57 protein-coding genes and 3 pseudogenes (2 of these 60 running past the window's edge) are annotated in these 53759 nt (G+C 71.9%); 33 read left to right on the plus strand and 27 right to left on the minus strand.

What is annotated here, in order from left to right; genetic code table 11:
* The 7 genes from Q8A52_RS13295 to Q8A52_RS13325 form a co-directional block, all read right to left on the minus strand.
* Window positions 1–155, minus strand: the beginning of a protein-coding gene (locus Q8A52_RS13295) for an aminobutyraldehyde dehydrogenase (protein ID WP_316751418.1). The gene continues 1279 nt to the left of window position 1, outside the view; 155 of the gene's 1434 nt are visible here — the first part of the coding sequence; it begins with the start codon at window positions 153–155; its stop codon lies beyond the left edge, outside the window.
* Complete coding sequence (locus tag Q8A52_RS13300) at window positions 148–1467, minus strand: flavin monoamine oxidase family protein (RefSeq protein ID WP_316751420.1); 1320 nt, start codon at window positions 1465–1467, stop codon at window positions 148–150. The genes Q8A52_RS13295 and Q8A52_RS13300 overlap by 8 nt, the downstream gene beginning before the upstream one ends.
* A 22-nt stretch (window positions 1468–1489) precedes the next feature.
* A complete protein-coding gene (locus tag Q8A52_RS13305) occupies window positions 1490–2560 on the minus strand; it encodes an ABC transporter ATP-binding protein (protein ID WP_316751423.1) in 1071 nt (356 codons plus the stop codon).
* Window positions 2561–2563: 3 nt separating this feature from the next.
* Window positions 2564–3445, minus strand: a complete 882-nt coding sequence (locus tag Q8A52_RS13310) for an ABC transporter permease (RefSeq protein ID WP_316751425.1) — start codon at window positions 3443–3445, stop codon at window positions 2564–2566.
* Window positions 3442–4341, minus strand: coding sequence for an ABC transporter permease (locus Q8A52_RS13315; RefSeq protein ID WP_316751427.1), 900 nt, complete (start codon window positions 4339–4341; stop codon window positions 3442–3444). The genes Q8A52_RS13310 and Q8A52_RS13315 overlap by 4 nt, the downstream gene beginning before the upstream one ends.
* A gap of 3 nt (window positions 4342–4344) precedes the next feature.
* Window positions 4345–5469: a polyamine ABC transporter substrate-binding protein gene (locus tag Q8A52_RS13320; RefSeq protein ID WP_316751429.1), complete on the minus strand. Its 1125-nt coding sequence runs from the start codon at window positions 5467–5469 to the stop codon at window positions 4345–4347.
* 186 nt (window positions 5470–5655) lie between these two features.
* Complete coding sequence (locus Q8A52_RS13325) at window positions 5656–6834, minus strand: aromatic ring-hydroxylating oxygenase subunit alpha (RefSeq protein WP_316751431.1); 1179 nt, start codon at window positions 6832–6834, stop codon at window positions 5656–5658.
* A gap of 437 nt (window positions 6835–7271) precedes the next feature.
* On the opposite strand from Q8A52_RS13325, the gene Q8A52_RS13330 reads away from it, so the two are divergent.
* The 8 genes from Q8A52_RS13330 to Q8A52_RS13365 all read left to right on the plus strand — a co-directional run bounded on the left by Q8A52_RS13330 (window position 7272) and on the right by Q8A52_RS13365 (window position 15507).
* Window positions 7272–7817, plus strand: coding sequence for a hypothetical protein (locus Q8A52_RS13330; protein ID WP_316751433.1), 546 nt, complete (start codon window positions 7272–7274; stop codon window positions 7815–7817).
* On the plus strand, window positions 7814–9067 hold the full coding sequence (locus tag Q8A52_RS13335; protein WP_316751435.1) for an NADH-ubiquinone oxidoreductase-F iron-sulfur binding region domain-containing protein: 1254 nt from the start codon (window positions 7814–7816) through the stop codon (window positions 9065–9067). Before Q8A52_RS13330 ends, Q8A52_RS13335 begins: the two co-directional genes overlap by 4 nt.
* 57 nt (window positions 9068–9124) lie before the next feature.
* Window positions 9125–9316 (plus strand): ferredoxin, encoded by a 192-nt coding sequence (locus Q8A52_RS13340; protein ID WP_316751437.1) that lies wholly within the window; start codon window positions 9125–9127, stop codon window positions 9314–9316.
* Between the two features lies 1 nt (window position 9317).
* Complete coding sequence (locus Q8A52_RS13345; protein ID WP_316751439.1) at window positions 9318–11372, plus strand: acetate--CoA ligase family protein; 2055 nt, start codon at window positions 9318–9320, stop codon at window positions 11370–11372.
* A 71-nt stretch (window positions 11373–11443) separates the two neighbouring features.
* Entirely contained in the window at window positions 11444–12616 is a 1173-nt protein-coding gene (locus Q8A52_RS13350) for an acyl-CoA dehydrogenase family protein (protein WP_316751441.1), read from the plus strand.
* A 38-nt stretch (window positions 12617–12654) separates the two neighbouring features.
* A complete protein-coding gene (locus tag Q8A52_RS13355) occupies window positions 12655–13827 on the plus strand; it encodes an acyl-CoA dehydrogenase family protein (RefSeq protein WP_316751443.1) in 1173 nt (390 codons plus the stop codon).
* Between the two features lie 118 nt (window positions 13828–13945).
* Complete coding sequence (locus Q8A52_RS13360) at window positions 13946–14848, plus strand: 3-hydroxybutyryl-CoA dehydrogenase (RefSeq protein ID WP_316751446.1); 903 nt, start codon at window positions 13946–13948, stop codon at window positions 14846–14848.
* 47 nt (window positions 14849–14895) lie between these two features.
* Complete coding sequence (locus Q8A52_RS13365) at window positions 14896–15507, plus strand: TetR/AcrR family transcriptional regulator (protein ID WP_316751447.1); 612 nt, start codon at window positions 14896–14898, stop codon at window positions 15505–15507.
* 61 nt (window positions 15508–15568) lie between these two features.
* Here the strand turns inward: Q8A52_RS13365 and Q8A52_RS13370 are convergent, their stop codons facing one another.
* A complete protein-coding gene (locus Q8A52_RS13370) occupies window positions 15569–16267 on the minus strand; it encodes a helix-turn-helix transcriptional regulator (RefSeq protein WP_316751448.1) in 699 nt (232 codons plus the stop codon).
* Between the two features lie 117 nt (window positions 16268–16384).
* Between Q8A52_RS13370 and Q8A52_RS13375 the strand changes: the two genes are divergently transcribed.
* Window positions 16385–17359: a threo-3-hydroxy-L-aspartate ammonia-lyase gene (locus tag Q8A52_RS13375; protein WP_316751450.1), complete on the plus strand. Its 975-nt coding sequence runs from the start codon at window positions 16385–16387 to the stop codon at window positions 17357–17359.
* A 3-nt stretch (window positions 17360–17362) separates the two neighbouring features.
* Here Q8A52_RS13375 and Q8A52_RS13380 read toward each other — a convergent pair whose 3' ends face one another.
* Entirely contained in the window at window positions 17363–17770 is a 408-nt protein-coding gene (locus Q8A52_RS13380) for a DUF3291 domain-containing protein (protein ID WP_316751452.1), read from the minus strand.
* A gap of 122 nt (window positions 17771–17892) precedes the next feature.
* Between Q8A52_RS13380 and Q8A52_RS13385 the strand changes: the two genes are divergently transcribed.
* Window positions 17893–18528, plus strand: a complete 636-nt coding sequence (locus tag Q8A52_RS13385) for a MerR family transcriptional regulator (RefSeq protein WP_316751454.1) — start codon at window positions 17893–17895, stop codon at window positions 18526–18528.
* A 5-nt stretch (window positions 18529–18533) separates the two neighbouring features.
* On the opposite strand, the pseudogene Q8A52_RS13390 reads toward Q8A52_RS13385, so the two are convergent.
* A pseudogene (locus Q8A52_RS13390) lies at window positions 18534–18927 on the minus strand (SCO5389 family protein).
* Between the two features lie 209 nt (window positions 18928–19136).
* Between Q8A52_RS13390 and Q8A52_RS13395 the strand changes: the two are divergent.
* Complete coding sequence (locus Q8A52_RS13395) at window positions 19137–19328, plus strand: hypothetical protein (RefSeq protein WP_316751456.1); 192 nt, start codon at window positions 19137–19139, stop codon at window positions 19326–19328.
* Between the two features lie 63 nt (window positions 19329–19391).
* Window positions 19392–19811, plus strand: coding sequence for a cysteine hydrolase family protein (locus Q8A52_RS13400; protein ID WP_316751459.1), 420 nt, complete (start codon window positions 19392–19394; stop codon window positions 19809–19811).
* Here Q8A52_RS13400 and Q8A52_RS13405 read toward each other — a convergent pair.
* Window positions 19693–21114, minus strand: coding sequence for a family 2B encapsulin nanocompartment shell protein (locus Q8A52_RS13405; RefSeq protein WP_316751461.1), 1422 nt, complete (start codon window positions 21112–21114; stop codon window positions 19693–19695). The genes Q8A52_RS13400 and Q8A52_RS13405 overlap by 119 nt on opposite strands.
* Window positions 21115–21659: 545 nt before the next feature.
* On the opposite strand from Q8A52_RS13405, the gene Q8A52_RS13410 reads away from it, so the two are divergent.
* Both Q8A52_RS13410 and pqqB read left to right on the plus strand, forming a co-directional pair.
* Window positions 21660–22772, plus strand: a complete 1113-nt coding sequence (locus Q8A52_RS13410) for a hypothetical protein (protein WP_316751464.1) — start codon at window positions 21660–21662, stop codon at window positions 22770–22772.
* 58 nt (window positions 22773–22830) lie between these two features.
* Complete coding sequence (pqqB, locus tag Q8A52_RS13415; protein WP_316751466.1) at window positions 22831–23727, plus strand: pyrroloquinoline quinone biosynthesis protein PqqB; 897 nt, start codon at window positions 22831–22833, stop codon at window positions 23725–23727.
* On the opposite strand, the gene Q8A52_RS13420 is transcribed toward pqqB, so the two are convergent.
* From Q8A52_RS13420 to Q8A52_RS13430, 3 genes are all read right to left on the minus strand, one after another.
* Window positions 23724–24119: a MarR family winged helix-turn-helix transcriptional regulator gene (locus Q8A52_RS13420; RefSeq protein WP_316751468.1), complete on the minus strand. Its 396-nt coding sequence runs from the start codon at window positions 24117–24119 to the stop codon at window positions 23724–23726. The genes pqqB and Q8A52_RS13420 overlap by 4 nt on opposite strands.
* 91 nt (window positions 24120–24210) lie before the next feature.
* The gene (locus tag Q8A52_RS13425) at window positions 24211–24561 is read right to left on the minus strand and encodes a VOC family protein (RefSeq protein WP_316751470.1); all 351 of its coding nucleotides are present in this window, start codon (window positions 24559–24561) and stop codon (window positions 24211–24213) included.
* A gap of 164 nt (window positions 24562–24725) precedes the next feature.
* A complete protein-coding gene (locus Q8A52_RS13430) occupies window positions 24726–25175 on the minus strand; it encodes a P-loop NTPase family protein (RefSeq protein ID WP_316751472.1) in 450 nt (149 codons plus the stop codon).
* A gap of 300 nt (window positions 25176–25475) precedes the next feature.
* Between Q8A52_RS13430 and Q8A52_RS13435 the strand changes: the two genes are divergently transcribed.
* From Q8A52_RS13435 to Q8A52_RS13495, 13 genes are all read left to right on the plus strand, one after another.
* Entirely contained in the window at window positions 25476–25763 is a 288-nt protein-coding gene (locus Q8A52_RS13435; RefSeq protein ID WP_316751474.1) for an ArsR family transcriptional regulator, read from the plus strand.
* Window positions 25764–25890: 127 nt separating this feature from the next.
* Window positions 25891–26859 (plus strand): SMP-30/gluconolactonase/LRE family protein, encoded by a 969-nt coding sequence (locus Q8A52_RS13440; RefSeq protein WP_316751476.1) that lies wholly within the window; start codon window positions 25891–25893, stop codon window positions 26857–26859.
* Window positions 26860–26937: 78 nt separating this feature from the next.
* Window positions 26938–27399: a fluoride efflux transporter CrcB gene (gene crcB / locus Q8A52_RS13445; protein ID WP_316751478.1), complete on the plus strand. Its 462-nt coding sequence runs from the start codon at window positions 26938–26940 to the stop codon at window positions 27397–27399.
* Window positions 27396–27770, plus strand: coding sequence for a DUF190 domain-containing protein (locus Q8A52_RS13450; RefSeq protein ID WP_316751480.1), 375 nt, complete (start codon window positions 27396–27398; stop codon window positions 27768–27770). Before crcB (Q8A52_RS13445) ends, Q8A52_RS13450 begins: the two co-directional genes overlap by 4 nt.
* Window positions 27771–27772: 2 nt before the next feature.
* Entirely contained in the window at window positions 27773–28147 is a 375-nt protein-coding gene (gene crcB, locus Q8A52_RS13455) for a fluoride efflux transporter CrcB (protein ID WP_316751482.1), read from the plus strand.
* A gap of 84 nt (window positions 28148–28231) precedes the next feature.
* Window positions 28232–29068, plus strand: coding sequence for an undecaprenyl-diphosphate phosphatase (locus tag Q8A52_RS13460; RefSeq protein ID WP_316751483.1), 837 nt, complete (start codon window positions 28232–28234; stop codon window positions 29066–29068).
* A 182-nt stretch (window positions 29069–29250) separates the two neighbouring features.
* Complete coding sequence (locus Q8A52_RS13465) at window positions 29251–29928, plus strand: FadR/GntR family transcriptional regulator (protein WP_316751860.1); 678 nt, start codon at window positions 29251–29253, stop codon at window positions 29926–29928.
* Complete coding sequence (locus Q8A52_RS13470; protein ID WP_316751485.1) at window positions 29925–31364, plus strand: amino acid permease; 1440 nt, start codon at window positions 29925–29927, stop codon at window positions 31362–31364. Before Q8A52_RS13465 ends, Q8A52_RS13470 begins: the two co-directional genes overlap by 4 nt.
* A 44-nt stretch (window positions 31365–31408) precedes the next feature.
* Window positions 31409–32425, plus strand: coding sequence for an asparaginase (locus Q8A52_RS13475; protein ID WP_316751487.1), 1017 nt, complete (start codon window positions 31409–31411; stop codon window positions 32423–32425).
* A gap of 115 nt (window positions 32426–32540) precedes the next feature.
* Window positions 32541–33953, plus strand: coding sequence for an aspartate ammonia-lyase (gene aspA, locus Q8A52_RS13480; protein ID WP_316751490.1), 1413 nt, complete (start codon window positions 32541–32543; stop codon window positions 33951–33953).
* Between the two features lie 59 nt (window positions 33954–34012).
* Complete coding sequence (locus Q8A52_RS13485; protein ID WP_316751492.1) at window positions 34013–34942, plus strand: glutaminase; 930 nt, start codon at window positions 34013–34015, stop codon at window positions 34940–34942.
* Window positions 34943–35079: 137 nt separating this feature from the next.
* Complete coding sequence (gene mptB, locus Q8A52_RS13490) at window positions 35080–36474, plus strand: polyprenol phosphomannose-dependent alpha 1,6 mannosyltransferase MptB (RefSeq protein ID WP_316751494.1); 1395 nt, start codon at window positions 35080–35082, stop codon at window positions 36472–36474.
* Entirely contained in the window at window positions 36471–37847 is a 1377-nt protein-coding gene (locus Q8A52_RS13495; protein WP_316751496.1) for a glycosyltransferase 87 family protein, read from the plus strand. The genes mptB and Q8A52_RS13495 overlap by 4 nt, the downstream gene beginning before the upstream one ends.
* Before the next feature lie 59 nt (window positions 37848–37906).
* Here Q8A52_RS13495 and Q8A52_RS13500 read toward each other — a convergent pair.
* Together Q8A52_RS13500 and rho are read right to left on the minus strand one after the other, a co-directional pair.
* Window positions 37907–38710 (minus strand): annotated as a pseudogene (locus tag Q8A52_RS13500) (D-alanyl-D-alanine carboxypeptidase family protein); the annotation flags it as partial.
* Window positions 38711–38812: 102 nt separating this feature from the next.
* On the minus strand, window positions 38813–40066 hold the full coding sequence (rho, locus tag Q8A52_RS13505) for a transcription termination factor Rho (protein ID WP_408649196.1): 1254 nt from the start codon (window positions 40064–40066) through the stop codon (window positions 38813–38815).
* Window positions 40067–40439: 373 nt separating this feature from the next.
* Here rho and Q8A52_RS13510 point away from each other — a divergent pair.
* Window positions 40440–41531, plus strand: a pseudogene (locus tag Q8A52_RS13510) (cytochrome P450).
* 74 nt (window positions 41532–41605) lie between these two features.
* Here the strand turns inward: Q8A52_RS13510 and Q8A52_RS13515 are convergent.
* Complete coding sequence (locus Q8A52_RS13515; RefSeq protein WP_316751501.1) at window positions 41606–42004, minus strand: nuclear transport factor 2 family protein; 399 nt, start codon at window positions 42002–42004, stop codon at window positions 41606–41608.
* Between the two features lie 100 nt (window positions 42005–42104).
* Between Q8A52_RS13515 and Q8A52_RS13520 the strand changes: the two genes are divergently transcribed.
* Window positions 42105–42830 carry a class I SAM-dependent methyltransferase gene (locus tag Q8A52_RS13520; protein WP_316751503.1) on the plus strand — a complete coding sequence of 242 codons (726 nt, stop codon included), beginning with the start codon at window positions 42105–42107 and terminating at the stop codon, window positions 42828–42830.
* A gap of 60 nt (window positions 42831–42890) precedes the next feature.
* Here the strand turns inward: Q8A52_RS13520 and Q8A52_RS13525 are convergent, their stop codons facing one another.
* From Q8A52_RS13525 to Q8A52_RS13555, 7 genes are all read right to left on the minus strand, one after another.
* Window positions 42891–43634 carry a GntR family transcriptional regulator gene (locus Q8A52_RS13525; RefSeq protein ID WP_316751505.1) on the minus strand — a complete coding sequence of 248 codons (744 nt, stop codon included), beginning with the start codon at window positions 43632–43634 and terminating at the stop codon, window positions 42891–42893.
* Between the two features lie 130 nt (window positions 43635–43764).
* Window positions 43765–44931 carry a serine hydrolase domain-containing protein gene (locus tag Q8A52_RS13530; protein ID WP_316751507.1) on the minus strand — a complete coding sequence of 389 codons (1167 nt, stop codon included), beginning with the start codon at window positions 44929–44931 and terminating at the stop codon, window positions 43765–43767.
* Window positions 44932–45147: 216 nt separating this feature from the next.
* Entirely contained in the window at window positions 45148–45552 is a 405-nt protein-coding gene (locus Q8A52_RS13535; RefSeq protein WP_316751509.1) for a nuclear transport factor 2 family protein, read from the minus strand.
* Window positions 45553–45562: 10 nt separating this feature from the next.
* Entirely contained in the window at window positions 45563–46531 is a 969-nt protein-coding gene (locus tag Q8A52_RS13540; RefSeq protein WP_316751511.1) for an acetylxylan esterase, read from the minus strand.
* 130 nt (window positions 46532–46661) lie between these two features.
* Window positions 46662–47249: an Rv1733c family protein gene (locus Q8A52_RS13545; protein WP_316751513.1), complete on the minus strand. Its 588-nt coding sequence runs from the start codon at window positions 47247–47249 to the stop codon at window positions 46662–46664.
* 191 nt (window positions 47250–47440) lie between these two features.
* Window positions 47441–48196: a ferredoxin reductase gene (locus tag Q8A52_RS13550; protein WP_316751516.1), complete on the minus strand. Its 756-nt coding sequence runs from the start codon at window positions 48194–48196 to the stop codon at window positions 47441–47443.
* Window positions 48189–48794: a sulfite oxidase-like oxidoreductase gene (locus tag Q8A52_RS13555; protein WP_316751518.1), complete on the minus strand. Its 606-nt coding sequence runs from the start codon at window positions 48792–48794 to the stop codon at window positions 48189–48191. The genes Q8A52_RS13550 and Q8A52_RS13555 overlap by 8 nt, the downstream gene beginning before the upstream one ends.
* A 169-nt stretch (window positions 48795–48963) precedes the next feature.
* On the opposite strand from Q8A52_RS13555, the gene Q8A52_RS13560 reads away from it, so the two are divergent.
* Together Q8A52_RS13560 and Q8A52_RS13565 are read left to right on the plus strand one after the other, a co-directional pair.
* Window positions 48964–49152 (plus strand): hypothetical protein, encoded by a 189-nt coding sequence (locus tag Q8A52_RS13560; RefSeq protein WP_316751520.1) that lies wholly within the window; start codon window positions 48964–48966, stop codon window positions 49150–49152.
* Window positions 49149–49889 (plus strand): GNAT family N-acetyltransferase, encoded by a 741-nt coding sequence (locus Q8A52_RS13565; RefSeq protein ID WP_316751522.1) that lies wholly within the window; start codon window positions 49149–49151, stop codon window positions 49887–49889. The genes Q8A52_RS13560 and Q8A52_RS13565 overlap by 4 nt, the downstream gene beginning before the upstream one ends.
* A 13-nt stretch (window positions 49890–49902) precedes the next feature.
* On the opposite strand, the gene Q8A52_RS13570 is transcribed toward Q8A52_RS13565, so the two are convergent.
* A complete protein-coding gene (locus Q8A52_RS13570) occupies window positions 49903–50346 on the minus strand; it encodes a MarR family winged helix-turn-helix transcriptional regulator (protein ID WP_408649197.1) in 444 nt (147 codons plus the stop codon).
* An 82-nt stretch (window positions 50347–50428) separates the two neighbouring features.
* Between Q8A52_RS13570 and Q8A52_RS13575 the strand changes: the two genes are divergently transcribed.
* The gene (locus tag Q8A52_RS13575; protein ID WP_316751524.1) at window positions 50429–51484 is read left to right on the plus strand and encodes an ABC-2 transporter permease; all 1056 of its coding nucleotides are present in this window, start codon (window positions 50429–50431) and stop codon (window positions 51482–51484) included.
* 179 nt (window positions 51485–51663) lie between these two features.
* Complete coding sequence (locus Q8A52_RS13580) at window positions 51664–52440, plus strand: putative protein N(5)-glutamine methyltransferase (protein WP_316751525.1); 777 nt, start codon at window positions 51664–51666, stop codon at window positions 52438–52440.
* A gap of 109 nt (window positions 52441–52549) precedes the next feature.
* Here Q8A52_RS13580 and Q8A52_RS13585 read toward each other — a convergent pair whose 3' ends face one another.
* Together Q8A52_RS13585 and Q8A52_RS13590 are read right to left on the minus strand one after the other, a co-directional pair.
* Window positions 52550–53326 (minus strand): hypothetical protein, encoded by a 777-nt coding sequence (locus tag Q8A52_RS13585; RefSeq protein ID WP_316751527.1) that lies wholly within the window; start codon window positions 53324–53326, stop codon window positions 52550–52552.
* A 159-nt stretch (window positions 53327–53485) separates the two neighbouring features.
* A protein-coding gene (locus Q8A52_RS13590; protein ID WP_316751529.1) for a SpoIIE family protein phosphatase crosses the window boundary here: on the minus strand, window positions 53486–53759 show its final stretch. Its footprint extends 1793 nt past the window's final position; 274 of the gene's 2067 nt are visible here — the last part of the coding sequence; the start codon falls outside the window, past its right edge — the gene reads right to left on this strand; the stop codon is at window positions 53486–53488.

Genomic DNA, 53759 nt, shown 5'->3' on the forward strand with positions numbered 1-53759 from the left:
GCCGCATCGACGTCCTTGGGGCCGGAGAGCGGAGCCGTGCCGTGCGGGAGTCCGGTGGCCGGGTCGACCAGTTGCAGTGTGGCACCGGAGGCGGCCGGCAGGTCCTTGCCGCCGATGTGGTTGAGCACGGTCGTCAGGCGGTCGGTGTCAGCCACGGCGCAGCGCCTCCTCGGCGGCGGCGCGGCCGGTGCGGACGGCGCCTTCCATGTATCCGGCGACCCACTGGTCGGAGCCGCAGACGTAGAACGGCGGTTCGTGGGTGCCGTGCAGTGGTCCCACGGCGGTGACCTCGCCCGGTGGCCACTGGGTGACGTAGCCCTGGGTCCACGGGTCGGTGCCCCACAGCCGCAGATGACAGGCGGTCGGCCGGAGCGCCTCGTCGCCGAACATGGCGGCCATCTCGGCGAGCAGTTCGGGGGTGCGCAGCTGGGGCGGGGTGCCGAGCAGGACGCCGTAGCGCTCGGGCGGGATCAGCGCCGACAGGACGCCCTCGTTCTGCGGCCAGGTGCTGCCCAGCACCCCCTCGGTCTCGGACAGCCCGTTCAGACCCTCGGAGCGCCAGAAGGGGCGGTCGTACACGGCGGCGAACTTCGCCGCCGTGGCGTGGCGTTGGCGGTGCAGGGAGGCGAGCCGGGCCTCGCTCACGCCGCTGACGGCGACCGACCTCAGGGGTCCGACCGGCAGGGCGCTCACCATGGCCGTCGCGGTGAGGACTTCACCGGTGACCAGGCGCACCGCACAGCGGCCGGGGCGGATGTCCAGGGCGGCGACGGGGGAGCCGAGCCGGATGCACGGGCCCAGCTCGCGGCCCATGACCTCGGCGAGCGTCGCCGATCCTTCCGCCAGGCGCAGTCCCTCCCAGTCGTCGTAGTCGTAGTCGCCGGTGCCGGAGCCGGGCACCGCCGCGCTCTTGCGCAGCGCGGCCAGCAGCGAGATCCGCTCGTAGGAGCCGCCCGCCAGGGCGAGTTGGCCGATGTCCCACAGGCGTACGACGGCGGGCGTCGCGTGCCGCGAGCGCAACCAGTCGGCGACGGACAGCCGGTCCAGGGCGGTCGCGTCCGGATGCGACCAGGGGTCGTCGGGGTCGACGGTGGCGGCCAGGGCGGTGAACTCCCCGCTCAGGCGCTTGTGCAGGGTCGCGTCCCCGGGGCCGAACCAGTGCGGCGGATCGCCGACGGAGCGGCCCTCGGGTGTGGCGCGGGTGATGCCGCCCGGCTCCTCGACATAGCTGGGGACCAGTTCGAGGCCGAGTTCCTTGGCGAGTCGGAGATAGGCGGTGTGGCCATGGCCGACCACTTCGCCGCCCAGCTGGACGGTACGGCCGTCGGGTGTGCGGGTCTGCTCGACCCGGCCGCCGACGCGGTCCCGGGCCTCCAGGACGAGCACATCGGTGCCGGCGGAGGCCAGGTCCCGGGCGGCGGCGAGCCCGGCCAGACCGGCACCGAGCACGATCACATCGTGATGCATCAGTTTCGCTTTCGTCAGGGGGTCAGGCCAGGACCAGGCAGTGCTCGGGCCGCCAGCCGAACTCCACCGTCTCGCCGCCGCTCCAGCGGTCCTCCATGCGGGCGCGCGCCGTGTTCTGCTCCAGCACCGACAGCGTGACGCCGGGGGCGAGTTCGATCAGGTACGTCGTGGTCGGGCCGCTGTAGACGGTTTCGCGGATCACCCCGCGCAGCATCGACATGCCGGGTTCGAAGTCGGACAGCCAGATCTTCTCCGGGCGCACGGACACGCTCACGGCGGTGCCGTCCGCGATGCCGGTCCGGGCGCCGACCGGCAGGGCGGGCCCCTTCTCCAGGGCGACCTCGCCTCCCCGGTATGTCCCGGTCATCAGGTTGGAGGTGCCCATGAAGGAGGCGACGAAGCGGGTGGCGGGGTGCTCGTAGACGTCCTCGGGGGTGCCGCACTGCTCGATGCGCCCCTCGCTCATGACCGCGATCCGGTCGGACATGGTGAGCGCCTCGTCCTGGTCGTGGGTGACGAAGACGAAGGTGATGCCGACCTCGCGCTGGATCTGCTTCAGCTCCACCTGCATCTGCCGGCGCAGCTTGAGGTCGAGGGCGGCCAGCGGCTCGTCGAGGAGCAGCACGGCCGGGCGGTTGACGAGCGCACGGGCGAGGGCGACGCGCTGGCGCTGGCCGCCGGAGAGGGTACGGGGTTTGCGGTCGGCCAGACCGACGAGCTGGACCAGCTCCAGCATCTCGCCGACGCGCTGCCGGATCTCGGCCTTGGCGACACCCTTGCGCTTGAGGCCGAAGGCGACGTTGTCGGCGACGCTGAGATGGTCGAACAGGGCGTAACTCTGGAAGACCGTGTTGACGTTGCGCTTGTTCGGCGGCAGCGCGGTCACGTCCTCACCGGCGAGCAGCACCGAGCCCTCGGTGGGATCGCTGAACCCGCCGATCATGCGCAGCGTGGTGGTCTTGCCGCAGCCGGAGGGGCCGAGCAGGGAGAAGAAGTGGCCGGCCTCGATGTCGAGGTCGAGACGGTGCACGGCGTAGGAGTCGGCGAACCGCTTGGAGACGCCTTCGAGCCGGACGGCGGGGGTCACGTCCATGAGTCACTCTCCGGAGAGGATGTCGAGGCCGCCACGGCGGCCGAAGAGGCGCGGAATGAACAGGGCCAGGGCGATCAGGGCGATGGATCCCGCGAGCATCAGCGTGCCGACCGCGTTGATGGTCGGCTGCACGCCGAAGCGGATCGCCGAGTAGATCCGCACCGACAGCGGCTGCGGGTCGACGCCGGTGGTGAAGTAGGCGAGGACGAAGTCGTCGAAGACCAGCGCGAAGATCAGTACGGCACTGGCCAGTACGGCGGGGAGCAGGGCCGGCAGGGTCACCAGGCGTACCGCCTGCCAGCGGGTGGCGCCGAGGTCCATCGCGGCCTCCTCCACCTCCGGGTTCAGCGCGGCGACCCGAGACCGGAGGATGACGGTCACATAGGAGATCGAGAAGGTGATCTCGGCGAGCATCACCGTGCCGGTGGACAGGGCCACGCCCAGGCCCTTGAACAGCAGCATCGAGGCGACGCCCGTGACGATCTCCGGCGTGATCAGCGGCACCAGCATGATCAGGCCGGCCAGCGAGCCGAGCCGGGTGCGGCAGCGGACAAGGCCGAGCGCGAGCGCCACCCCGAGCACGACCGAACCGGCCATCGCCACCAGGGAGATCCGCAGGCTGGTGCCAAGGGAGGAGATGAGGACGTCGTCGTGGACGAAGGCCCGGTACCAGCGCAGGCTGAACCCGCCGAAGACGGTCAGGGACTTCTTCGAGTTGAAGGAGAACAGGGCCACGACCGCGATCGGCAGGTAGAGCAGTGCGAAGAAGAGCGCGGTGACGGCGATGAGAATGCGGGGTTTGCGATCGGCGCGGCCCCGCTTGGTACGGGTCCGGCCGCCCGGCCGGGCCGGGGCGGTGACGGAGGGCTGCTTGACCATGGTCATCGTCGGGCCTCCGCCTCGTCCTTGCGGGTGCGCCGCAGGTAGCCGAACATCCCGACCAGCAGGACCAGCATCAGCAGCATGGTGAGCGCGGAGCCCAGCGGCCAGTTCTGGCCCTGGAAGAACTTGTCCTGGATGAGGTTGCCGATCATGATCTGGTCCGGTCCTCCCATGAGCTGTGCGCTGACGAAGTCGCCCATGGCGGGCAGGAAGACCAGGACCAGTCCGGCGGCCGCGCCCTGCCGGGTGGCGGGCAGGGTGACGTGGAAGAAGGTGCGGACCGGGCCGCCGTACAGATCGCGGCCGGCCTCGATGAGGGAGACGTCCAGCCGTTCCAGGGCCGCGTACAGCGGGATGATCATGAAGACGACGAAGCCGTAGACGAGTCCCGCGACCACCCCGACGCCGGTGTTGAGGATCTTCGTGCTCCCGTCGGCCAGGCCCACCGCGCGCAGGGTGCGCAGCACGGGCCCGTCGTCGGAGAGGACGACCGACCAGCCGTACATCCGGACCAGGTAGTTGGCGAAGAACGGCACGACGATCGCGGCGATCAGCGCGTGCTTGTAGCGTCCGCCGTACAGGGCGATGGTGTACGCCACCGGGTAGGCGATCAGCAGGCAGATGGCACAGGTCAGCAGGGCGTAGCCGAGAGAGCGTGCCAGGACCTCGGTGTAGGCGGGGTCGGCGAGGGCGCGGACGCCGGACAGGTCGAAGCCGAAGCGCGGGTTGCCGAGGTCGTCGGTGGTGCCGACCGCGAGGACGGCGACGAGCACCAGCGAGGCGATCAGGAAGCCGGTCATCCACAGGGTGCCGGGCAGCATGAACCAGGTCCACATACGGGTGCCGGTGGCGTCCGGGCCGCGGCGCCGGGCGCGTGAGGAAGGGCGGAGCAGTGCCATGGGTCAGCCCGCCTTCACATGGGTCCAGGCGGTGTCGCGGGCGTCCTCCGCGGCGCGGCTGCCGTTGCGGAAGAACAGGTCCGCCTTCAGGTCGTCCTCGGTGACGAGGCACTCGGGGAATGGTTTGACCAGCTCGGCGTAGGTCTTCTCGGAGCCCGCCACCGGCATCGGGTAGCCGATGTACTCGATGTTCTTCTTCACGTTCTCCGGCCGCAGCATGTAGTCGATGAACAGCATCGCGGTGCCGGGGTGGGGGGCGTTCCAGGGGATGGCGTAGCAGTCCGAGTTGATCGGCGTGCCCTCCTTGGGGGCCTCGAAGCCGAACACGGAGGGGTCCTTGGCCTGGTTGAGCATGGCGGCCATGTCGCCGCTCCAGGCCTGGGTCATCACCGCGTTGCCGTTGAGGAGGTTGTTGTAGCTGTCGCTGGAGAAGCCGCGCAGCCGCGGGCGCAGGGTGCCCAGCAGGGAGGTGATCCGGTCGAGGTCGCCGGTGTCCCCGGTGCTGACGCCCAGGCCGAGCGCGAGGGCGCCCATGCCGAGCACCTCGTCACGGTCGTCCAGCAGGAAGACCTTGCCCCTCGCCTTGTCGCTCCACAGGTCCTTCCAGGAACCGGTCAGTTCGCCGATCCGGTCGCGGCGCCAGCCGATCCCGGTCTTGTACGCGGTGAAGGGCACGGTGTGCGCGGAGCCGGGGTCGTACCAGGGGTCGGCGAAGTAGGCGTACTTGCCGAACACGGCGTGCGAGTGGGTGAGCTGGGAGTGGTCGATACGGCGCAGCCGGCCGCCGCGGACCAGGCGCTGGGCCCATTTGGCCGTGGGGAAGACGATGTCGTAGCGGTTGCCGGCGTTGAGCTTGGCGACCATGCCTTCCATCGAGTCGAAGTTCGACTGGATGACCTTGACGCCGTACTCCTTCTCGAAGCCCTTGAACACGGACGGGTCGACGAAGTCGGCCCAGTTGAAGTAGATGAGATCGCCGTCGACGCGCGCCGGGACCGGGGCGAGCTGCCTGGCGTCGGGCGTTTTGGCGGGCATGAACCCGCAGCCGGCGGCCGCGGCGCCCAGCAGGCCGCCGGCGCCCGCCCGCAGCACGGCGCGTCGGGTCGGTGGTGGTACCTCGGGGGACATGGAACGTCCTCTCCGTCGAGGAACGGCACAGCTCCAGGGCGGGACCGGCTGGTCGGCTCACGGAGGCCCTGACTCCGTAGTGAAGACCGGTCTGGGGAGGGTGCGTGCGTCAGCGGGCGTGGGGTAAGCCCGCCAGGACGCGGACGGCGGTGTGCGGGTGCGGTGCGGCCGCTGTGCCGGAGGGGGTCACCGTGTGTCACCCTCCACGTCGTTCCGGATCCGGCGGGCGAACCAGCCGACGGCCGCCTCGCGCTGTGACAGCGGCCCCGGCTCGAAACCGGGCGTCCGCAGACCGGCCTGCACGCGCTCCACGAGTTCGGCGTCCTCGTCGTTGGTGACCCAGCCGATGTGGATGTTCAGCCGCCGGGCCAGCCGGGTACGGACGCTCTCCCCGTGCCGGGTGTAGAAGCCGCCGGGAATCGCCGCCCGGTCCTGGGCGGTGGGAAGGGCGGTCCACGCGAGCACGTGGTCAGGGTAGAAGTCGATGAGCGTGTTGGGGTAGATCACGGCGTACCGCCACACACGCCGGTCGGCCTCGGTCAGGCCCGGCATCGGGGTCGCGAGCCGCTGGTAGAGCCGCTCGGTCCAGTTCGAGGAGGGCTTGTCGCGCAGCGGGGACTCGAACAGGACGTAGTTCTCCTGCACGTCCACCGTGTACGCCTGGTAGTCGAGCAGTCGCATGAGGGCGGGGTGGGCCACGGGGACGTGGTAACCCTCGAGATAGTTGTCGACGATCACCTTCCAGTTGGCGTTCTGCTCCTCGCCGCCCGTCAGGTCGTGGATGCGGTGCTTGCCGACGGGTACCAGTCCGGGTCCGGCGTAGTGGCCGACGGCCTCGGCGAGTCCGGCGCAGCTCTCGCTGAGCGGGGTCGCCTCGAGGTCGAGGTTGACGAAGACGAACCCGAGGAAGGACTCCACATTGACCGGGTGCAGTCCGAGCCGGGGCTTGTCCAGACAGGGGATCCGGCGCGCCTCCGGGGCGCCGACCAGCCGTCCGTCCAGTTTGTAGGTCCAGCCGTGGTACGGGCAGCGGATCGCCTTGCCGGACGGCTCGGGGGCGGTGACCAGGCGGGTGCCGCGGTGCCGGCAGACGTTGAGGTGTGCGGCGAGGCCGCCGTCCTCCGTGCGGACGACCAGCACCTCCCGGCCGGCGGCGGTGGCGGTCAGCCGCGCGCCGGGGCCGGGCAGGTCGGATTCGTGGCAGACGAGCTGCCAGGACTTGGCGAAGACACGGTCGGTCTCGGCCTCGGCGATGGCCGGATCGGTGTAGTAGCGGGCGGGCAGCGCCTCCCCGGGGTGCTCGGGGGGCGGCTCGGGCGGGGCAGGGGAGACGGTGTCGGCTGCCCGGGTGGTCGAGGGGTGCATCGGGTCCTCCTCGGCGCCGCCGCGGCGGCGATGGGCGGTGCGGCTGTGGCCGGAACGGACGGCAGGCGCGGCGTCGGAAGTGGCTCGCGGACCTGCCGGGATTCGGCTGACTGATTGGTTAGTCAGAGTGGGACCATGGCTGGATCAAGTCAAGACTTGTGGGCTGACTAATTAGTTAGTTAGTGTCGTGACAGGCGGATGGCCAGGGCCCTGAGACGGCCGCCCGGGCGCATTCCGCAAGCCTCTGTGGACCACGGTCCGCGCCGCATCGGGTGTCCGGATCCGGACACCCCGGTCCCCGGGTGATGCACGGCCCCGGCCGGGCACCCCGCCCAGCTCCCGCCCAGTTGCCGCGGCGCCGGAGCATCCCCGTCCACGCCATCGCCGCGCCACCCGTCTCCGGAACACCCGGAAACGGTGCGACCCCGGAGGCACGCATGAGCGCTCGCCGAAGTCTGGTATGGCTCGGCCTCACGCCGGAGCCCGAACAGGAACTGCCCACCGCGGTGGCCGCCCTGCGAGCCCCGGCGGACGACCGTCCGCCGACGGCCCTCGTCGCCGCCGAGCGGTACCGCGTCGAGCGGCTGGTGCTGCGCGGCACCCAGCGCGGCTGGCTGCGCTATCTCGGCGAAGTCACCGATCTGGTCGTCGAGGCCGCGGCGGCATCCGCGCCTGCCGACCCGCGGCCGGCCCTGCTGGCCGGTGAAGTCGTCCTCGACCACCACCGGATGCTGATCGGCCTGCCCGGGGCCGGGTATGCGCGCACTGCCGCGCAACGGCGTGATCTGGAACGGGCGCTGGCACGGCTGAGAGCCCGCAACGGCGCCGATCCCTCCGGCCCCTTTGGCCCCTCCGGCCCTTCTGAACCCTCCAGGTCTTCTGAACTCTCCAGACCCTCTGGATCCTTCAGCCCTTCTGAGCCCTCCGGACCCTCCGGCCTCCCCGACACCTTCGGCCATTCCGAGCCCAGGAGCACCGTATGACCGGCGTCTTCTCCCTCCTCCCCGAAGGTCGGCCCGGCCTCCTCGCCCCGCTGCAATCCGGTGCCCGGCTGTCCGGCGGCAGCGAGGACATCTCCGCCTACCTGGCCGCGGGCGGCTACGCGCCGCTGACCGTGGCCGACCGGTTGCTCGACCGGATCGCCGCCGTGGGGCTGCGCGGCCGCGGCGGGGCCGGATTCCCCGCCGCGGTCAAGCTTCGCGCCGTCCGCGACGCACCCGGCACGCCGGTCGTCGTCGCCAATGGCGAGGAGGGCGAGCCGGGGTCCGTGAAGGACCGCTGGCTGCTGCGGCACCGGCCACACCTGGTCCTGGACGGCATCCGGCTGGCCGCGGCCGTGACCGGCGCCGAGCGCGGCTGTGTGTACCTCTCCGACGCCCTCGCCGAGCGGGCGGTGCGCCGGGCGCTCGCCGAGTGTCCGCCCCGGCTGCGCATCGACGTCGTACGCACGGAGCACACCTACGTCGCGGGGGAGGAGACCGCCGTCGTACGACGCGTGGACGGCGGCCCGGCACTGCCCGCGGCGAAACCCCCGCGGCCGTTCGAGAGCGGTGTCGGCGGCGCCCCCACCCTGGTCGCCAACGTCGAGACGCTGGCCCGTGTCGCGGTGATGTACACCCGTCCCGATGCCGCGGCTGCCGTCGCCGGTACCCATCTGGTGACCCTCTCGGGCGGCGACGGCGCCGCCGCACTGGTCGAGGTGCCCGCCGGTACGCATCTGAAGGTCCTCGCCGACCTGTGCGGGCACGGCAGAGCCGGGGCGGTCCTGCTGGGTGGCCTGTTCGGTGGCCTGTACGGCACGGGCTGGACGGACCTGCCGCTCGACCACGACGGTCTGAACGCGGCCGGCGCGGCCCTCGGCTGCGGAGCGCTGCACTTCCTGCACCCCCAGGACTGCCCGGTCGCCGTGGCCACCGAGGCCACCGCCTACCTCGCGGCACAGAGCGCCCGGCAGTGCGGCGTCTGCGTCTCCGGCACCAAGGCGCTGGCCGGAACTGTCACGGCCGTCGCACGCGGCGAGGCGGGCGACGACACGGACGACAAACTGCACCGCTGGTCCCGGCAACTGCCCGGTCGCGGGGCCTGCGGGCTGCTCGACGCCGCCGCCCGCATCGCCGGCACCCTGCTCGCGCACTTCCCCGACCGCGTCCAAGCCCACCGCGGCTCCGTCTGCGCCGCCTGCGAAGGCGCGACACCCGAGGACGGACGCCGGTTCACGGTGCCGGTGCCCTGACCCGCATCCCGGCCCACGCCCCGCACCCTCACCCCAGCGCACCGAAAGGACCGCACCATGAAACTCCTGCTGGACTCCACCCGCTGCCAGGGCTACGGCCTCTGCCAGGAACCCGCGCCCGAGCAGATCGACCTCGACGAGTGGGGATATGCGCAGGTGCGCGAGAGCGCCGTTGCGCAGGACGGCGAGGAAGCCGCCGCTGCCGCCGTCGCCGCCTGCCCCAACTCGGCCCTGCGGCTGGTGAAGTGAGATGGGACGCGATCTCTCGGCGCTCTTCGACCCCGTCTCCGTCGCCGTCGTCGGAGCCAGCGACGACCCGGCCAAGTACGGCCATGCCATCGCCGCGCAGGCGATCCGTGCCAACGGCCGCCGCCCCGTCCACCTGGTCAACCGCCGCGGCGGCACGGTGCTCGGCCGTACCACCGCTCCGAGCCTGAGCGCGATCGGCGAGCCGGTCGATCTGGCGGTGGTCTCCGTGCCCGCCGCCGGCTTCGAGGACGCCGTCGACGAGGCCCTGCGGTGCGGGGCCCGGGCGATCGTCGCGATCACCGCGGGCTTCGCCGAGACCGGCGACGCGGGGCGGGCACGTCAGCAGGCCGTCGCCGAACGCGTACGCGCCGCGGGCGCGGTCATGGTCGGCCCCAACTGCCTGGGGCTGGCCGACAACACCACCGATCTCTTCCTGGCCTCCGACACCTTCACACCCGGCGGCGTCGCGCTCCTCAGCCAGAGCGGCAACCTCGCCCTCGAGCTCCAGCTCCGCTTCGGCCCGCACGGCCTCGGCTTCTCGCGCTTCGTGTCGCTCGGCAACCAGGCCGATGTCACCCTCGTCGACCTGCTCGCCGACTGCGCCCGGCACGAAGGCACCCGGGCCATCGCGGTCTACGCCGAGGACTTCGCCGACGGACGCGCCTTCGCCGAGGTGGCCGCCGACGCCGGGAAGCCCGTGGTGCTGCTCACCGCCGGACGCGGCGACGCCTCGGCGCGCAGCGCCCAGTCGCACACCGGTGCGCTGACGACCTCGGCCGACGTGGTGACCGCGGCCTGCCGCGACGCCGGTGTGGAGCTGGTCGCCAGCCCCCGCGAACTCACCGTCGTACTGGCCGCGTTGAACGGCAGGCGCCGGGCGGCCGGGCGTCGGGTCGCCGTGCTCACGGACGGCGGCGGTCACGGGGCCGTCGCCGCCGACGCCGTCGAGGCGGCCGGACTGACCGTGCCCGAACTCCGGGAGCCGACACGGCAGCAGCTGCGAGAGGCCCTGTGGGAACAGTCGTCCGTCGCCAACCCGGTGGACCTCGCCGGGATGGGCGAGCAGGACCCCGGCTCGTACGCGCAGACCGTCGGCGCGCTGCTGGCGGCCGAGGAGGCCGACGCCGTCCTGATGACCGGCTACTTCGGCGGCTACGCGGCCGCCGAGGGCGGGCTCGGCGGAGGCGGTACGGTGCTCGCGCACGGGGAACAGGCGGCCGCGCGCCTCATCGCCGACCGCCACCGCGCCACCGCGAAGCCCGTCGTGGTGCAGTCGATGTATCCCGCCTCGCCCAGCTGCCGCACCCTCGCCGCGGCCGGCATCCCCGTTTTCGACGCGACCGAGGACGCCGCACGCGCCCTCGCCGCCACCGCGCCCGGCGCACCGCACACCGGTGTCACCCCCCTGCCCGCGCCCGCGCCACCCCTGCGCGAAACCGGTTATCTGCAGACCCGCAGAGCCCTCGAAGAGGCCGGACTCGCCTTCCCCGCCGCCCGGGAGATCCACAACGAGGCCGAACTGCTCGCCGCCGCCGAGGAGTTCACCGGTCCCTATGTCCTCAAGGCGCTCCATCTGCTGCACAAGTCCGACGCGGGCGGCGTGGCACTGGGCCTGGCCGGACCCGACGAACTGCTCGCCGCCTTCCGGGAGATGCACGCCCGGCTCGGCGCCTCCTCCTACTCCGTGGAGGCCATGGCGGACCTGACGGACGGCATCGAGCTGATCGTCGGCGTCAACCGGGACCCGCGCTTCGGTCCGGTCGCCATGGTGGGCCTCGGCGGAGTGCTGGCCGAGGCACTGCACGACATCGCCTTCACCCTGGCCCCCGTGCCCGCCGGCCGCGCCCTGCGCCTGCTGCGCGGACTGCGCACCGCCGCACTGCTCGACGGCGTCCGCGGCCGCCCGCCGGTCGACGTGGAGGCGGCCGCGGCGGCCGTCGAGACGATCACGGCGTTCGCCGCCGCCCACCCGGAGATCGCCGAGATCGAGGTCAACCCCCTGCTCGTGCGGCCGAGCGGTGTCCTCGCCCTCGACTCCCGAGCCGTACTCGCCTGACCTCTCGCTTCGTATCCCCCGCACCCCGCCCCGCTGCCCCCGTCCGCCGTCCCCCGACCGAAGAGGCCCCCATGGACATGCGCTACACCCCCGAGCAGGCCGACCTCAAGCGCCGCGCCGCCGAGTACTCCCGTCTGCTCATGCGTTACGAGGACCAGTCCGAGCAGGCCGGCGGACCCCTGCCGCAGCAGCTCGTCACCGAACTGACCCGCGCCGCCATGGACGCCGGTGTCTACGCCATCAACATGCCCGCCGAGTGGGGCGGCGCCGGCCTCAGCCTCCTCGACCAGGTCATCGTCGAGGAGGAGTTCGGCAAGGTCACCAACTGCCTGTGGGACATCCCGTGGCGGCCTGCCAACGTCCTCGCCCAGGGCGACGAGCGGCAGCGTGAGAAGTATCTGCTGCCCGTGATCCGCGGGGAGAAGTTCGACGCGTTCGCCGTCACCGAGCCAGGCGCGGGATCCGACCCGTCCTCCGGCACCTCCACGGCCACCCGCACCGACGGCGGCTGGCTGCTCAACGGGGAGAAGTGGTTCGTCACCTGCGGCGACATCGCCGACTTCCTGCTGGTGCAGGCGGATGCCGGCCCCGAGCGGCTGCCCACGCTGTTCTTCGTGGACAAGTCCGCGCCCGGCGTCGAGATGACCCGGGTCCCGCACTTCATGCACTCCGCGGTCAACGGGCACCCCGAGTTCACGTTCACCGACGTCTTCGTGGCCGACGAGGACGTGCTCGGCGGCGTCGGCAACGGCTACGAGCTGACGAAGGAGTGGTTCACCGACGAACGCCTGATGATCGCGGCCCGCACGGTGGGCGCCGCCGAACGGGCACTGGAGCTGGCCCGTGACTGGGCAGTGGAGCGCGAGCAGTTCGGGGCCCCGATCGCCTCGTACCAGCTGATCCAGGGCATGCTCGCCGACTGCGCCGTGGACATCGCCGTCAACCGTGCCTACACCCACCAGGTCGCCTGGGAGGCCGACCAGCCGCACACCGACCGCAAGACGCTGCACGCCAAGGCGTCCACCGCCAAGCTCGCCGCCAGCGAGGCCGCGGGCCGGGTCGCCGACCGCTGTCTGCAGATCTTCGGCGGCCGCGGCTACGACCGCACCTATCCCGTCGAGCGCATGTACCGCGAGCTGCGCGTCGACCGGATCTGGGAGGGCACCTCCGAGATCCAGCGGCTGATCATCGCCAACGAGCTGATCAAACGCGGCACCCGCGCCCTGGCCCTGCCCACGCACTGAACCCGCCCACCCCCGATCACCGCACAGCGAGGACTTCCATGGACTTCCGTCTCACCCCGCGCCAGGCGCAGCTCAAGGCCGACGCGCGCGCCCTCACCGACTTCATCGCCGCCTACGAGACGCAGTGCGAGGAGGAGAACGGCCTGCCCGCGAGCGCCCACGCCAAGATCCGCGACGCGGTGCTGGACGCCGGACTCCAGGCCGTGAACATGCCGGCCGAATGGGGCGGCGCAGGACTCACCATCGCCGAGCAGGTCACCGTGCAGGAGGAACTGGGACGGCTCACCGGCGCCCTGTGGGACATGGTGTGGCGGCCCGCCAACGCCCTCAGGTTCTGCACCCCCGAGCAGCGTGAGCGCTTCCTCGTCCCGGTGATCAAGGGCGAGCGGCGCGACTGCTACGCCGTCACCGAGCCCGGCGCGGGCTCGGACCCGCAGAACCTGGCCACCACGGCGACGAAGAACGACCACGGATGGGTGCTGAACGGCGAGAAGTGGTTCGTCACCGTCGGCGACCACGCCGACTTCATGATCGTGCTCGCCGCGGCGGGCCCGGAGCGCGCACCGACGCTGTTCCTCGTCGACAAGGACACCCCCGGCATCGAGATGACGCGGGTGCCGCGCTTCATGCACACCTTCGTCTACGAGCACCCCGAGTTCACGTTCACCGACGTGCAGGTGGACGAGGACGCCGTGCTCGGCGGCATCGGCGAGGGGTACGACATCACCCGCTCCTGGTTCACCGAGGAGCGGCTGATGATCGCGGCCCGCACGACCGGCGCCGCCGAACGGGCACTGGAGCTGGCCCGTGACTGGGCCGTGGAGCGGGAGCAGTTCGGGGCGCCGATCGCCTCGTACCAGCTGATCCAGGGCATGCTCGCCGACTGCGCCGTGGACATCGCCGTCAACCGTGCCTACACCCACCAGGTCGCCTGGGAGATCGACCGGGCCTCGGCCGAGGACCGCAAGACGCTGCACGCCAAGGCGGCCATCGCCAAGCTCTCCGCGAGCGAGGCCTCGGGCCGGGTGATCGACCGCTGTCTGCAGATCCACGGCGGCCGCGGCTACGACCGCTCGTACGCCGTCGAGCGGCTCTACCGGGAGCTGCGCGTGGACCGGATCTGGGAGGGCACCTCCGAGATCCAGCGGCTGATCATCGCGAACGAGCTGATCAGGCGCGGCACCGGGGTCCTGGACCTGCCCGTCGCCTGACGTCCCGGGGCCGGGGCCACCACGCGCCCCGGCCCCGGGCCGCCATCGGCACCCGTCGCCGCACCGCGGAGAGGAACAATCGCCGCACCGCGGAGAGGAACAGAGGAGAGGAAAAGGGATGAGCGACATCGAGCGTGTGGGGGTCGTCGGCTGCGGCCTGATGGGCGCCGGCATCGCCGAGGTCTGTGCCCGCGCCGACGTGCCGGTCACGGTCGTCGAACGCGACGCGGATGCGGCCCGTGCGGGTCTGCTGCGCATCACCGGCTCGCTCGACCGGGCCGTCGCGCACGGCAGGATCGACGCGGAGCGGCGCGAGTCCGCGCTGGCCCTGATCACCGTGGTCGACCGGATCGAGGCCCTGCGCGACCACGACCTGGTGATCGAAGCCGTCGCCGAGGACGAGAGCCTCAAGATCGACGTCTTCACCCGTCTCGACTCCGTGATCACCGGCGACCGCACCATCCTCGCGACCAACACCTCCTCCATCCCGGTCATCCGGCTCGCCGCCGCGACCGGCTGCCCCGACCGCGTCGTCGGCGTGCACTTCTTCAACCCCGTACCGGTCCTGCGGCTCGTCGAACTCGTACCGTCGCTGCTCACCTCGCCCGTCACGGCGGCACGGGCCGAGGACTTCGTGACCGGAACCCTGGGCAAGGAGGTCGTCCGCACCCGCGACAAGGCCGGGTTCGTCGTCAACGCACTGCTCGTCCCCTACCTGCTGGCCGCCATCCGCATGGTGGAGTCGGGCAGCGCGACCGTCGAGGACGTCGACCGCGGCATGGTCCTCGGCTGCGCGCACCCGCTCGGCCCGCTGGCCCTGACCGACCTGATCGGACTGGACACGACGCGGGCCATCGCCGAGTCGCTGTACGCCGAGTTCCGCGAGCCCCAGTACTCGCCGCCCCCGCTGCTGTCCCGGATGGTGGAGGCCGGTCTGCTGGGACGGAAGTCCGGTCGGGGCTTCCATGTGTACGACGGGCAGCCGCAGCCGGGGGCGGCGACACCGGCAAGGCGGAGTTGAGGGAAAATGGTCATGGCGTACGACCACCGAACGAGGGGAGCCGCAGGGTGTCCACCAAGGTGCGCACGGCGGATACGCGCGAGCGCATCCTGACCGCGGCTTGCGAGGTCATCGCCGACATCGGCTTCGAGAAGATCCGGATGCGCATGGTCGCCGAGCGGGCCGGCGTGTCGACGGCGCTGCTGCACTACCACTTCGACACGCGCGAGAAGCTGTTCACCGAGGCGATGACCCACTCCTTCGCCAACACCGCCGTCGACGTCGAACGCGACGCGGGGACGGCGCCGGCGGCGGTCATCCTGGCCCGCATCGTGCGCAATCTGCTGCCGACCGACCCCCAACTGCACCAGGACTGGCGGCTGTGGCAGGAACTGTGGGTCCGGGCCCTGCGCGACGAGGCCACCCGGGCCTTCGCCGTGGACCTGTACGCACAGCTGCACGCCTGGGTGGCCGGTGCGGTGCGGCGCGGTATCGCCTCCGGCGAGTTCACGCCGACCGACGTGGACGCCCTCAGCACCCTCGTCCTGTCCCTGAGCGACGGCTACGGCATCCGCCTCATGATCCGCGATCCGACGGTCACCCTGGACTCGGCGCTCGCATCCATCTGGCACCACGTGGCCGCGGCGCTCGGCCTGCCGGACACCGTGCCGACTCAGTGAGCGCACTGCCGTCGGCCGGTCGACGGGCGGCGAGCACGACGGTCTCCGACGACGGCGAGGCTCATCCGGGCAGGCCCTGACGCGCGTGATCCTGCCCGAGGGTGGCGGTGCCGTCGTCGGTGTTTCGGGCCGTGGCCAGGTAGGTGTAGGCGGAGGCGCGGGAGATGCCGAGCCGGGTCGCCACCTGTTGGACCGCTCCCCTTACGGCGAACACTCCGCGCCGGTCGAGGTCGCGGAACAGCTCCACGCGTTCCTCACGGCCGAGTTGCGGCCAGGACTTGTTCTGGCGCAGCTGGCGGGCGTCGACGATCGCGTCCAGGACCGTGCCGATGTCGTCGCCGAAGGTCGTGGTGGGGAGCGTGGTGGCGGGCGCGGTGACACCGGCGATCTCGCCGACCAGGGCGTGCACCTGGTTCACGGCGGTCACGTCGAGGTTGATGCACAGCGCGCCGAACACCGCACCGTTCGAATCGCGGAGCACCATGGTGGACGACTTGACCAACTTCCCGTCCTGTGTGCGGGTGATGTAGTTCAGCTCGTCGCGCGCCTCGTCACCGCGGGCCAGGATCTTCATGCCGATCTCGCTCATCGACCCGCCGACACCCCGCCCGGTGACCGACCCCGCGAGGGCGACGACGGAGTGTTCGGGCCTGCGGAAGTCGTGGATCACCACCTCGCAGAAGGATCCGAGGCTCGCGGCGATCCCGTCGATCACCGGAGTGAGCGCGGCGATGATCGCGTCCTGCTCGTCGGCCGGCATGGCATACCCCCAGCGATGCGTCACGCACCCGCCCCAGTGGCGGGTCTGGACATGCAGTATAGGTGTTGGACAATAATTCCAGTGCTGATGTTCCGGACCGTCGAAGGGACCACGACCATGCCCGACGCCCAGCTCGTCACCCTGCAGGACGTCCAGGACGCCGCGGCGCAGATCAAGGGAGTGGCTCACCGCACGCCCGTACTGCGCTCCCGCACACTGGACGCACTGGTCCGAGCCCAGGTCTTCGTCAAGTGCGAGAACTTCCAGCGCGTCGGCGCCTTCAAGTTCCGCGGTGCGTACAACGCCGTGTCCCGGCTGTCCCCGGAGCAGTTGGCCAAGGGTGTCGCCGCCTACTCCTCAGGCAATCACGCGCAGGCCGTCGCCCTGGCGGCCCGGGAGCTCGGCACCGGCGCCGTCATCGTGATGCCCGAGGACACACCCCGCTCGAAGATGGAGGCGACCGCGGGCTACGGGGCGGAGATCGTCACCTACGACCGTTACACCGGCGACCGGGAGGCGATCGGCGAGGCCCTCGCGGCCGAGCGGGGCCTGGCGCTCGTGCCGCCGTACGAGCATCCGCACGTCATCGCAGGGCAGGGCACCGCGGCCCTCGAACTGATCGAGGAAGTGGGGGACTTGGACGCCCTGCTCGTGCCGGTCGGGGGCGGCGGGCTGATCGCCGGCAGCGCCACCGCGGCCAAGGGACTCCTTCCGGGTATCCGCGTCATCGGGGTCGAGCCGGAGGCCGGGGACGACACCAAGCGGTCCCTCGAAGCCGGGCGGCGCGTCTCCATCCCCGTGCCTCGCACCATCGCCGACGGTCAGGCCGCCGACATCCCCGGTGAGCTCACCTTCTCCATCAACCGGCGCCTGCTGGACGGCATCGCCCTGGTCGGCGACGACCGGATCCGTGACGCCATGCGCTTCGCGTTCGAGCGCATGAAGATCGTCCTCGAACCCAGCGGCGCAAGCGCGCTCGCCGCCCTGCTGGCCCACCGCACCGACCTCCACCCCGCTCCCCGCAGGATCGGGGTCATCCTGTCCGGCGGCAACATCGGCGCCCAGCGGTTCGCGGAGCTCCTCGGCGGCTGAGGATCACGAGCCGGCCTGCTGCCGCTCCTGCTCCGCCAGCCGGCGGCGGGCCTCCGTCCAGTCGATGGGCAGATCGGATGCCGGTACCTGCCAGAAGGTGAAGACCGACGCCCTCATCGTGGAGCGCAGACCGGTCATGATCGACCGGTGCGGTTCGGTCCTCGCGTACCGGTACAGCGCGTCCTTGTCCTCCCAGGCCGACAGGGTCCAGAAGGTGCGCTCGAGGGGCTGGGCTATCAGGGAGGCGCCGTACGCACCGGGCGCGCCGCTCACCTGCTTCCATGCGGCGAGCGAGCGCAGGAAGAAGCGCGGCACGTCGGAGAGCCGGCGAACCTCCAGACGGGACGCCATGACGAACGCCTCGGCGTCCGGTGCGGGCTTGTTGACGGTGGTCCAGCGCAGAGTGGGCATGACTGCCGCCTTCTCGGGTTCTGGGGTCGGAGACAGGACTGGGGAGAGGGACCCTATTGGATACCTCTACTATCCAGTTTAGATAGTAGAGGTATCCAGTTTCCAGAGCGGGGCCGATTTCGATGCGCATTGCCGAGCTGAGCCGCCGCGGCGGCGTCTCCGTCGCGACGATCAAGTACTACATCCGCGAGGGCCTGCTCCCGCCCGGCCGGGCGACCGCGGCGACCCAGGCCGAGTACGACGAGCGTCATCTGCGCAGGCTCCGCCTGATCCGCGCGCTGACCGGGGTGCGCGGGCTGTCCGTCGGTACCACCCGGGAGCTGCTGGAGGCCCTGTCCCGGAACGCGGGCGACACCCACCTCACGCTCGGCCTCGCCCTTGGCTCGATCGGGCCGGCCGAGGAACCCGGCGAACAGGCCCCCGAAGCGGCCGAAGTCGAGGCGCTGGTCGCGGAGCTGGGCTGGGACGTGCACCGGTCGGCACCCGCTCGTGCCACCCTCGCCGAGACCCTCACCTCACTGCGCTCGCTCGGAGTCCCGCTGGACTGGCGCACGTTGCTGCCGTACGCGCGCCTGGCGGAGCGGACCGCGGTCCTCGACCTCGATCAACTGGACGGAATCGAGGACCCGTTGGAGGCAGCCGAACGCGCACTGTTGCTGACCGTCCTCTTGGAGCCCGCGCTGATGGCGCTCAGACGCATGGCCCAGGAGAACGAGTCGGCCCACCGCCACGCCGGCCCCGGGCCCTCACCCGTCTAGCCGGCTCAGCCGTCGCGGAACTCCCGTGACCGGTTGAGGATCTGGGCGCGCACGGAGGTGAAGCGGGTGTGCGTCGCGCCGCCGTGGGCCTCGGGGCCGAGGGCCGCGACCCGGTGGCACTTCTGGAAGGCGAGGGCGATGCCGAAGTGGCGCTCGAGGCTGCCCCGGATCGTGTCGCCGGACAGAGCCCGCAGCAGCCGGCCACGCTCCTTCTCCGAGGTGGCGGGGGTCTGGCCGTCGGCGAACTCGGCGCTGCCGTGGTCGGAGTTCCGCGGCCGAGCGGGCGACGAGATCGTAGGCGTACGGCAGGGAGGGACGGACCGTTTCCACGAAGTCCTCCTCCCGTAGCTCGCCGTTCTCGGCCTCGGCGAGCAGTTGCGGGAAGACGTCGAGCGACAGGAAAGGGCGTCCCGTCCGTTGTGCCGGTCTGTTGTGCCGGCCTGGTGTGCTGGTCTGCTGAGCAGGGGGTAGGGGTCTTGCGGGGGAGTTGGTGTCCCCGGTCGGGCCGGGACCGTCGGCGCCACCGGGCCGTGCCGGAAGTCGGGGTAGATCTGGGCGGCGAGATCCCGGCCGGAAGCGGCGTCGGCCCATGCGGTGACGTTGCGCAGGTGGAACTCGACGGCGTGCCGCTGGAAAGCGGCCCAGTCCTTGGAGCGGGCGTCGACCGCCGTGCGCAGCCGGTCCAGGGCGCGGGAGTTGTGCGCCTTTGGCTCCCCGTGGCCGCGGCCCTGTTCCTGGGCGCGGACGAAGGGGCACCCGAGCACCCCACCGGAGCCTGGCGGGCCTCCTACGAGCGATGACCCTTCGCCCACCGGACGCCGAACTGTGGCAGCCGGTACCCGACTTCGCCTCATGCGGAACAGGTGCTGGACGCGACCACCGTCGGCAAGTGGACCCCGGAACTGGCCGACCGGCTCGGCCCGGAAGGCCGCCTGGTCCTGGCCGGTGTCAGCACCGACTGCTGTGTGCTGTCCACCGCCCTGGCCGCCGCAGACACCGGGACCGAGGTACTGGTCGTCGCCGACGCCTGCGCGGGCTCGGACGACTGCTCCCACGCCAAGCCGCTGCAGGTGCTCGACCTGTGCCGGCCGCTCGTCCGCGTCACGACGGTCGACAAGTGCTTGCACGGGCCGGTCGACCCTCGAATTCGGCCGACCGTGGCCCTCAGTCGCCGTCGCGGCGGGAGACCTCCACGTTCTCGAGGATGCCGAGCGCGTCCGGTACGAGCATCGCGGCCGAGTAGTAGGTGCTCACCAGGTAGGAGGTCACCGCCTGCTCGTTGATGCCCATGAAGCGGATGTTCAGGCCGGGTTCGACCTCGTCCGGGAGGCCCGTCCGGTGCAGGCCGATCACGCCCTGGTCGTCCTCGCCGGTGCGCATCGCGATGATCGACGACGTACGGGCCTCGGTGACCGGGATCTTGCCGCACGGCAGCAGGGGAACCCCGCGCCAGGCCGGCAGTCTGTGGCCGTCGACCTCGACGCCGCCGAAGTACAGGCCGCGTTTGCTGCACTCCCGGCCGAACGCGGCGATCGCCCGTGGATGCGCGAACAGGAAATGCGTCTCGCGCCGCATGCTCAGCAACTCGTCCAGATCGTCCGGGGTCGGCGGCCCGGAGCGGGTGGGGATCCGCTGGTCGTAGTCGGCGTTGTGCAGCAGCCCGAAGTCCCGGTTGTTGACCAGTTCGTGCTCCTGCCGCTCCCGCAACGCCTCCACGGTCAGCCGGAGTTGCTGCTGGGTCTGGTGCATCGGCTGGTTGTAGAGATCGGCGACACGGGTGTGCACCCGCAGCACGGTCTGCGCGACACTCAGCCCGTACTCGCGCGGCTCGACCTCGTAGTCCACGAATGTGCCCGGGATGTCGGGCTCGCCCGAATGCCCCGAACTGAGCGCGATCTCGGCCTCCCCGGAGTCGTTCACCGGCCGGTGACCGTCCTGCCGGGCCAGGTCCACGTGCGCCCGCAGGTCGCTGTGTCCGTCCGCGACCTCCTGGTACGCCGTGTGCGGCAGCGCCAGCACGGTGGTGGCGGTCGCCGCGCGGGCGGTGAACTCCCAGGCACCGTCCAGGCCCGCGAGCACATGGCCGCCGAGGGTGTCACCGTCGGCCAGCAGGCCGACCACCGTCTCGTCGCCGTAGGGGCCCGCGCCGATCTTCTCCACCTTGCCGTGCGCGACCAGATAGACATGGTCGGCCGGCCGGCCCGCCGTGGCGATCACCTGGCCGGGCGCGTACTCCCGCTGCTCGAACCGTGCCGCCAGCGCCCGCAGCGCGGCACCGTCCGGGAACCCGCGCAGCAGGGGCAGTTCGCCCAGCTCCGCCGGGACCACCCTGACCCGCGCGCCGGTCTTGACGAACGTCACCCGCCCGTCGCCGAGCACATACGCCAGCCGCCGGTTGACGCGATACGTGCCGCCCGGCACGTTCACCCACGGCAGCATGCGCGTCAGCCACCGTGAGCTGATCCCCTGCATCTGGGGCTCGGACTTGGTCGTCGTCGTGAGATTCCGTGCCGCGGCGGTACCGAGGCTCTGCTGCTCCCGCTCCTCGGCGCCCGCTGCGGGGGCCGTACCGGTCTCGACCGACATGGTTCCTTCTCTCCTGTAGCACCGGTGACGGCTCATGTGCGTACCGTCACCCTCCGTGTCTACAGCTACCCGGAACCGGTCACGACGAGTGATGACCCGGGAGGGCGTGCGAGGCACGGCCCGCCGCGAACTGCCCCCGCACCACCCCCGGTTCCGTCGCGGGCACCCGGTTGGCGGTATCCGCCACGACCGCAGGGCGCGGGCGCGCGCCGGACCGGGAACGGGTCGCGGGGTGGGCCCGGCCGCCGTGTTCACGGGGGAGTGACCCGGGCCCGAGGGTGCGGGCGGCCGTCGCGCACTCCCGCGCCCCCGCTCCACCCGGACGAGGATGAGCGGCGCCGACCCTGCTCATCCCAGCGGCGATCTCCGTTCACCGCGAGCACACCGTAGGCGTCGGGCGCGACCCGCGGCACTCCACAATGCGTGGCCGTTGTCCGCACTCCGTGGCCGCCTCCGGGGAACGCGCGGCCGTGGCCCTACGGCGGACGTGACCCGTCTGCGGTGCTCCCGCCGCCCCGGAGCCGGGCGCGGTTCAGAATGACCGCATGGAATGGATCTCCGGCGCGGCCGGGGCACTGGTGCTCGCACTGGTCCTCAGCAGCATCCTGCGCACCCTGGTGGTGCCCCGCGGGCTGTACTCAGGGCTGGTGTTCCGCCTGTGGTGGGTGCTGCGCAGGCTGCTGCGGCTCACCGGCCGAGGGGGCGGATACGAGGCCATCGACCGCGCGCAGACCTGGCTCGCGCCGCTGATGCTGATCGGGATGCTCACCACCTGGCTCGGCGGCGCCCTGCTCGCGTTCGGGCTCCTGCTGTACGCCCTGTCCCCGCTGTCCTGGGTCTCCGCCTTCCGGGAGGCGGGCAGCAGCCTGTTCACCCTCGGATTCGCCAGCGGCGACCGGCTGAAACTGTCCGTGCTCGACTTCGTCGCCGCGGCCACCGGACCCGTCGTCATCGCCCTGCAGATCGCCTACCTGCCGACGCTCTACAGCGCCTACAACCGGCGCGAACTGGAGGTCACCCTGCTCCAGTCCCGGGCCGGCGAGCCCGCCTGGGGCCCCGAGCTGCTGGCCAGGCAGTGGCTGGTCGACACCGAGGGCGCGCTGCCCGAGCTGTACCGCGCCTGGGAGCGGCTGGCCTCGGACATGGGGGAGAGCCACTCCACGTATCCGATCCTGCTGACCTTCCGCTCCCCGCGGCCGTACCGCAGCGCGCTGGTCGGGCTCGTCGCCGTCATGGACGCGGCGGCCATGCAGCTCTCGCTGGCCCCGCGCGTCGCCCCGCCGGAGGCGCGGCTCGTGCTGCGCGCCGGGTTCACGGCCCTGCGCGACATCGCCCGCGTGCTGCGCATCCCCTTCGACGCCGACCCGGCACCGGACGCCTCGATCCGGCTCACTTTCGGCGAGTTCGAGGAGGCGGTGGCGAGAGTGGAGGAGGCCGGTTTCCTCGCCGAGCGGCTGACCAAGGACGCATGGCCGCACTTCCGCGGCTGGCGCGTCAACTACGAGACGATCGTCTACGAGCTGTGCCGCCGCTGCGACGCGGTCCCGGCCCTGTGGACCGGCCCCCGCGACTTCTCCGCCGGCCCGATCCCGCCCTGGCGTCCGGTGGACCGGCGCCCCGGCCAAGGTCGGCCGGAACTGCCCCCTGCCGAGGGGTAGTCCACCGGCCCGGGGAGGGAAGATCCCAGCGGAGGGACCGGGAGAGCGAGAGGAGCGGATGGTCGTGAGGGTCGTCCTGCTGGGCACGGCCGCGGGCGGTGGCTTCCCGCAATGGAACTGCGCCTGCGCGCTGTGCACGGCCGCCCGGGACGGCAAACTGCCTCCCCGAACCCAGGAATGCCTGGCCCTCACCGGCAACGGGCGCGACTGGTGGCTGCTCAACGCCTCGCCCGACATCGGCACCCAGCTCACCGCCACCCCGGCGCTGTGGCCGGGCCCCGGCCCCCGCGACACCCCGCTGCGGGGCATCCTGCTGACCGACGCCGAGGCCGACCATGTCACCGGTCTGACGGTGCTGCGCGGCGCCGCGGAGCTGAAGGTGTACGCGGCCCCGCCGGTGCGCGCCGTGCTCGCCCCGGCCCGCGCGGCACTGGACCGCTATGCCTCCTGGGAATGGGCCGACAGCCTGGCCGACGGCGGATTCGTGCTGGCCGGCGGGCTGGTCGTCACGGCCCACCCGGTGGGGGACAAGATCCCGAAGTATGTACCGGTCCCCGCGCGGGTGCCGGACGACCGCTGGGTGACGGCGTACCGCGTGGAGGACCTCGCCACCGGGAGAGTCCTGGTCTACGCGCCCTGCGTGGCCGCCTGGTCGCCCGTCCTGGACGAGCTGTGCGCGTCGGCGGACTGTGTGCTGTTCGACGGCACGTTCTTCGCCGCCGACGAGATGGGCACGGCGGTGCGGTCCGGTGCCGGACAGGGGGCCATGGGGCACCTTCCCGTCGCGGGTCCCCACGGCAGCCTCGCCGCCCTGGCCCGCCATCCCCGCCCGCGCCGGATCTACATCCACCTCAACAACACGAACCCGCTGCTCGATCCGGCCTCACAGGCCCGGTCGCGGGTGGCGGAACAGGGTGTCGAAGTGCTGCCGGACGGGGCCGAGTTCGTGGTCTAGCCGGCGCTCTCCAGGGTGCGGGCCAGCGCGGCCCGTTGCAGCGGCAGTACTTCGGCGTGCAGGTCACGGCCCTTGCGGGTGAGCGCGACCCAGACCCCGCGCCGGTCCTCCGCGCAGACGGAGCGCTCCACCAGGCCGTCCTTCTCCAGGCGCCCTATCAGCCGGGACAGCGCGCTCTGGCTGAGATGGACCCGTCCGACGAGGTTCTGCACCCGGCACTGGTCGCCCTCCCGCGGCGCCTCGGAGGCCAGGAGGTCGAGCACCTCGAAGTCGCTCGCGCCCAGGCCGTGCGGGTGCAGGACCCGGTCGATCTCGCACATCGTGCGCGCGTGCGCGGACAGGATGTCCCGCCAGCGCTCTTCGAGCCGGGACTCGGCCGTTGTGACTGCCATACCCGCACGGTAACACCGATTCAGCCAATCGTTGAGTGTGCAACTAGTGCGGGTGCAAGCAGTCGTCCGAGGGCCGGGCGGCCGTCCGGACTCAGGCGGCCGCGTCCTGGAGGAGCCCCACGAGGTTGCCGTCGGCATCCTTCACCGAGGCGATCAGCCGGCCGCCACCGACGTCCTGCACGTCCTGCAGCAGCTCGGCGCCCGCCTCCAGCAGGCTCGCGAGCCGCGCCCGGATGTCGGAGACGTGCCAGTACGGAACGGGCCCGGTCATGCCCTTGGCGTGCCCGTTCGGGTCGAGGCCGACGTCCTGCCCGGCGTCCTTGAAGCCCACGTAGTAGGGCTCGTCCGCATAGGGCTCCACTTCGAGCAGGGCGCTGAACAGGGCCTTGGCCCGGGCGATGTCCTTGACGGGGTAGATGATCGTCTGGAGGCCGGCGGTCATGGTGAACTCACTCCTTCGGGGTGCGGGACCGACGTGATCCGTCGGTGGTTTCACGCTAGAGCCGAAGAGCGCGGGGCCGCTTCTCCGATCCTGACCGGTTGCGGCCCCGGCCCCACTGTTCGCTGCGCAGCGCCTCTGTTCGCTGTGCAGCACCTCGCCGACCGTCAGGCGTGCCGTACGCCGGGCCGGTATGAAGGACTCCAGCAGCGGGATCGCCGGCTCGTGGCCGAGCATGCCCAGGGGGATGCCGAGCGGTCGCGGCGCCGGTCGTGGGTGTTGAGGACCACCGTGTTGAACACCCCGAGCGGGGCGACCACGGCGAGCATCAGGGCGAGGACCGAGGCGGAGCCGATGATGGTCCGGGTCGTGTTGTTCGGACCGTTCGCGTGTTGCCGCTCGCCGCCGCTGAAGACCCGCGGACAGGCGTTGCGGCGGGCCGCGACACCGAATTCCTCGAACAGCTCCAGCGCGCGCCGGCGGCCCTTCGGGCCGGGGGAGCGGTGACCCGTCCGCCCCCGTCCGCCCCACGCCGTCGGGTCGACTCGCGGCCCACCGGCTCCGTCGTCAGGATCACCGTCGCCGGCCGGACCGGGCTGGGACCCGACCGACGCCACCTCCGGCAACGGCTGGGAGAACCAGGGGCTGTTCGGCTACGACGACAAGGCGCTCTCCTCCATGACGTGGTTCGGCCAACGCTGAGCCATCGCCGACGGGACCCGGCCGTAATGGATGGACGGCCGGGCCCCTCGGCGTCCTCCCGCGTACCGGCGCTGACCTGGGCACCAGGAGGGAACAGCTTTTTGTCGTACGGCAGTTCGGTACCGGACAAGGGTTGCGGAGTCCCGGACGCGGCGGACCGTACTGCGGGACAGTGGGAGACGGGCGCACGACGAGGCCCGGACGGAGGCGACGAGATGCTGAGGAATCCCGTCGGCGTAAGACGCCTGGACATCCTTGAGTGGCTGAAGGACCCGGCCGCCCACTTCCCGCCGCAGCGCCACGGCGACCCGGTCGAGGACGGAGTCACCGCACGGGCCGTCGCCGCCAAGCTCGGCGTGCCCCGCCGTGTGGCCGTCGCGCATCTCGGGCTCCTCACCCGCCTGGGCCTCCTGCGCACCAAGAGAGTCCGGTGCCGCACGTACTACCGCCGCGACGACGTCCGCATCGCCGAGGTGGCCCGCATCTTCGAGAAGGGCTGGTAGCCGTCGGCCGCGCGGTCGGCGGGGACCTCGCGGCACTTCGGCGGCCACGGTGACCCGCGCTCGCCCTCCCTCCCCGGCCGCCGGCTGCCAAGATGGGCAGACTTCCTACCGTGAAGGGCAGGCGCACATGGGCCAGGACCGTCCCACCGCACTCGTCCCCCGCCACCATGTCGCGATCGGCGGCCACGGCCCCGAGGACGTGGTGACCGATGCCCGCGGCCGCGTTCTCACCGGTGTCGAGGACGGCCGTATCCTGCGCCTCGACGGACTCACCGACCCGGCCACGGCCCGCGTCGAGGTGCTCGCCGAGACCGGTGGCCGTCCGCTCGGCCTCGAACTCCTCCCGGACGGGGACCTGTTGGTCTGCGACGCGGAACGCGGCCTGCTCCGCGTCGGCCTCGGCGACGGCGTCGTCCGCGTCCTCGCCGACTCGGTCGCGGGAGAGCGGCTGCGGTTCTGCAGCAACGCCGTCGCCCTCTCCGACGGCAGCGTGTACTTCACCGTCTCCAGCCGCCGCTACCCCCTGGAGCACTGGATCGGCGACGTCGTCGAGCACACCGGAACCGGACGACTGCTGCGGCTCCCGCCCGGCGGCGGCACCCCCGAAGTGGTGCTGGAGGGGCTCCAGTTCGCCAACGGCCTCGCGCCCGCCGCCGACGAGTCCTTCCTGGTCGTCGCCGAGACCAGCGCGTGCCGCCTGACCCGCCACTGGCTCACCGGCCCCCTCGCCGGACGCAGCGAGCCCTTCGCCGACGCCCTCCCGGGCATGCCCGACAACCTCTGGCGCGACCGGCGCGACGGCTTGATCTGGGTGGCCCTCGCCGGACCGCGCGTACCCCCGCTGGACCTGCTGCACCGGACCCCGCCCGCCGTGCGCCGCGCCGCGGCCCGGGTCGCCGTACGCGCCCCGTACCGTCCGACGGGCACGATCGGTGTCCTGGCGCTCGACGACGAGGGCCGGGTCGTCCACCACCTCGTCCGCCGCCACTCCGGGTACCGCATGGTCACCAGCGTCTGCGAGACCGATGGACATCTGATCCTGGGGAGCATCTGGGAACCCGGTGTCGCGGTGTGCGAGGCGCCCGACGCGAAGTGACCCGGTGCAGGCCGGGCGGTACCCTGTTCACCCGTCGTGATCACCCGGCAGTGGGGCCGAAACAGGAGACGTACGACCATGACCGCCCCGGAAGCCGAGAGCCTCCGTGTCCAGCCGAGCGCCGCGAGGCGATCGGCCCGGCGCGCCCAGGCCCCCGTCGTCGCGGTGGTCGCGCTCGGCGGCGCGCTCGGCGCGACGGCCCGTTACGCCTTGACCCTGTGGTGGCCCACGCCGTCCGGAGGCTTCCCGTGGGCGACGTTCGTGACCAATGTCGCCGGATGCGCCGTGATAGGTGTGTTCATGGTGATCATCACCGATGTGTGGGCCGCCCATCGGCTGGTGCGGCCCTTCTTCGGCACCGGAGTGCTCGGCGGCTTCACCACCTTCTCGACGTACGCCGTCGACATCCAGAAGCTGACCGACGGCGGCCATCCCGCCAAGGGGCTGGCCTATCTCGCCGCGACCCTGGTCGCGGCCCTCGCGGCGGTGTGGCTCGCGTCCACCGCGGCCCGCCGTGTTCTGACCCGGAGGCAGCGATGACCAGGCTCACGGGCCGCGCCCTGCGCGTGACCGTCTACATCGGCGAGAACGACACCTGGCACCACCGGCCGCTCTACTCCGAGATCGTGCACCGCGCCCGCGCGGCCGGTCTCGCGGGCGCCAGCGTCTTCCACGGCGTCGAGGGCTTCGGCGCCTCGTCCATGATCCACACGTCGCGGCTGCTGTCGCTGAGCGAGGACCTGCCGGTCGCGGTGGTGGTCGTGGACACCGAGGAGCGGGTGCGGGCATTCCTGCCGCAGCTCGACGAACTCGTCACCGAGGGGCTGGTCACCCTCGACGACTGCGAGGTCATCCGGTACGTCGGCCGCGAGGGCGGTCCTGGCAAAACGGACTCGAAGGGTAAGAAGTAGTTGTGAACTGGCTGCTGGTCGTTCTTGGGGCCGTGGTCGGTGCTCCGCTCCGCTATCTCACCGACCGGGCCGTGCAGTCCCGGCACGACTCGGTCTTTCCCTGGGGCACCTTCGTGGTGAATGTCACGGGCTGTCTCGTCCTGGGCCTGCTGACCGGCGCGGTCTCGGCCGGCGCTGCGGGCCCGCACCTGCAGCTTCTGCTGGGTACGGGGCTGTGCGGGGCCCTGACGACCTACTCGACCTTCTCCTACGAGACGCTCAGGCTGACCGAGGCGGGTGCGGGGCTCTACGCTGCCGCCAACGTCGTCGCGAGCGTGGTGGCGGGTCTCGGAGCGGCCTTCGCCGGAGTGTCGATCGCCTCAGTGCTGTGGGCGTAGGCATTTGTCAGACGCCCGGGCATAGTGAGACTGTCTACAGCACTGTCTACAGCACTGTCGACCAACTCCCCAGAACTGGATCCCATGAGCGCCATCTCTGTCGGTCAGGCCGTCATCCTTGGAGTCGTCGAGGGGGTGACCGAATTCCTCCCCGTGTCCTCCACCGGTCATCTCAAGATCACTGAGGGCCTCATGGGGATCCCCGTCGACGACAAGTCCGTCGTCGGTTTCTCGGCGGTCATCCAGGTCGGCGCCATCGCCGCCGTGCTCGTGTACTTCTTCAAGGACATCGTGCGGATCGTCTCCGCCTGGGGCCGCGGTCTGCGCAATCCTGCGGAGCGCTACCACCACGACTACAAGTTCGCCTGGTGGGTGATCTACGCGACGATTCCGATCGTCCTGGTCGGGCTGGCGGCCAAGGACCTCATCGACGGCCCGCTCGCCTCGCTCTGGGTGGTCGCGGGCTCGCTGATCGTCGGCAGTGGTGTGATGTGGGCGGCGGACCAGATGGGCCGCCACAAGCGCGGTGAGGACGACACCTCGTTCAAGGACGCGATGCTGGTCGGCTGCTCGCAGATCCTCGCCCTGCTCTTCCCCGGCTTCTCCCGCTCCGGCGCCACCATGTCCACCGCACTCATCCTCGACCTGGACCGCGTGGCCGCCACCCGCCTGTCCTTCTTCCTCGGCATCCCGGCCCTGACCGGCGCGGGCCTCTACGAACTGAAGGACGCCCTGGGTGCGGGCGTGGGCGCCGCTCCGCTGGTCGTCGGCACGGTCGTCTCCTTCGTCGTCGCCTACGCCTCCATCGCCTGGCTGCTGAAGTTCGTCGCCAAGCACTCCTTCAACGCCTTCGTGCTCTACCGCATCGTCGTCGGCGTGGCGCTGTTCGGCCTGCTCGCGGGCGGTGTCATCGACAGCTGATCGGCAGCCGCCGGATCCGGTCGGCCGGTCACCTCGGGCGTGAAGTCTTCTTTCAGACTTCACGCCCGTTGAATTTTTCCTTTCGGCTCCCTTGACATCGGCCTTCGTGGACCCGGAACATCTCTCCCGTGAACCTGTCAGACAGCCAGACAGGTGGTGTGGGACCGCGGCGCGTCAGTGCCATGGAAGCGGTGCTCGCCCACCTCCGCGGTGCCATCGAGCGCGGCGACTACGCCATCGGCGACAAGCTCCCCTCCGAGGCGGAGCTCTGCCGCACGCTCGAGGTCTCCCGCCCCGTGCTCCGCGAGGCCCTGCGGGCCCTGCAGACGATGGGCCTGACGGTCTCCAGGACCGGCAAGGGCACCTTCGTGGTGGCGAGCTCCGTCGAAGACCCCACCTTCGGCGACTACGCGGCCAGCGACCTGCTGGAGGTGCGCCGCCACATCGAGGTCCCGGTCGCCGGGTACGCGGCCCTGCGCCGCACCCCCGAGAACCTGGACCACCTGGCCCATCTGCTGGACCGCATGGAGCGGGAGACGGACACCACCGCGTGGGTCGCGATGGACACCCTCTTCCACCTCGCCGTGGCCGAGGCCGCCCAGAACCCGGTGTTCCGCCGGGTCATCGAGGAGATCCGGGACGCGCTGGCGCGTCAGTCGGCCTTCCTCAACGAGCTGGGCGGCCGCCGCGAGCAGTCCAACCGGGAGCACCGGGCCATCGTCGAGGCGCTGATCGACGGTTCGGAGCTCGACGCGGTGGAGGCCATGTCCCACCACCTCGACCGCGTCGAGACCACCCTGACCGACATCGTGCGCTCCGGGCGCACGGACACCCCCACGAAAGGCGGAGCCGAGGCGTGAGCGAGCAGCACCTCAAAGACGAGACGCGCCCGTCGTCCGGTCATGTCGACGCCGGAGACACCGGCTACAGCAAGTCCCTGAAGTCCCGGCACGTCAATATGATCGCCATCGGCGGAGCCATCGGCACCGGCCTCTTCCTCGGCGCGGGCGGCCGTCTCGCCGACGCCGGGCCCTCCCTCTTCATCGCGTACGCGATCTGCGGCGTCTTCGCCTTCCTCGTCGTGCGTGCCCTCGGCGAGCTGGTCCTGTACCGGCCGTCCTCCGGCGCCTTCGTGTCGTACGCCCGGGAGTTCCTGGGTGAGAAGGGCGCGTACACGGCGGGCTGGATGTACTTCCTCAACTGGGCGACCACCGGCATCGCCGACATCACCGCGGTGGCCACCTACACCCACTACTGGGGGATGTTCTCCGACATCCCGCAGTGGGTGATCGCGCTGATAGCCCTGGCCGTGGTGCTCACCGTGAATCTGATCTCGGTGAAGATCTTCGGCGAACTGGAGTTCTGGTTCGCCATCGTCAAGGTCGGCGCGCTCGTCGTCTTCATGGCCATCGGCATCTTCCTGCTGGTCACCCGGCACCCCGTCGACGGCGCCACCCCCGGCCCGTCCCTGATCACCGACAACGGCGGCGTCTTCCCGGGCGGCCTGCTGCCCATGCTGCTGATCATCCAGGGCGTCGTCTTCGCCTACGCCTCCGTCGAGCTGGTCGGCGTGGCGGCCGGTGAGACCGAGAACCCCGAGAAGATCATGCCGAAGGCGATCAACTCGATCATGTGGCGGGTCGGCCTCTTCTACGTCGGCTCGGTCGTCCTCCTGTCGATGCTGCTGCCCTGGAACAAGTACACGGTCGGCGAGAGCCCCTTCGTGACGGTCCTCTCCCGCATCGGTGTCCCGGCGGCGGGCGGCGTGATGAACCTGGTCGTCCTGACCGCGGCGATGTCGTCCCTCAACTCCGGCCTCTACTCCACCGGTCGGATCCTGCGGTCGATGGCGGTCAACGGCTCCGCCCCGCGGTTCACGGCGCGGATGAGCCGCAGCCAGGTCCCGTACGGCGGCATCCTGCTCACCAGCGGCATCTGTGTCCTCGGTGTCGGCCTCAACTTCGTGGTCCCCGCCGACGCGTTCGAGATCGTGCTGAACTTCGCGGCGATCGGCATCCTCGCCACCTGGGGCATGATCATGCTCTGCCACCTGCTGTTCTGGCGGAAGACCCAGAACGGCGAGCTGACCCGGCCCGGCTACCGACTGCCGGGTTCCCCCTGGACCGAACTCGTGACGCTGGCCTTCCTGGCCTCCGTCCTGGTCCTCATGTACGCCGACGGCGGCGCCGGACGCACCACCGTGCTGTGCCTGCCGCTGATCGTCGGGGCGCTGGTCGCGGGCTGGTACGCCATCCGCGGCCGTACGGCGCGCAAGTCCGCCGGAACCGACGCGTGAACCTCGCGCCGGTCCACTCCAACCCACCAGTGATCCGGGCAGTCATGTACAGCAGTTCACCCGCGGACGCACCCCTTGTCCGTGAGCCCCTCCACGCTCCCGTCGCCCACCTGATACGCGGCGGGGTCGTGGAGGGCATCCACTACGGTTCCGTCGTCGTCCTCGGCGCCGACGGCGAGGTCCAGTTCCAGCTCGGCGACATCGAGGCCGCCTTCTACCCGCGTTCGGCCCTCAAGCCCGTCCAGGCGGTGGCCATGCTCCGGGCGGGGCTGGCGCTCGACGGCGACCTGCTGTCGCTGGCGGCCGCGAGCCACTCCGGCGAGGAGTACCACCTCGCCGGCACCCGGCGGATCCTCGATCTGGCCGGCCTCGCCGAGGGCGACCTGCGCAACGTGCCCGACATGCCGTACGACCCCGTCGTCCGGGACGCCTGGGTGCGCGAGGGCCGGCTGCCCTCACGGCTCGCCCAGAACTGCTCGGGCAAGCACGCGGCGATGCTCTGGACCGCGAAGCTCAACGGCTGGTCCCTGGACGACTACCTCGACCCGGCCCACCCGCTCCAGCAGGCGATCGCCGAGATCGTCGAGGACCTCACCGGCCAGCGCGTCGCCCGCGTGACGGTCGACGGCTGCGGCGCCCCGCTGTTCTCCGTCTCCCTGCACGGCCTGGCCCGCGCGGTCGCCCGTATCACCACCGCGGCACCCGGCACCCCCGAGGCCCGGGTGGCCGACGCGATGCGCGAGCACGCCGAGATGGCCTCCGGCTCCGGCCGGGACGTGGCCGCGCTGATGCGGGCCGTGCCCGGGCTGCTCGCCAAGGACGGCTTCGAGGGCGTCCAGGTCGCGGCGCTGCCGGACGGCCGGGCCGTCGCCGTCAAGATCGCCGACGGTGCCAACCGTGCCCGCGTCCCCGTCGCCGCGGCGGCCCTCGCCCGCGCCGGGGTCGACCCCGCTCTCCTCACCGAGTTCGCGGGCGAGCCGCTGCTCGGCGGAGGGGAGCCGGTCGGCTGCGTACGACCGGTGCGGGCGCTGGATCCGGTCCAGCTGCCGGCCTGCGCATAGCGCTCCGCCGGACAGACACCTTCTCGATCTGCCGGCCGTCCGTGGGCGGTCGCGCAGTTCCCCGCGCCCCTTGCGGGGCGCTCATCCCCACCCCTCAGAAAGAGGCCGCACCACCATGACGACCGTCGCCACCCGAAGCGAACACGACCTGCTCGGCGACCGTGACGTCCCCGCCGACGCGTACTGGGGCGTCCACACCCTGCGCGCGACCGAGAACTTCCCCATCACCGGCACGCCGATCTCCGCCTACCCGCATCTGATCGACGCCCTGGCCGCGGTCAAGGAGGCCGCCGCCCTGGCCAACGAGGAACTCGGCCTGCTCGAGCCGAAGAAGGCGGCCGCGATCGTCGCCGCCTGCCGCGAGATCCGCAGCGGCAAGCTGCACGACCAGTTCGTGGTGGACGTCATCCAGGGCGGCGCCGGCACCTCGACCAACATGAACGCCAACGAGGTCGTCGCCAACCGGGCGCTGGAACTGCTCGGGCACGAGAAGGGCCAGTACCGGCACCTGCACCCCAACGAGGACGTCAACCTCGGCCAGTCGACGAACGACGTCTATCCGACCGCCGTCAAGATCGCGACCGTCTTCGCCGTCCGCGGACTGCTGGGGGCCATGGCCCTGCTGCAGGACTCCTTCGCCCACAAGGCCGTCGAGTTCCGTGACGTGCTGAAGATGGGGCGCACCCAGCTCCAGGACGCGGTTCCGATGACGCTCGGGCAGGAGTTCTCGGCGTACGCCGTCATGCTCGACGAGGACCGCAGCCGGCTCGCCGAAGCGGTCGAGCTGATCCATGAGATCAACCTGGGCGCCACCGCGATCGGCACCGGGCTCAACGCCCCCGCCGGGTACGCCGAGTCCGCCCGCCGGCACCTCGCCGACATCACCGGGCTGCCCCTGGTGACCGCAGCCAACCTCGTCGAGGCCACCCAGGACTGTGGCGCCTTCGTCCAGATGTCCGGCGTGCTCAAGCGGATCGCCGTCAAGCTCTCCAAGAGCTGCAACGACCTGCGTCTGCTGTCCTCCGGGCCGCGCGCGGGCCTCGGCGAGATCAACCTGCCCCCGGTGCAGGCCGGTTCGAGCATCATGCCCGGCAAGGTCAACCCGGTCATCCCCGAGGTGGTCAACCAGGTCGCCTTCGAGGTGATCGGCAACGACGTCGCCATCACCATGGCCGCCGAGGCCGGCCAGCTCCAGCTGAACGCCTTCGAGCCGATCATCCTGCACTCCCTGTCGGAGAGCATCACCCACCTGCAGAGCGCGTGCGTCACCCTCGCCGAGCGCTGCGTGGACGGGATCACCGCCAACACGGAGGCGCTGCGCGCCAGCGTCGAGAACTCCATCGGCCTGGTCACCGCCCTCAACCCGCACATCGGGTACACGGCGGCCACCGATATCGCCAAGGAGGCCCTCGTCACCGGCCGCGGCGTGGCCGAACTCGTCCTGGAGAAGGGTCTGTTGCCCGCCGAGACGCTGGCGGGCCTGCTGCGCCCCGAGATCCTCGCGGGCAGCGGCGCACCCCCCGCCTGAGCTGCTGATTCGCACCGGCGACTACGCGCCGGGACCGGCACGGAGGCACAATAGTGATCATGACAATGACGTCGTTCCCCACCTTCCTGCCGGTCCTGGAGCGCATCGCCGAGGAGATGGAGCGGACGCCCGGCCGCGGGCGTCCAGCCGACTACATCCCGGCGCTCGCGGCCTGCGACCCACGCCGTTTCGGCATGGCCGTGGCCGAGCTGGACGGCACGGTGTACGGGGTGGGGGACTGGCGGCAGCCGTTCTCGACGCAGTCCATCACCAAGGTCTTCACCCTCGCCCTCGACCTGGCCCGGGAGGGCGACGAACTCTGGGAGCACGTGGGCCGCGAGCCCTCGGGCAACCCGTTCAACTCCCTGGTTCAGCTGGAGTACGAGAACGGCATTCCGCGCAATCCCTTCATCAACGCGGGCGCGCTGGTGGTCACCGACCGCCTGCAGACCCGTACCGGGGACGCGGCCGGTGAGCTCCTGGCCTTCCTGCGCGCGGAGAGCGGCAACCCCGCCCTGGACTTCGACAAGGAGGTCGCCGCCTCCGAGACGGCACACGGCGACCGCAACGCCGCCCTCGCTCACTTCATGGTGTCGTACCGCAACATCGACAACCCGGTGCCGGTCCTCCTCGACCAGTACTTCCGGCAGTGCTCCATCGCCGCTTCCTGCGCCGACCTCGCCCTGGCCACCGGCTTCCTGGCCCGTCACGGCATCCGCGCGGACGGCACCCGGCTGCTCACCCGCAGCCAGGCCAAGCAGGTCAACGCGGTGATGCTCACCTGCGGGACGTACGACGCCGCGGGCGAATTCGCCTATCGGGTCGGTCTGCCCGGCAAGAGCGGTGTGGGCGGCGGAATCATCGCGGTCGTACCGGGCCGGTGCACGCTGTGCGTGTGGAGTCCGGGGCTCGACGAGCGCGGCAACTCGGTCACGGGAGTGGCGGCCCTCGACCGCTTCACGACACTCACCGGACTGTCGGTGTTCTGATCCACGAGCGTTTCCGTTGCGGCGTTCGAGCGGTTGTCCGTCGCCGATTACGCTCCGGTCACGTGCAAGCCGCCCGCCGGAGGGTGGGGCGTCGCCTTCCGGCCATTCGGCGTTGACACGCTTCCCCAGTGTTGGCCATGGCTTTTCCCGTCGATCTCCGCCGCTGCCAGATACTCGGTCTGGCCGGCACCGCCTTCCTCGCGCTGGGGGGTGAGACCGCCGGCGCGCTGCCCGTCCGGGAACTCCTGGCCCCCGCCTCGGTGCAGGCGGCCCTGGGCCTGGTCGGGGTGTACTTCGGCGTCGTCCTGCTGATCGCGGCCTGGGTGCTGCTCGGCCGTCTCGTCCGCGGTGCGGAGCCGCCGACCCCGCGCGCCCTGCTGCTCGTCCTGGCCGTCTGGGCGGCCCCGCTGCTGCTCGCACCGCCGCTGTTCAGCCGGGACGTGTACAGCTATCTGGCGCAGGGTGCCATGGTCGACGCGCACATCGACGTGTATGCGCACGGGCCCGCCCGGCTCGGCGGCCCGCTGGCCGACGAGGTCGCCCCCGTGTGGCGCAACACCGGGGCCCCGTACGGGCCGGCGTTCCTGGCCATGGCCTCGGCCCTGTCCGGACTGACCCGCGGCGAACTCCCCGCCGGCCTCTTCGGGATGAGGCTCGTCGCCCTGCTCGGGGTGGCGCTGATGGCGGCCGCGCTGCCCCGTCTGGCCCGGCACAGCGGTGCCGACCCGGCCGCGGCCCTGTGGCTGGGCGCCCTCAATCCGCTGGTCCTGCTGCACCTGGTCGCGGGCGCCCACAACGACGCCATCATGCTGGGTCTGCTCGGGGTCGGCCTGGTCGCGGCGCTCGGCCGGTGGCCCGTCCTGGGCTCCGTGCTCATCACAATTGCCGCCCTGGTCAAGGCACCCGCCGCGCTCGGCCTGCTCGCGATCGTGGTCGTCCAGATGCGGGCGGGCCGAAGTCCGGGGCGGGCGGTCCTGACCACAACCGCCGCCGCGGGTGCCACGACGGTCGCCGCAACAGCCGTCGCCGGCACGGGCTACGGCTGGATAGGCGCCCTGGACACCCCGGTGTCCGCGCACAACTGGGCGCTCACCAGCCTGCTCGGCCGGGCCACCGGCGCACTCCTCGAACACCTCGGCAGCGATCTGGCGCCACTGGCCGTACCCGTCTGGCACGCGCTCGGCCTCGCGGTCACCGCCGTCGCCGTCCTGTTCATATGGCTGCGGCTGCGCCCGAGGCCGGTGTACGCGCTCGGGCTGAGCCTGCTGGCGGTGGCCGCCTTCGGTCCGGCGATCCGCCCCTGGTACGCCCTGTGGGGCCTGTTCCTGATCGCGGCCGCCGCGCCGAGTACATCGGTACGGCACCGGGTGGCCGCCCTGGCGGGCGTGCTCGCACTCGCCGTCCTGCCCAGCGGCGGCCCCGCGGACATCGGCCAGCTGGTGCTCGCCGTCTCCGGCGGAGCGCTCGCGGTGGTCGTCCTGTGGCAGGCCCACCAGGCGGCGCAGGCCCCGGCGCTGGGACGTACGGCATGAGAGCGCCCCAGACCGAACGTGGCCGACTGGTCCTGATCGTCGTCCTCGCCGCCGTCGTCACCCTCTTCACGGCGACCGTCCCGCTGCTGCGCGACTGGTTCGACCTGCGGGTCTACTACGGAACGGTGAACAGCTGGGTCCACCACGGCGGCCGGATCTACGACTACCTGGTGCCCGGGACGACCTACGGCTTCACCTATCCGCCGTTCGCCGCCCTCGTCATGCTGCCGATGGCCTTCGTGGGCCTGCGGACGGCGATCGTCGGCTCCGTGCTGCTCAACCTGGCCGCCCTGGCCTTCGTGCTGCGCATCCTGGCCGGATCCGAGTGGCGGCGCTACGGCTGGTACGGCTGGGCACTGGCCGCCTGCGGGCTCGCGCTGTACGAGCCGCTGCGCGACACCTTCAGCTTCGGCCAGGTGAACCTCCTGCTGCTGGCCCTCGTGCTGGGCGACGGACTGCTGCTGGCGACCGGGCGCAGCCGCTGGGCGGGTGCCGGGATCGGCCTCGCCGCCGCGATCAAGCTCACGCCCGCCCTCTTCATCGGGCTGCTGCTGCTCGCCCGCCGGTGGCGGGCCGCGGGTCTTGCCACCGGGGTCGCCGTGGCCGCGACCGCGCTCGCGGCCCTGGCCGATCCCGGGGCCTCGCGCTTCTACTGGACCGAGGCGCTGTGGGAAACCGGCCGGGTGGGCCGCCTGGACTATGTGTCCAACCAGTCGCTGCAGGGCGTACTGGCCCGGCTGGGCGTTCCGGACCGGCCGTTCTGGGCGACGGCGGTCCTGCTCGTGCTGTGCGTATGGGCATGGCGGACGCGCCGGGCCGCCGCGGCCGGAGACTGGACGGCCGCCTTCGCCCTCACCGGTCTCGCCGCCTGTCTGGTCAGCCCGATCACCTGGGTGCACCACCTGGTGTGGCTGCTGCCGTCCTTCGCCGTGCTGGTCCGGGCCGGACACCCGCGGGTGGCGGGCGCTCTGTACGCGGTGCTGTGCACCAGTGTGGTGTGGCTGTGGTTCGAGGACGCCTCCGGTATCGACGGATTCCTCGGCAGCAACACCTATACGTGGATCGCGCTGGGCCTGCTCCTCGGGCTGCCGGCCGGTCAGCCGCGCGCGGACCGGCCGCCCTTGAACCGCAGCGCCAGCGCCAAGGCCCCGGCGCCGAGACCGGCGGCGCCGGCGATGACGCCGGTGCCGGGCCAGTCGGAATCGTCGTCGGGAGCCGAGGACGCGGCCGCCGCCACGGTGCCCGTGGCCGACGCGGACTTCGCCCGCAGCCCGTCCAGCGAGCCCACCGGATCGACCTGCCCAGCGGCCGCGAAACCCCAGTCCAGCAGTGCCCGCGCCTCCTCGTACACGGTCAACCCGCCGCCCGCCTGAGGGTTCATCACCGTCACCACGAGCGTGCGGCCGCCCCGGTGGGCGGCGGCGACCAGCGTGTTGCCGGCGTTGCTGGTGTAGCCGTTCTTGATGCCGATCAGACCGGGGTAGCGCGCCACGCCGTCCTCGCCGGTGAGCAGCCGGTTGGTGTTCTCGATGTCGAAGGATCCCGCGCCGTCCGGGAACCTGGCGTCGACGGTGGAGCAGTACCGGGCGAAGTCGGCGTTGTGCAGTCCGGCCCGGCCGAAGACCGCCAGGTCGAAGGCCGAGGACACCTGGCCGGGCGCGTCGTACCCGTCGGGCGAGACGACATGGGTGTCCAGGGCTCCCAGGGCGCGGGCCTTGGCCTGCATTCCGGCGACGGTGCTGCGCACGCCGCCGTTGAGCGAGGCCAGCACGTGCACGGCGTCGTTGCCCGAGCTGAGGAAGACCCCGCGCCACAGGTCGGACACCCGGTACGTCTGCCCTTCCACGACCCCGACCAGGCTGCTGCCCTCGCCGACGTCCGCCAGTTCCTCCTGCCGCACCGTGTGCTGGACGCCGCCGGGCAGGACGGGCAGCACGGTGAGGGCGAACAGCGTCTTCAGGGTGCTGGCGGGCGGCAGCTTGCGGTGCGCGTCGCTCGCGGCCAGCACCTCGCCGGTGCCGGCGTCGGCCACCAGCCACGACAGCGCGGAGACTTCCGGGACCTCGGGTGCCCCGGGGTGTGCTCTGACCTGTGTTCCTGACCGGTAGAGGACCGCCGGCTGCGGTACCGCCGTTCCGGTGCGGGAGGCGGCCGCGGCGGGCGTGAGCGCCAGGATGCCCGCCACACAGAGGGCGCAGGTCGACACAGCCACCCGGGATGAGAATCCGATAGTCATATGGTCAACGTAGAAACGGTGCTGCAGTTCAGCGCGCTGCCAGGGCCGGACGGTGTCAGTGACAACCCGGATGCCACACGGGCCGTACGGCGACCACGCGCGCTAGCCCGCCGGCAGCGTCGGCTGGACTCGGCGCAGGAAGGTCGCGTTGTCCGGGGTCTCGCGCAGCCGCTCCAGGAGGGTCTCCAGGTTCGCCGGACCACCGTCCCGGGACTGCAGGGCCCGGCGCAGACCCCGTACGGCCGTCAACTCGGGCGGGGAGAGCAGGAGTTCCTCGCGGCGGGTGCCGGACGTGCCGAGTTCGACGGCCGGGAACAACCGGCGGGAGGCCAGCTCCCGGTCCAGGCGGAGCTCCATGTTGCCAGTGCTCTTGAGCTCCTCGAAGAAGTAGCCGTCGGCACGCGAGCCGGTGTCCACCAGGGCGGTGGCGAGGATGGTGAGCGAGCCGCCCTCCTCGGCCTGGCGTGCGGCGCCGAAGAACCGCTTGGGGCCGAGCAGCGCCGCCGCGTCGACGCCGCCGCTGAGGGTGCGGCCACCGGAGGCCGCCGCGTTGTTGTGGGCCCGGCACAGCCGGGTGAGGGAGTCGAGGAGGACGACGACGTCCTCGCCGTCCTCGACGAGCCGCTTGGCCCGTTCGATCACGAGTTCCGCGAGCGCGATGTGCTGCTTGGGCGCCCGGTCGAAGGTCGAGGCGTACACCTCGCCGCGCACGGAGCGCCGCATCTCGGTGACCTCCTCGGGGCGCTCGTCGAGCAGCACCACCATCAGGCGGCACTCGGGGTGATTGCCGGCGACGGCGGCCGCGATCTGCTGGAGCAGCACGGTCTTGCCGGTCTTCGGCGGGGCCACGATGAGTCCGCGCTGGCCCTTGCCGACGGGCGCGAACAGGTCGGTGACGCGTCCGGCCAGGCCGGAGGCCGGGTGTTCCAGGCGGATCCGCCGGCTCGGGTGAAGGGGAGTGAGGTCCCGGAAGTGCCGGCGGCCGCGGAGCTCCTCGGGCGTACGGCCGTTCACGCGCCCGACCTCGCCGAGGGACCGCTGCGGTCCGCGGACGCCTTCGACGAGGTCGCCCTTGCGCAGGCCATGGCGGCGGATCTGTGCGGCGCCGACCTGGGGGTCGGAGGGTGAGGACAGGCAGCTCTCGGCGCGCAGGTGCCCCTTTCCGGCGGCGTCGATGTCGAGGACACCGGTGACGGTCCGGGGGGTCGCGGGCTGTTCCTGCACAGGAGGCTGTTCGAGTGTGGTGGTCATCGATGGTCCTTTCACGGACGGAAGACATGAGGAAAGGGGGGAGAGGGCCGCGAGCGGGAGGCGTACGTCCATGCCTCCGGGCGGCGGGAACAGCACCTCGGACACGCCTGGATACGAGGGACGTGAGGTGGTGCCGGGAAACCGATGCGCGCCGACCGGGATCGACAGGCGGATCGGGGCGATGAAGAAAAACTGGCACCGGCGCCCACAAGGGGGCGTACACAAGTGCTGTCCGCAGAGTACCACTCGATGCGGCGGAGCGCCGGTCAATCTCTCAACGTGCTGTCGGCCTGAGCTGTTCCGCCGGCCGGACGAGAGAGGTGGGCAGGTCATGCGTGCGGGTCCGAGGTGCAGTTCGCGGCACCGGGCGAGGTGTACGCCATCGGCGGCCGCGACATCCGCGACCCGGCAACTGAGAGGCGAGGCCGTCCTGCGGGTGAGTTGACGCGAATCCCCGTTCGGAAAACGGGAGGTATCCCTGTCACCGCCGCACCGCACGGACCCCAGCGGCGGTTGCCCCCACGCCGACAACGCACGGTTGCCGGCGCGTGGTGCCGTGGCGCCGGTTGTGCTGCCGGGAGAGGTCGAGGGGATGGTCGTCCTCGGGCACGAGGCTCTCAAGGAGTTCCTTCAGCACCCCGATGTCGCCAAGGACGCACGGCACTTCGCCGCGCTGCGCGAGGGGCGGATCGCCGAGGGATGGCCGCTCGCGACCTTCGCCACCGTGCGGGGCACGACCACCGCCGACGGCGACGACCACCGCGGGCTGCGGTCGCTGGTGAGCCGGGCCTTCACGCCACGCGGGTCGAGGAACTGCGGCCCTGGATCGAGGAGTTGACGGTCTCAGTGCTCGACGACCTTGCCCGGGCCGCGGAGGCGGGTAACGGCGTCGCTGATCCCAGCAGCACTTCGCGCTGCCGCTGCCCATGGGCGTCATCAGCGAACTCCTGGGCGTCGACGCCGAGTTCAAGGACCAGCTGCACCATCTGTGCAGCCAGCTCGTGGCCACCGACACCGGACCCCGTGAGGCCGTCGCCGCCAACCGGGAACTCGTCGGCATCCTGCCCGCCATCGCCGTGGCCAAGGCCGAGCGGCCCGGCGACGACCTCACCAGCACCCTGATCGCGGCACGCGACGAGGACGGCGACCGGCTGGGCCAGGAGGAGCTGATCGGCACCCCGGTGCTGATGATCACCGCCGGGCACGAGGCCACGCTGAACCTGATCACCAACGCCGTGCGGGCGCTGTGCGGCCACCACGATCAGCTCGCGCTCGTCCGGAAGGGGGAGGCGAGCCGGCTCGACGTCGTCGAGGAGACGCTACGCCGGGACGCTCCCGTCAGCTGCTTCCCGTTCCGGTATCCCGTACGGGACCTCACCCCGGACGGCGCCCTCGTCCCCCAGCGCCCACTATTGTCCGGGTGCGCCGCTGGCCCGGCTGGAGGCCACGGTCGCACTGGAGCGGTTGTTCACCCGCTTCCCGTGCCTGGACCTCGCCGTGCCCGAGGGCGAGCTCTCACGCCAGTTTCGTCGGCAACAGTGTGCGGACCCTTCCTCTGCGCCTGCGATGAGGACCCGATGAGCGTCCGGTTCCGCCCCGCGTACCAGCCCTGTGAACCATGACGACGGGACGGGGGCGCGGCGCTCAGACGGACCGCGCCTCAGCCTCCTCGGTGATCCGGTGGAACTGGGCGCCCATGGCCTCCGCCAGTGCCTGGGCGCCCGACAGCGGACGCACCATGACCATGAACTCGTCGATCAGACCGTCCTCGTTCACATGGATGAAGTCGCAGCCGTTGATCTCCCGGTCGCCGACCCGGGTGGTGAACACCAGCGCGTGGTCGCGGCCGTCGGCTCCGGCGAGCTCACGGTCGTACCGGAAGTCCTCGAAGACCCGCAGGACCCCGCGCAGGATCGCCGCCGTGATCGCCTTGCCGGAGTACGGCTTGAACACGACCGGGCTGGTGAAGACGACGTCCTCCGCCAGCAGCGCCTCGACGGCGTCGAGATCGCGGGCCTCGACCGCCTCGCGGAACGCACGCATCGACTCACCCCATAGTCAATTAATTGATTACCTGCCGATGAGAATAGGCGGCTCCCGCTGCCGTGTCCACAGAAACATCGCGTTCCCCTAGGCTTGCCGAATGTTCAGCCCCGAAGGACCCAGCCTCCGCGAGCTCGCCGTCCAGGCGCTGTCGTCCGTGGAGCGGGGATACGACCTGCTGGCGCCGAAGTTCGACCACACCCCGTTCCGTACGCCGGTCTCGGTCCTGGAATCCGCGGCCGAGGTGCTCGCCGGTCTCGGCCCCTTCGAGGACGGGCTCGACCTGTGCTGCGGCACCGGCGCCGGGACGGACGTGCCGGCCCGGGTGTGCCGTCGGAGCGTCACGGGCGTCGACTTCAGTGCGGGCATGCTCGACGTGGCCCGGCACCGGCCCAGGACGGCGCGGCCGCGAGTCGCCTGGGTGCGCGCCGATGCCCGCGCCCTGCCCTTCACCTCCGCCTTCGACCTGGTGGTGAGCTTCGGGGCCTTCGGTCACTTCCTGCCGCGCGAACTGCCGGGGCTGTTCACCGAGGTTCACTCCGTACTGCGGCCGGCCGGACGCTTCGCCTTCCCGGTGCTGGCACCGCCGCGCCCGTCGACCCTCGGGTTCTGGATGCTGTTCGGCTTCGACGCGGTGATGCGGGTGCGCAACGCCGTGTGGCGGCCGCCCTTCGTCATGTACTACCGGGCGTTCCGGCTCGGCCGCGTGCTGCGGGAGCTGGAACGCGCCGGATTCGAGGTGGACCTGTACCCCCTGCCCGAGTTCGGGCGGCGCGAGGACGGCAGCCCCCGTGCGCGGATGGTCGTGGCGCGGCGGCTGCCGTAGTGCATGCCCCGGCTTGCGGTTCCGGCCGCCGATCGGCCCCGGCGGCGGTCGGCGACCCGGTCAGCCGGCCGCCGGCAGGGTGAACTCGTAGACCAGTGCGTCCTGTTGGGCGTCCACCACCAGGTCGGTGATCTCCAGCGGGCGGGCGTACTGGTCGTGCACGCGCCGGGTCACCCGAACCGAGGCGGCATCGGTGGCCTGGGTGATGGAGTCCCGGTGGTGCAGGGCCAGGCCCGCCCTGCGCATCCAGTCGTAGGCCCGGCGCAGCTGTGCGGCGGCCGATCCGTCGGCGCGGTCGCGGTACCGGCCAAGCTCCTCCACCTCGGACAGCGCCACCGCCGAGAAGGACGTCACCGCGGTGCGCAGTGTGCGGCCGTCGGGCGCGGCGGACTCGTAGCGGTGCACCAGGGTCGGCCGGTGCGGGGCGAGCCCCAGGGCCGCGGCGTGCTCCGGCGGCGGTGTCTCCCAGGTCACGGTGGCCCGGTCGACCGCGCACGGGTCCGCGCTCCGGACGCCCACCGGGAAGGCGAGGGACACCGGGTCCTCCACCGGTCGGCCGGGCAGCGTGGCATGGCTGCCCCGTCGGTCGGTGGTGACAAGACCGTCGCGCCGCAGCACTTCCAGCGCCTGCCTGACGGTCTCCCTGCTGACTCCGAAGTGCTCGGCCAACTGCCGCTCGCCCGGCAGCCGTTCACCCGGCGGGACGGTTCCGTCGCGCAGCTCGGCGAGGAGCTTCGTCGCGACCCGCCAGTACAGGGGCTGGTCGTCGGTCTGGGGGTGGTCGTGAGGGGTGGTGCGGGCCATGCCGCGCCTCCTGTTGGTCACAAGACGTAGCCGTGCGGGCTCATTGCGCGACCACATCTAGCATTGGTCTAAACCAACAGGGAAGGGTGGCCCGGTGGTTCGGCCGAAACCGAACCGCGCACCGTCCGTGTCAGAGCGATCGGTACAAGGCGTCGACCAGCGCCATCTTCCGCGGGTCGTCGGCGATATGAGGCCCCATCCGGTTCATCGTATAGCCCAGCGACACCCCGGCGTCAGGGTCGGCAAGCCCGCAGGAGCCGCCGAAGCCGTCATGTCCGAAAGCCCGTGGCTCGGGTCCGTACGAACCGTTCGGTCCGCTGAGCCACAGACCGAGCCCGATCTCCGTCTCGTGCTCGAAGCCGGCCCCGAGTACGAGGTCGCGGCAGCTGCCCTGCCCCTCGCGCACCCGCTCGGCCGCCTCGGTGGAGAGGATGCGCCGGCCGCCGTACGAGCCCTGCCCGGCGAAGACGCCGTACAGCGCTGCCACGGCCCGAGCCGTGCCGTGGCCGTTGGCGGCCGGGATCTCGGCCGCCCGCCACCCGGGCGTGTTGGCCTCGGCGGCGCCGGCGATCGGATTGGTCAGCGCCGCGATCGCGCCGGGCGCCAACCGGCTGAAGGCCGCGGCCTGTTCGCTCGAGTACGCGGCCCGCGGATGCACCAGTTCGGCGGCCCGCCCGGACTCCTTCGGCGGCAGGCCGATCGTGAAGTCGACACCGAGCGGCCCGGTCACCTCCCGCTCCAGGAAGGCACCGGCGCGCAGCCCCGAGACCCGCCGTACGACCTCTCCGACGAGGTGGCCGTAGGTGAGGGCGTGGTACCCGGACCGGGTTCCCGGCTCCCACCAGGGCTCCGTCGCCGCGAGCCGCGCGGTCGTCAGCTCCCAGTCGTAGAGCTGCTCGAGCGAGTGCGGTTCACGCAGGCCGGACAGTCCGGCCCGGTGCGACAGCAGATGCCGTACGAGGACCTTCTCCTTTCCGGCGGCGGCGAACTCGGGCCAGTACGCGGCCACCGGCGCGTCCAGGTCGAGCAGTCCCCGGTCGGCGAGGATGTGCGCGCACAGCGCCGTCGGTCCCTTCGTCGTCGACCAGACGTTGACCACGGTGTCCCGCTCCCACTCGCGCGTGCGCGCCGCGTCCGCCCAGCCGCCCCACAGGTCGACCACCGTCTCACCGTCGACCGTCACCGCCACCGCGGCGCCCAGTTCGCCCCGCTCCCGGAAGTTCTCCTCGAACGCCAGCCGCACCGCGGCGAAACGCGCGTCGCAGTGACCGTGGACGTCTGGCTCGTGCTCGGACATGGGTCCTCCGTCGTCGCAGGGGGAGCAGGGGGAGCAGGGGGAGCAGGGGGAGCAGGGGAAGCAGGGGAAGCAGAGGGAGCAGGGGAAGCAGAGGGAGCAGGGGAAGCAGAGGGAGCAGGGGAAGCAAGGGGGAGCAGGGGAGCCCGGGCCGCGACGGTGCGGCCCGGGCCCCCTGAACGTACCGACTGGTCGGACTGGAGGGAAGGCGTCGGCCGGTCAGAGGAAGAACAGCTTCCCCGACGGTTCGTGGTGGCCCTCGGCCGTGTGCCAGTAGTCGCGGGTCTCGACCGCGCGCCCCTGCGTGTCGAAGCGCACGAAGACGCAGCCCGCGAGCGTGGACGGCGCGCCACCTTCCTCGGAAAGGACCCGGAACTCGGCCACCGCGACCCCGTTCTGCCCGACGACCGGTGGCGAGAACCGGACGTCGGTCACCCGTTCCTCCGTGAACGACCAGCGCAGATACGCGGCCAGCTCGCCGCGCCCGCGGTGCGGTTCCCGAAACGGCATCGAGCGGTGCTCGCAGTCCTCGGCGTACAGCTCCAGCAGCGCGTCCACGTCGTGTGCGGCCCAGGCCCGCTCCCAGACCCGCACGAACCGCTCGGCGGCCTCATGCGTGTCCATCCGGCTCCTTTCAGGCGTACGACCGCAGCCAGCGCATCTGCTCGGCCTCGTGGAAGGGGCCGCCGCCCTCGTGGTCGTTGAAGTCGTACACCTCGATCGCCTTGTCGTCGTGCGCCCAGGCGTTGAAGGCCGCGAAGACCGTCGACGGCGGACACGTCTGGTCCTCCAGCGCCGTCGAGAACAGCGCGGGGGCACGGCCGCGGGACGCGAAGTGCACGCCGTCGAAGTAGGAGAGCGTACGCAGCACGTCGTCCAACCGGCCGCGGTGCGTCTTGAGATAGAGGCCTATCTCCCGGTACGGGTGACGGTCCGTCAGCGTCGTCGCGCGCGGGTAGTCGCACAGGAACGGCACGTCCGGGGCGACCGCCACCAGGTCGGGGACCAGACCACCCACCGCCAGGGTGATCCCGCCACCCTGGCTCGAACCGAGCGCCACCGTGCGTGCCGCGTCCGTCAGCGGGTGCGAACGGGCCGCCTCGATCGCGCGCACCGCGTCCGTGAACACCCGTCGGTAGTAGTAGTTCTCGGGCGCGTCGACGCCCCGCGTCATGAATCCGGGGTACGCCGGAGCGCCGCCCACCGGGTCCGCGGTGCCGCCCCCGCCGCCCCAGGCGCTGCCCTGGCCGCGAGTGTCCATCACGAAGTGCGCCCGGCCCGTCGACGCCCACAGCAGGTGCTCGTGCGGCAGTCCGCGCCCTCCGCCGTAGCCCACGAACTCCACCACCAGGGGCAGCGGCTCCTCGGCCCCGGCGGGCAGGAGCAGCCAGCCCTTGACCGGGTGGCCGCCGAACCCCGCGAACGTCACGTCGTGCACCCGCACCGTGGACAGACCGACGTCGACCGGTTCGAAACGGGCGTCCAGGTCGTGCTCGCGTGCCTCCTGGAGCGTCTTGGACCAGAAGGCGTCGAAGTCCTCGGGCTCCGTGGACTCGCTGCGGTACTCACGAAGCTCGTCGAGAGGAAGGTCGAACAGGGCCATCGGTAACCGCCTTTGAGAGTGATCGTGCGGATGATCACACCGTACGTGGGTGGTCGGAGGAGCCGAAAGGCCCGGGTCACCCGCTTCGGCCGGCACCCCCGCTCCTCCGCCGCCGTTCATACGCCCCGGCTCATGCCGTCCAGCGGGTCCATTCCGGGCCCGTGCGCGCCCACTCCCGTTCCCACTCGGACATACGGTGGCGCAGCGAGACCCGGCGTATGACGCCGTGGCCGACGAGCATGACGGCCGCCGCACCGCCGGCCGCGCACACGCCGACGGAGACGGTGTGCTGCCAGACCGCCACGTCGTTCGGCGGCGGGGCGACACCACGCCCCCGGGAGTCGAACCACACGTCCACCACGTCACCCTGGCGCGCGCCCGCCGGGACCCGCGCCACGGCCGTGCGGGCCGCCGCGCCCGGCTGTTCCGTCCAGCGCACCGTCGCCCGGTAGGGGTGCTCCCGGCCGCCCTGCACCGAGGGGAGCTGGCGGGGCGTGCCGCCGATCACCTCGGCACGGACGCGATGCCGCTCGGCCCGCTGCGCCGCGGCCACCGTCCGGGCCCCGTCATGGGCCCACAGGCCCACCAGCGCACCGGCCAGGGGCGCACCCACCAGCAGCAGCACGGCGACGGTCAGCGCGGTCCACGCCTCCACGACGTCCGACCGGCGCCGCAGCGGGTTGTACCGCCAGCGCCAGCCGCGAACCCGGGTTCGCATGTCGACCTCCTCGCAGTCACCCATGCGAGCGTCCACACCGGTGTGGTACCCCGTACGGCGCAGTCGGCTCACCTCGCCGGAGGGACCGAGCGTGCCAAGGCCGTCCACAGCGACGCTCGACACCCACTGGCGTGCCGGCCTGCGGGTCTGCGGGTCTGCGGGTCTGCGGGTCTGCCGCAGACGGTGCGAGGTCAGCCGAAGCGTTCGATGCGGATACGGTCCACGGGCTGGCCCGCCGCCACGAGCAGCCGTGAGGCATGCTCGGCGAACCCGTTGGAACCGCACACATAGGCTTCCCATCCGCCAGGAGGCTGCTCGGCCAGGAGCGGCGCCACATGTGCGGCGGCCATACGTCCCACCGGCACACCGTCCGGCGCACTGCGGGTGAACACCGGGGTCGTCTCCACGCCGAGCTCGCGCGCGTAGATCAGCTCCTCGGGGCTGCGCGCGGACACCAGCAGCCGCAGCGGCACGGTGAGGCCGCTGCTGCGGTGGTGCCGCACCATCGACATCAGCGGTACGACTCCGGAACCGGCGCCGATCAGCAGCGCGGGCCGGTCGCCGGGCCAGGCGAAGAAACCGCTCAGCGGGCCGCGCACCTCCACGGTGTCGCCCGGCCTGGCCACCGTGTGGAACCAGCCGGAGACCTCGCCGCCCTCGACATGATCCAGGGTCAGCTCGATGTGCCCGGATTCGTCGGGCGCGGACGCGATCGAATAGTGGCGCTGCGCCACATAGCCGTCCTCGGCGGTGAGCCGCAGCATCAGATGCTGCCCGGGCAGATGCCCCGCCCAGTGCGGCACCGCGAACCGGAAGGTGGCGGCGTGCGGGGTCTCGCGCCGGATCTCCGTGAGGGTGGCCGGCTGCCACACCGTCGCGGCCTGGCCGCTGACCGCGATGCGTCCGGGCACCGCGAAACGAGTGGGGGGAGTGAAGGTCTCAGTCACCGGAGTACCGCTGTTCCTCCCAGGGGTTGCCGCGCGCGTGGTAGCCGTTCTGCTCCCAGAAGCCCGGTACGTCGTGGTCGAGCAGAGTCAGGCCGGCGATCCATTTGGCGCTCTTCCAGAAGTACAGGTGCGGCACCAGCAGCCGCGCCGGCCCGCCGTGCTCGGCCGCGAGCGGCCTGCCGTCGTACTCCCAGGCGATCCAGGCGCGTGAGCCGGTGAGGTCCGCGAGCGGGAGGCTGCTGGTGTAGCCGGTGTGCGAATAGGCCACGGCATGTGTGGCGGACACATGGGGCCGCACCACACTGAGGAATGCGTCCAACGAGACACCTCCGAACCGCACCCCGAACTTCGACCAGCTCGTCACGCAGTGGATGTCGCCCTCGTACACCGACCCGGGCAGCGCGTGCGCCTCGTCCCAGTTCCAGGTCCGCGGCTCGGCGACCAGTCCGTCCACGCGGAAGGTCCAGTCGGCGGGCGCGAGGTCGGGGGTGACCTCGGCGGACAGGACGGGCCAGTCGTCGCCCGCGTCGTACTGGCCGGGTGGCAGCCCGGCGTCGGCGGCCCGGGGGCGCCCGGTGAAGCCTCGGGTGATGTTCATGCTTCAACCGTACGCTGTCGTCGTCGGTGTTCCGCCCCTGGTCAGCGGCCCGTTCCTTGCGGCTGTACGAACTCTGCAGGGCTCCGGGAATAGCGCTCGCGCGCTCCTCCTTGGCGCTGAGTGCCGGGATCGACCGCCCGGCGGCAGCGTAGGGAGAGCGAGGAAGCAGATGCCCAAGGCGTACGTGTTCACGCGGTACGGCGGACCGGAGTCCAGATGGCTCGGCGGACCGGTGACCGAGCCGGTCGGCCGGAATCGGCGCACGGGAGCCCGCCGCCCCGGCGAGACCGGTGAGCGCGTCCGCCCCGCCGTCCTGGGCAACAGGGCCTCCGGTGCGGCCGGGGAGGCCGCCGTATGAGCGACGTCGGCCTCGTCGGCGGTGCCCCGCACGTCCTCGACAACCCCGCCCTCGCCTCCCTGACCGGTCCGCACGCGCACTTCGCCGAGCGGCGCGGGCGCGTGCTGCGCTACCCGGTCGACGTGTCGCCGTGGCTGGCGCTGCCCGCTGAGCCCGACGCGGGCGACTGGGCCGACCTCGCCGCGCTGGCCGGGCCGGGCGCCGAGGTGCCGCTGCCGGGCTTCCGGGGGCGGGTCCCCGACGACTGGGAGATCACCTTCCAGGTGGAGGGCGTACAGCTCGTGGGAGAGGGTCTGGCCAGCGCGCCGGACGCGGAGGCGGTCCGTCTCGGCCCCGCCGACGTCCCCGAGATGCTCGATCTGGTCGAGCGCACCCGGCCCGGACCGTTCCTGCCCCGCACCATCGAACTCGGTACGTACCTGGGCATACGCCGAAGCGGCGCGCTGATCGCCATGGCGGGGGAGCGGCTCCACCCGCCCGGCTGGACCGAGATCAGCGCGGTCTGCACCGACCCCGCCGTCCGCGGCGAGGGCCTGGCGACCCGGCTGATCCTCGCCGTCGCACACGGCATCCGGGAACGTGGCGAGTCCCCGTTCCTGCACACCGGCGCGCGCAACACCAACGCCATCCGGCTCTACGAGTCCCTCGGCTTCCGGCTGCGCCGCCGCACGGCGTTCCTCGCGGCGCGGGCGCCGGAGCGGCTGTCCGACGGACGGGAAGCCGTACCGGTGTCGTAGGGCGGACGCCCGGTCAGTCGGGGTCGGCGGCCGGCGCGGGCCCCGCGTTGTACCGCTCCAGATACCCGGCGAACCGGATCAGGTCCTCCTCGGGCCAGTGCGCGAGCCGCTCCCGGAAGGCGGCCCGGCGGCTCTCCGTGACCTGGGCGAGGATCTCCTGGCCTGCCTCCGTCAGATGCAGCACCTGGACCCGGTGGTCCTCCGGGTCCGTACGGCGCTCGATGAGTCCGGCCCGCTCCAGCGCGGCCACCTGGCGGCTGACCGTGGACTTGTCCAAGGCATAGTGCGCGGCCAGGTCGGTGGCCCGGCAGCCGCCGCTCTCCTCCAGGTGTCCGAGCAAGGTGTACGACACCAGCGACAGCTCCGGGTGCATGCGTCCCGCCGAGGCGCGGGCCCGGCGGGCGAAGATCGTCATCTCGCGCTGGATGGTCTCGACGGCCGTCTCCGCTGCTGTCACGCGAATACCTCCTCCGACGTTCTAGTTGTATAGTACAACCTGAAAGAAAGTTGTATAAGCCAACCGTTGGAGGTCGCCCCCGATGAGGTCGCCAGCGCTCCGCCATGTGCTCACTCACCTGGTCACCCCCCTGCTGATGTGCCTGGGCATGGGGCTGGCGTACATGGGGGCCTTCGTGACCCCGGAGCCCCACCATCTGCCCGTCGCCGTGGTCGGCTCCGGCCCCGAGGCGAAGGTGTTCGCGCAGACGGTCAAGGACACCGCGGGGGACAAGCTCGACGTCCGCACCGTCGCCACCCGGACCAGGGCGGTCGACCTGCTCAAGTCCCGTGACATCACGGGCGCCTATGTACCCAGCGGGAAGGCGCCGCAGCTCCTGGTCGCCAGTGCCGCGTCCGACATGGGCGCCACGGCCGCCGAGAAGGTCTTCACCCCGGTCGCCGCGAAGCAGGGCGCGCCGCTGAAGGTCACCGACGTGGCCGCGCCGGTCGCCGACGACCCCACCGGGCAGGGTCTGTTCTTCCTGCTGATCGCGCTGAGTATCGGCTCGTACGCCTCGGTGGCCGCACTCGGCGCCGCGGGCGCCACGCTGCCCATGCGGGTGCGAGCCCTGCTGGCGCTCGGCGTGTCCGTCGTCGTCGGCGGCATCGGCGCACTGCTCGCCGGACCCGTGTTCCGTCTCGCCCACCATGACCTCGCCGGTGTGTGGGGGGCGGCCTGGCTCTACTCCGCGGGCATCCTCTTCATCGGCGTCGGCCTGCACACCTTCCTGAAGCGGTGGACCACGCTGACGATGATGGTGCTGTTCGTGATGCTCAACTTCACCAGCTCCGGCGGTCTGTTCCGGCCCGAGCTGCAGAACGGCTTCTTCGGCGCCCTGCACGCCTTCTGGAACGGCGCCGGGTTCGTGGAGGGCACCCGCAGCCTGCTGTACTTCGGCGGCGACGGCCTGGGCCGCAACATGGGGACGCTGGCGGCCTGGCTGCTGGCCGGCCTCGCCCTGACCGCGATCGCGGCGGGGTACGAGCGGGCCAGGGCGTCCGCGCCGGCGCTCGCCGTGCCGGAGCCGCAGGTCGCGCAGCGGGCGGTCGTCCCGGCCGAGGCCGAGGAGGAGGTCGAAGAGACCGTCGGCGTCTGACGGTTGGGGTAGGGTTGCGGTCGGCCGCGGACCGCCCCGGCCGTGAACCGCGAGGAGGTGAGACCCATTACCGCTGTGTCAGCTCGGGTGCTCTCTCCTCGAGGCATTGCGGGTCACCGGCAGTAGGTGACCGCGAGAGCATCCTTCGGCCCCAGGTCTCCGAAAGGCTCTCGGCCCTCATGCCCCCGTATTCCCCTGCCACCGTCGTCTCCGCGCTGCGCGCCGCCGGATGCGTCTTCGCCGAGGACGAGGCGGAATTGATCCTCGCCACCGCCCGGACGCCGGACGAGCTCGCCGCGATGGTGGACCGGCGCGTCGCCGGACTGCCACTTGAACACGTCCTTGGCTGGGCCGAGTTCCACGGACTGCGCATCTCGCTGGAACCGGGCGTCTTCGTCCCCCGCCGCCGCACCGAGTTCCTGGTCGGCCAGGCCCTCGCCCAGGCCCCGCACACGTCCGTCGTCGTGGACCTGTGCTGCGGCTCCGGAGCGGTCGGCGCGGCCCTGGCCGCCGCGCTGGGCCGGGTGGAGCTGCACGCCGCGGACGTGGACCCGGCCGCGGTGCGCTGTGCCCGCCGCAACATCGCCGCCTTCGGCGGTCACGCGCATACGGGCGACCTGTTCGACGCGCTGCCCGGCGGCCTGCGCGGCCGGGTCGGCATCCTCGCGGCGAACGTGCCGTACGTCCCCACCGACGAGGTGGACCTCCTGCCGGTGGAGGCCCGCGACCATGAGCCCCTCGTCGCCCTCGACGGCGGCGCCGACGGCCTCGACATCCTGCGCCGGGTCGCCGCCGCGGCACCGCAGTGGCTCGCCCCTGGCGGCTGCGTCCTGGTGGAGACGAGCGAACGCCAGGCTCCGAGCGCGGTCGAGGCGTTCACCCACGCCGGTCTGAGCACGCGTCTGGCGGTGTCCGAGGAGCTGTCTGCCAACGTGGTGATCGGCGTCCGCCCGTAGGCGCTGCCCGGCGCTGCCCGGTAATTCCGGCTCGGTGCGGGGTGGCGCTCGGGTGGTGGTGCGCCGGGACCGGCTGCGGCTGCCGCCGTCCGCCCCGGACGGTCTCATCTCAGGTCGTCGCCCCGCTGCCCGTCGGACTCGGTGACGTAGTGCGGTCGGGGTGGCTCCACCACGGACCGCCGTGACCGGGGAAGCCCCGGCGGCCGTCGTGCCGGCCCTCGCCCGGGCCCTTGTGGTCGAAGGTGCCCGCGACGGCGACCGTGGCGGTCCTCGTGCCGTTGGCGGAGCGCGTGCCGGCGAGGAACGCCTTGTCGCCCTGCTTGAGTGCGTCGGCGCCCTTGCCGGACGAGCCGGCCCGGCCCACCTCGGCGCCCGGGCCCACGGTCCAGGTCCACTGGGCGCCGTCGTCGCTCTTCACGGTGACCTGGTCGCCGTCCGCCTTCTCGACCGTGCCCCGCTGCCAGATCCGTACGACCCACTTCCCGGTGTCCCGGTCCTTGACGGTCGCCTCGCCGTGCACGCCGTTCCCGCCGAGGCCGAACCAGCCGAACCCGGGGCCGTGTCCATGGCCGTCCGGTGACGGTGACCCGGAAGGGGAGCCGGCGGCAGCGGGTACGACGTCGGCGCCCGACCCGCCCGAGGCGGCGGCGTAGGCGACGGTGCCGCCGAGGGCCAGAGCCACGACCGTGGCCGCCACGGTCACCGCCCGGGCCCGGGCCGACCGCCTCCGCCACCGTGCCCGCAGTGCCGGACCCGGCTCACGGTCCTGTCCCGGTCCGGCGATCACTTCCCATTCCCCGGCCGCCCGCGGCGGATGCGGGGGCATCGGCGGAATCGACCCCGCGGGCCCGTCGCCGGAGCCGTGCCCGTGGTCCGGTTCGTGCATCACAGCTCGCTCCCATCGGCCATGACACGCGGCATCCCGTGCGCATGCCTCCCTGTGATTGTCCGATGACGCCGATAAGAACCCGGTAACGAGTTGCTGTGAATCGGGCGGTCGGGCCGGTGCCTGCGCCCGTCGTTCGGGCCGGTTCCCGCGCCGCTCCTAGGGAAGCTCCTGCGCCCGCGCTATCAGGAGCGCCACGTCGTCGTGGTTGTCGGGGTGGTGCAGCGTGCGCAGCAGGAGGTCGCAGGCCTCCTCCAGGGGCCGGGCCGGGTCGTCGAGGAGGGAGAGGAGAAAGCCGAGGCGTTCGTCGAGCGAGTGACTGCGCGTCTCGACCAGCCCGTCCGTGTAGAACACGAGCTCGTCGCCGGGGGCGAAGTCGACCGTGGTGGTGGAGAACGGGACCCCGCCCACCCCGAGCGGCACACCGGTGGGC

The organism is Streptomyces herbicida, from assembly GCF_032656585.1.
Classification (GTDB): domain Bacteria; phylum Actinomycetota; class Actinomycetes; order Streptomycetales; family Streptomycetaceae; genus Streptomyces; species Streptomyces herbicida.

What these genes read in the sequence shown, in the direction of transcription:
- Q8A52_RS13350 (WP_316751441.1), top strand. Translation starts at nt 11,444, where the DNA reads ATGGACATGCGCTACACCCCCGAGCAGGCCGACCTCAAGCGCCGCGCC.
- Q8A52_RS13525 (WP_316751505.1), bottom strand. Translation starts at nt 43,634, where the DNA reads ATGGCCCGCACCACCCCTCACGACCACCCCCAGACCGACGACCAGCCC.
- Q8A52_RS13565 (WP_316751522.1), top strand. Translation starts at nt 49,149, where the DNA reads ATGAGCGACGTCGGCCTCGTCGGCGGTGCCCCGCACGTCCTCGACAAC.
- Q8A52_RS13335 (WP_316751435.1), top strand. Translation starts at nt 7,814, where the DNA reads ATGACCGGCGTCTTCTCCCTCCTCCCCGAAGGTCGGCCCGGCCTCCTC.
- Q8A52_RS13340 (WP_316751437.1), top strand. Translation starts at nt 9,125, where the DNA reads ATGAAACTCCTGCTGGACTCCACCCGCTGCCAGGGCTACGGCCTCTGC.
- Q8A52_RS13465 (WP_316751860.1), top strand. Translation starts at nt 29,251, where the DNA reads ATGGAAGCGGTGCTCGCCCACCTCCGCGGTGCCATCGAGCGCGGCGAC.
- Q8A52_RS13440 (WP_316751476.1), top strand. Translation starts at nt 25,891, where the DNA reads ATGGGCCAGGACCGTCCCACCGCACTCGTCCCCCGCCACCATGTCGCG.
- mptB (WP_316751494.1), top strand. Translation starts at nt 35,080, where the DNA reads ATGGCTTTTCCCGTCGATCTCCGCCGCTGCCAGATACTCGGTCTGGCC.
- Q8A52_RS13495 (WP_316751496.1), top strand. Translation starts at nt 36,471, where the DNA reads ATGAGAGCGCCCCAGACCGAACGTGGCCGACTGGTCCTGATCGTCGTC.
- Q8A52_RS13310 (WP_316751425.1), bottom strand. Translation starts at nt 3,445, where the DNA reads ATGACCATGGTCAAGCAGCCCTCCGTCACCGCCCCGGCCCGGCCGGGC.
- Q8A52_RS13385 (WP_316751454.1), top strand. Translation starts at nt 17,893, where the DNA reads ATGCGCATTGCCGAGCTGAGCCGCCGCGGCGGCGTCTCCGTCGCGACG.
- pqqB (WP_316751466.1), top strand. Translation starts at nt 22,831, where the DNA reads ATGGTCGTGAGGGTCGTCCTGCTGGGCACGGCCGCGGGCGGTGGCTTC.
- crcB (WP_316751478.1), top strand. Translation starts at nt 26,938, where the DNA reads ATGACCGCCCCGGAAGCCGAGAGCCTCCGTGTCCAGCCGAGCGCCGCG.
- Q8A52_RS13530 (WP_316751507.1), bottom strand. Translation starts at nt 44,931, where the DNA reads ATGTCCGAGCACGAGCCAGACGTCCACGGTCACTGCGACGCGCGTTTC.
- Q8A52_RS13315 (WP_316751427.1), bottom strand. Translation starts at nt 4,341, where the DNA reads ATGGCACTGCTCCGCCCTTCCTCACGCGCCCGGCGCCGCGGCCCGGAC.
- Q8A52_RS13580 (WP_316751525.1), top strand. Translation starts at nt 51,664, where the DNA reads ATGCCCCCGTATTCCCCTGCCACCGTCGTCTCCGCGCTGCGCGCCGCC.
- Q8A52_RS13460 (WP_316751483.1), top strand. Translation starts at nt 28,232, where the DNA reads ATGAGCGCCATCTCTGTCGGTCAGGCCGTCATCCTTGGAGTCGTCGAG.
- Q8A52_RS13360 (WP_316751446.1), top strand. Translation starts at nt 13,946, where the DNA reads ATGAGCGACATCGAGCGTGTGGGGGTCGTCGGCTGCGGCCTGATGGGC.
- Q8A52_RS13450 (WP_316751480.1), top strand. Translation starts at nt 27,396, where the DNA reads ATGACCAGGCTCACGGGCCGCGCCCTGCGCGTGACCGTCTACATCGGC.
- Q8A52_RS13410 (WP_316751464.1), top strand. Translation starts at nt 21,660, where the DNA reads ATGGAATGGATCTCCGGCGCGGCCGGGGCACTGGTGCTCGCACTGGTC.
- Q8A52_RS13435 (WP_316751474.1), top strand. Translation starts at nt 25,476, where the DNA reads ATGCTGAGGAATCCCGTCGGCGTAAGACGCCTGGACATCCTTGAGTGG.
- Q8A52_RS13475 (WP_316751487.1), top strand. Translation starts at nt 31,409, where the DNA reads ATGTACAGCAGTTCACCCGCGGACGCACCCCTTGTCCGTGAGCCCCTC.
- Q8A52_RS13380 (WP_316751452.1), bottom strand. Translation starts at nt 17,770, where the DNA reads ATGCCCACTCTGCGCTGGACCACCGTCAACAAGCCCGCACCGGACGCC.
- Q8A52_RS13425 (WP_316751470.1), bottom strand. Translation starts at nt 24,561, where the DNA reads ATGACCGCCGGCCTCCAGACGATCATCTACCCCGTCAAGGACATCGCC.
- Q8A52_RS13355 (WP_316751443.1), top strand. Translation starts at nt 12,655, where the DNA reads ATGGACTTCCGTCTCACCCCGCGCCAGGCGCAGCTCAAGGCCGACGCG.
- Q8A52_RS13325 (WP_316751431.1), bottom strand. Translation starts at nt 6,834, where the DNA reads ATGCACCCCTCGACCACCCGGGCAGCCGACACCGTCTCCCCTGCCCCG.
- Q8A52_RS13345 (WP_316751439.1), top strand. Translation starts at nt 9,318, where the DNA reads ATGGGACGCGATCTCTCGGCGCTCTTCGACCCCGTCTCCGTCGCCGTC.
- Q8A52_RS13485 (WP_316751492.1), top strand. Translation starts at nt 34,013, where the DNA reads ATGACAATGACGTCGTTCCCCACCTTCCTGCCGGTCCTGGAGCGCATC.
- Q8A52_RS13375 (WP_316751450.1), top strand. Translation starts at nt 16,385, where the DNA reads ATGCCCGACGCCCAGCTCGTCACCCTGCAGGACGTCCAGGACGCCGCG.
- Q8A52_RS13420 (WP_316751468.1), bottom strand. Translation starts at nt 24,119, where the DNA reads ATGGCAGTCACAACGGCCGAGTCCCGGCTCGAAGAGCGCTGGCGGGAC.
- Q8A52_RS13575 (WP_316751524.1), top strand. Translation starts at nt 50,429, where the DNA reads ATGAGGTCGCCAGCGCTCCGCCATGTGCTCACTCACCTGGTCACCCCC.
- Q8A52_RS13555 (WP_316751518.1), bottom strand. Translation starts at nt 48,794, where the DNA reads ATGAACATCACCCGAGGCTTCACCGGGCGCCCCCGGGCCGCCGACGCC.
- Q8A52_RS13305 (WP_316751423.1), bottom strand. Translation starts at nt 2,560, where the DNA reads ATGGACGTGACCCCCGCCGTCCGGCTCGAAGGCGTCTCCAAGCGGTTC.
- Q8A52_RS13540 (WP_316751511.1), bottom strand. Translation starts at nt 46,531, where the DNA reads ATGGCCCTGTTCGACCTTCCTCTCGACGAGCTTCGTGAGTACCGCAGC.
- Q8A52_RS13370 (WP_316751448.1), bottom strand. Translation starts at nt 16,267, where the DNA reads ATGCCGGCCGACGAGCAGGACGCGATCATCGCCGCGCTCACTCCGGTG.
- Q8A52_RS13520 (WP_316751503.1), top strand. Translation starts at nt 42,105, where the DNA reads ATGTTCAGCCCCGAAGGACCCAGCCTCCGCGAGCTCGCCGTCCAGGCG.
- Q8A52_RS13585 (WP_316751527.1), bottom strand. Translation starts at nt 53,326, where the DNA reads ATGCACGAACCGGACCACGGGCACGGCTCCGGCGACGGGCCCGCGGGG.
- aspA (WP_316751490.1), top strand. Translation starts at nt 32,541, where the DNA reads ATGACGACCGTCGCCACCCGAAGCGAACACGACCTGCTCGGCGACCGT.
- Q8A52_RS13560 (WP_316751520.1), top strand. Translation starts at nt 48,964, where the DNA reads ATGCCCAAGGCGTACGTGTTCACGCGGTACGGCGGACCGGAGTCCAGA.
- Q8A52_RS13535 (WP_316751509.1), bottom strand. Translation starts at nt 45,552, where the DNA reads ATGGACACGCATGAGGCCGCCGAGCGGTTCGTGCGGGTCTGGGAGCGG.
- Q8A52_RS13545 (WP_316751513.1), bottom strand. Translation starts at nt 47,249, where the DNA reads ATGCGAACCCGGGTTCGCGGCTGGCGCTGGCGGTACAACCCGCTGCGG.
- Q8A52_RS13515 (WP_316751501.1), bottom strand. Translation starts at nt 42,004, where the DNA reads ATGCGTGCGTTCCGCGAGGCGGTCGAGGCCCGCGATCTCGACGCCGTC.
- Q8A52_RS13300 (WP_316751420.1), bottom strand. Translation starts at nt 1,467, where the DNA reads ATGCATCACGATGTGATCGTGCTCGGTGCCGGTCTGGCCGGGCTCGCC.
- Q8A52_RS13330 (WP_316751433.1), top strand. Translation starts at nt 7,272, where the DNA reads ATGAGCGCTCGCCGAAGTCTGGTATGGCTCGGCCTCACGCCGGAGCCC.
- Q8A52_RS13405 (WP_316751461.1), bottom strand. Translation starts at nt 21,114, where the DNA reads ATGTCGGTCGAGACCGGTACGGCCCCCGCAGCGGGCGCCGAGGAGCGG.
- Q8A52_RS13320 (WP_316751429.1), bottom strand. Translation starts at nt 5,469, where the DNA reads ATGTCCCCCGAGGTACCACCACCGACCCGACGCGCCGTGCTGCGGGCG.